47 protein-coding genes are annotated in these 57,671 nt (G+C 64.3%); 24 read left to right on the top strand and 23 right to left on the bottom strand.

Annotation, left to right across the window (positions count from 1 at the left end; translation table 11 throughout):
* Window positions 1-226: 226 nt before the first annotated feature.
* Window positions 227-1,810 (bottom strand): carboxylesterase family protein, encoded by a 1,584-nt coding sequence (locus LZC95_28985; GenBank protein WXA90479.1) that lies wholly within the window; start codon window positions 1,808-1,810, stop codon window positions 227-229.
* A gap of 13 nt (window positions 1,811-1,823) precedes the next feature.
* Window positions 1,824-2,837 (bottom strand): AraC family transcriptional regulator, encoded by a 1,014-nt coding sequence (locus tag LZC95_28990; protein ID WXA90480.1) that lies wholly within the window; start codon window positions 2,835-2,837, stop codon window positions 1,824-1,826.
* A 61-nt stretch (window positions 2,838-2,898) separates the two neighbouring features.
* On the opposite strand from LZC95_28990, the gene LZC95_28995 reads away from it, so the two are divergent.
* From LZC95_28995 to LZC95_29010, 4 genes are all read left to right on the top strand, one after another.
* On the top strand, window positions 2,899-3,792 hold the full coding sequence (locus tag LZC95_28995; protein ID WXA90481.1) for a sterol desaturase family protein: 894 nt from the start codon (window positions 2,899-2,901) through the stop codon (window positions 3,790-3,792).
* Between the two features lie 85 nt (window positions 3,793-3,877).
* Complete coding sequence (locus LZC95_29000) at window positions 3,878-5,356, top strand: wax ester/triacylglycerol synthase family O-acyltransferase (GenBank protein WXA90482.1); 1,479 nt, start codon at window positions 3,878-3,880, stop codon at window positions 5,354-5,356.
* Window positions 5,356-6,174 (top strand): alpha/beta hydrolase, encoded by an 819-nt coding sequence (locus tag LZC95_29005; GenBank protein ID WXA90483.1) that lies wholly within the window; start codon window positions 5,356-5,358, stop codon window positions 6,172-6,174. Before LZC95_29000 ends, LZC95_29005 begins: the two co-directional genes overlap by 1 nt.
* Complete coding sequence (locus LZC95_29010) at window positions 6,171-6,818, top strand: TetR/AcrR family transcriptional regulator (GenBank protein ID WXA90484.1); 648 nt, start codon at window positions 6,171-6,173, stop codon at window positions 6,816-6,818. Before LZC95_29005 ends, LZC95_29010 begins: the two co-directional genes overlap by 4 nt.
* Before the next feature lie 20 nt (window positions 6,819-6,838).
* On the opposite strand, the gene LZC95_29015 is transcribed toward LZC95_29010, so the two are convergent.
* Together LZC95_29015 and LZC95_29020 are read right to left on the bottom strand one after the other, a co-directional pair.
* A complete protein-coding gene (locus tag LZC95_29015; GenBank protein ID WXA90485.1) occupies window positions 6,839-7,708 on the bottom strand; it encodes a S1-like domain-containing RNA-binding protein in 870 nt (289 codons plus the stop codon).
* Window positions 7,709-7,750: 42 nt separating this feature from the next.
* The gene (locus LZC95_29020; protein ID WXA90486.1) at window positions 7,751-8,227 is read right to left on the bottom strand and encodes a hypothetical protein; all 477 of its coding nucleotides are present in this window, start codon (window positions 8,225-8,227) and stop codon (window positions 7,751-7,753) included.
* 568 nt (window positions 8,228-8,795) lie between these two features.
* Here LZC95_29020 and LZC95_29025 point away from each other — a divergent pair.
* Both LZC95_29025 and LZC95_29030 read left to right on the top strand, forming a co-directional pair.
* Window positions 8,796-9,605 carry a hypothetical protein gene (locus tag LZC95_29025; GenBank protein WXA90487.1) on the top strand — a complete coding sequence of 270 codons (810 nt, stop codon included), beginning with the start codon at window positions 8,796-8,798 and terminating at the stop codon, window positions 9,603-9,605.
* A gap of 188 nt (window positions 9,606-9,793) precedes the next feature.
* Window positions 9,794-10,750 carry a GlxA family transcriptional regulator gene (locus tag LZC95_29030; GenBank protein ID WXA90488.1) on the top strand — a complete coding sequence of 319 codons (957 nt, stop codon included), beginning with the start codon at window positions 9,794-9,796 and terminating at the stop codon, window positions 10,748-10,750.
* 16 nt (window positions 10,751-10,766) lie between these two features.
* On the opposite strand, the gene LZC95_29035 is transcribed toward LZC95_29030, so the two are convergent.
* Window positions 10,767-11,336, bottom strand: coding sequence for a hypothetical protein (locus LZC95_29035; GenBank protein ID WXA90489.1), 570 nt, complete (start codon window positions 11,334-11,336; stop codon window positions 10,767-10,769).
* Here LZC95_29035 and LZC95_29040 point away from each other — a divergent pair.
* Window positions 11,335-12,813, top strand: a complete 1,479-nt coding sequence (locus LZC95_29040) for a PLP-dependent aminotransferase family protein (protein ID WXA90490.1) — start codon at window positions 11,335-11,337, stop codon at window positions 12,811-12,813. The genes LZC95_29035 and LZC95_29040 overlap by 2 nt on opposite strands.
* Window positions 12,814-12,825: 12 nt before the next feature.
* Here the strand turns inward: LZC95_29040 and LZC95_29045 are convergent, their stop codons facing one another.
* Entirely contained in the window at window positions 12,826-15,207 is a 2,382-nt protein-coding gene (locus LZC95_29045) for a M61 family peptidase (protein ID WXA90491.1), read from the bottom strand.
* 37 nt (window positions 15,208-15,244) lie between these two features.
* On the opposite strand from LZC95_29045, the gene LZC95_29050 reads away from it, so the two are divergent.
* A complete protein-coding gene (locus tag LZC95_29050) occupies window positions 15,245-16,114 on the top strand; it encodes a helix-turn-helix transcriptional regulator (GenBank protein WXA90492.1) in 870 nt (289 codons plus the stop codon).
* On the opposite strand, the gene LZC95_29055 is transcribed toward LZC95_29050, so the two are convergent.
* Window positions 16,080-16,694 (bottom strand): cysteine hydrolase, encoded by a 615-nt coding sequence (locus LZC95_29055; protein ID WXA90493.1) that lies wholly within the window; start codon window positions 16,692-16,694, stop codon window positions 16,080-16,082. The genes LZC95_29050 and LZC95_29055 overlap by 35 nt on opposite strands.
* A 73-nt stretch (window positions 16,695-16,767) precedes the next feature.
* On the opposite strand from LZC95_29055, the gene LZC95_29060 reads away from it, so the two are divergent.
* The 3 genes from LZC95_29060 to LZC95_29070 all read left to right on the top strand — a co-directional run bounded on the left by LZC95_29060 (window position 16,768) and on the right by LZC95_29070 (window position 19,492).
* Window positions 16,768-17,724, top strand: a complete 957-nt coding sequence (locus LZC95_29060) for a helix-turn-helix domain-containing protein (GenBank protein WXA90494.1) — start codon at window positions 16,768-16,770, stop codon at window positions 17,722-17,724.
* A gap of 109 nt (window positions 17,725-17,833) precedes the next feature.
* Window positions 17,834-18,838, top strand: a complete 1,005-nt coding sequence (locus LZC95_29065; GenBank protein WXA90495.1) for a LysR family transcriptional regulator — start codon at window positions 17,834-17,836, stop codon at window positions 18,836-18,838.
* Window positions 18,839-18,868: 30 nt separating this feature from the next.
* Complete coding sequence (locus LZC95_29070) at window positions 18,869-19,492, top strand: hypothetical protein (GenBank protein ID WXA90496.1); 624 nt, start codon at window positions 18,869-18,871, stop codon at window positions 19,490-19,492.
* On the opposite strand, the gene LZC95_29075 is transcribed toward LZC95_29070, so the two are convergent.
* The 4 genes from LZC95_29075 to LZC95_29090 form a co-directional block, all read right to left on the bottom strand.
* The gene (locus LZC95_29075) at window positions 19,479-20,327 is read right to left on the bottom strand and encodes a helix-turn-helix domain-containing protein (protein WXA90497.1); all 849 of its coding nucleotides are present in this window, start codon (window positions 20,325-20,327) and stop codon (window positions 19,479-19,481) included. The genes LZC95_29070 and LZC95_29075 overlap by 14 nt on opposite strands.
* Window positions 20,328-20,622: 295 nt before the next feature.
* Entirely contained in the window at window positions 20,623-21,261 is a 639-nt protein-coding gene (locus LZC95_29080) for an NAD(P)H-binding protein (GenBank protein WXA90498.1), read from the bottom strand.
* Between the two features lie 116 nt (window positions 21,262-21,377).
* Window positions 21,378-21,974, bottom strand: coding sequence for a hypothetical protein (locus tag LZC95_29085; GenBank protein ID WXA90499.1), 597 nt, complete (start codon window positions 21,972-21,974; stop codon window positions 21,378-21,380).
* Between the two features lie 43 nt (window positions 21,975-22,017).
* Window positions 22,018-22,632, bottom strand: coding sequence for a hypothetical protein (locus LZC95_29090; protein ID WXA90500.1), 615 nt, complete (start codon window positions 22,630-22,632; stop codon window positions 22,018-22,020).
* Window positions 22,633-22,891: 259 nt separating this feature from the next.
* On the opposite strand from LZC95_29090, the gene LZC95_29095 reads away from it, so the two are divergent.
* Window positions 22,892-23,758: a hypothetical protein gene (locus LZC95_29095; GenBank protein WXA90501.1), complete on the top strand. Its 867-nt coding sequence runs from the start codon at window positions 22,892-22,894 to the stop codon at window positions 23,756-23,758.
* Window positions 23,759-23,906: 148 nt separating this feature from the next.
* Here LZC95_29095 and LZC95_29100 read toward each other — a convergent pair whose 3' ends face one another.
* From LZC95_29100 to LZC95_29115, 4 genes are read right to left on the bottom strand one after another with little or no spacing between them, the layout of a single operon-like run.
* Window positions 23,907-25,847, bottom strand: a complete 1,941-nt coding sequence (locus LZC95_29100) for a DUF4105 domain-containing protein (GenBank protein WXA90502.1) — start codon at window positions 25,845-25,847, stop codon at window positions 23,907-23,909.
* A 27-nt stretch (window positions 25,848-25,874) separates the two neighbouring features.
* Complete coding sequence (locus LZC95_29105; protein ID WXA90503.1) at window positions 25,875-26,729, bottom strand: alpha/beta fold hydrolase; 855 nt, start codon at window positions 26,727-26,729, stop codon at window positions 25,875-25,877.
* 54 nt (window positions 26,730-26,783) lie between these two features.
* On the bottom strand, window positions 26,784-29,210 hold the full coding sequence (locus LZC95_29110; GenBank protein ID WXA90504.1) for a glycoside hydrolase family 95 protein: 2,427 nt from the start codon (window positions 29,208-29,210) through the stop codon (window positions 26,784-26,786).
* A 32-nt stretch (window positions 29,211-29,242) separates the two neighbouring features.
* A complete protein-coding gene (locus LZC95_29115; protein ID WXA90505.1) occupies window positions 29,243-30,166 on the bottom strand; it encodes a LysR family transcriptional regulator in 924 nt (307 codons plus the stop codon).
* Window positions 30,167-30,273: 107 nt separating this feature from the next.
* Between LZC95_29115 and LZC95_29120 the strand changes: the two genes are divergently transcribed.
* The 3 genes from LZC95_29120 to LZC95_29130 all read left to right on the top strand — a co-directional run bounded on the left by LZC95_29120 (window position 30,274) and on the right by LZC95_29130 (window position 35,083).
* A complete protein-coding gene (locus tag LZC95_29120) occupies window positions 30,274-31,023 on the top strand; it encodes an SDR family oxidoreductase (protein WXA90506.1) in 750 nt (249 codons plus the stop codon).
* Window positions 31,024-31,097: 74 nt separating this feature from the next.
* Entirely contained in the window at window positions 31,098-32,180 is a 1,083-nt protein-coding gene (locus LZC95_29125) for an aminopeptidase (protein WXA90507.1), read from the top strand.
* Between the two features lie 20 nt (window positions 32,181-32,200).
* Window positions 32,201-35,083, top strand: a complete 2,883-nt coding sequence (locus LZC95_29130; GenBank protein ID WXA90508.1) for a hypothetical protein — start codon at window positions 32,201-32,203, stop codon at window positions 35,081-35,083.
* On the opposite strand, the gene LZC95_29135 is transcribed toward LZC95_29130, so the two are convergent.
* Window positions 35,084-35,593 carry a PaaI family thioesterase gene (locus tag LZC95_29135; GenBank protein ID WXA90509.1) on the bottom strand — a complete coding sequence of 170 codons (510 nt, stop codon included), beginning with the start codon at window positions 35,591-35,593 and terminating at the stop codon, window positions 35,084-35,086.
* 44 nt (window positions 35,594-35,637) lie between these two features.
* A complete protein-coding gene (locus LZC95_29140) occupies window positions 35,638-36,675 on the bottom strand; it encodes an SH3 domain-containing protein (GenBank protein ID WXA90510.1) in 1,038 nt (345 codons plus the stop codon).
* 207 nt (window positions 36,676-36,882) lie between these two features.
* Here LZC95_29140 and LZC95_29145 point away from each other — a divergent pair, with 207 nt between their 5' ends.
* From LZC95_29145 to LZC95_29160, 4 genes are all read left to right on the top strand, one after another.
* Window positions 36,883-38,205, top strand: a complete 1,323-nt coding sequence (locus LZC95_29145; GenBank protein ID WXA90511.1) for a M64 family metallopeptidase — start codon at window positions 36,883-36,885, stop codon at window positions 38,203-38,205.
* Between the two features lie 443 nt (window positions 38,206-38,648).
* Window positions 38,649-42,179 (top strand): ThuA domain-containing protein, encoded by a 3,531-nt coding sequence (locus LZC95_29150; protein ID WXA90512.1) that lies wholly within the window; start codon window positions 38,649-38,651, stop codon window positions 42,177-42,179.
* 35 nt (window positions 42,180-42,214) lie between these two features.
* Window positions 42,215-43,492 (top strand): dicarboxylate/amino acid:cation symporter, encoded by a 1,278-nt coding sequence (locus LZC95_29155; protein ID WXA90513.1) that lies wholly within the window; start codon window positions 42,215-42,217, stop codon window positions 43,490-43,492.
* 65 nt (window positions 43,493-43,557) lie between these two features.
* Entirely contained in the window at window positions 43,558-43,968 is a 411-nt protein-coding gene (locus tag LZC95_29160) for a hypothetical protein (protein WXA90514.1), read from the top strand.
* A 7-nt stretch (window positions 43,969-43,975) separates the two neighbouring features.
* Here the strand turns inward: LZC95_29160 and LZC95_29165 are convergent, their stop codons facing one another.
* From LZC95_29165 to LZC95_29175, 3 genes are all read right to left on the bottom strand, one after another.
* Window positions 43,976-45,364, bottom strand: coding sequence for a sigma-54 dependent transcriptional regulator (locus LZC95_29165; GenBank protein WXA90515.1), 1,389 nt, complete (start codon window positions 45,362-45,364; stop codon window positions 43,976-43,978).
* A complete protein-coding gene (locus tag LZC95_29170; protein WXA90516.1) occupies window positions 45,361-46,317 on the bottom strand; it encodes an ATP-binding protein in 957 nt (318 codons plus the stop codon). The genes LZC95_29165 and LZC95_29170 overlap by 4 nt, the downstream gene beginning before the upstream one ends.
* A gap of 306 nt (window positions 46,318-46,623) precedes the next feature.
* Window positions 46,624-48,828 carry a discoidin domain-containing protein gene (locus LZC95_29175; GenBank protein WXA90517.1) on the bottom strand — a complete coding sequence of 735 codons (2,205 nt, stop codon included), beginning with the start codon at window positions 48,826-48,828 and terminating at the stop codon, window positions 46,624-46,626.
* A 202-nt stretch (window positions 48,829-49,030) separates the two neighbouring features.
* On the opposite strand from LZC95_29175, the gene LZC95_29180 reads away from it, so the two are divergent.
* Window positions 49,031-49,255: a hypothetical protein gene (locus tag LZC95_29180; GenBank protein WXA90518.1), complete on the top strand. Its 225-nt coding sequence runs from the start codon at window positions 49,031-49,033 to the stop codon at window positions 49,253-49,255.
* Window positions 49,256-49,415: 160 nt separating this feature from the next.
* Window positions 49,416-49,775, top strand: a complete 360-nt coding sequence (locus LZC95_29185; protein ID WXA90519.1) for a beta-propeller domain-containing protein — start codon at window positions 49,416-49,418, stop codon at window positions 49,773-49,775.
* Between the two features lie 69 nt (window positions 49,776-49,844).
* Here the strand turns inward: LZC95_29185 and LZC95_29190 are convergent, their stop codons facing one another.
* Entirely contained in the window at window positions 49,845-50,651 is an 807-nt protein-coding gene (locus LZC95_29190) for a ferredoxin--NADP reductase (GenBank protein WXA90520.1), read from the bottom strand.
* A 193-nt stretch (window positions 50,652-50,844) separates the two neighbouring features.
* On the opposite strand from LZC95_29190, the gene LZC95_29195 reads away from it, so the two are divergent.
* Together LZC95_29195 and LZC95_29200 are read left to right on the top strand one after the other, a co-directional pair.
* A complete protein-coding gene (locus LZC95_29195; protein ID WXA90521.1) occupies window positions 50,845-51,390 on the top strand; it encodes a metallophosphatase family protein in 546 nt (181 codons plus the stop codon).
* Between the two features lie 22 nt (window positions 51,391-51,412).
* Window positions 51,413-52,081: an MBL fold metallo-hydrolase gene (locus LZC95_29200; GenBank protein WXA90522.1), complete on the top strand. Its 669-nt coding sequence runs from the start codon at window positions 51,413-51,415 to the stop codon at window positions 52,079-52,081.
* A 665-nt stretch (window positions 52,082-52,746) separates the two neighbouring features.
* Here LZC95_29200 and LZC95_29205 read toward each other — a convergent pair.
* Entirely contained in the window at window positions 52,747-53,895 is a 1,149-nt protein-coding gene (locus tag LZC95_29205) for an IS110 family transposase (protein WXA90523.1), read from the bottom strand.
* A 536-nt stretch (window positions 53,896-54,431) separates the two neighbouring features.
* Between LZC95_29205 and LZC95_29210 the strand changes: the two genes are divergently transcribed.
* Window positions 54,432-55,898 carry a hypothetical protein gene (locus tag LZC95_29210; GenBank protein WXA90524.1) on the top strand — a complete coding sequence of 489 codons (1,467 nt, stop codon included), beginning with the start codon at window positions 54,432-54,434 and terminating at the stop codon, window positions 55,896-55,898.
* Window positions 55,899-55,913: 15 nt separating this feature from the next.
* On the opposite strand, the gene LZC95_29215 is transcribed toward LZC95_29210, so the two are convergent.
* Window positions 55,914-57,482 (bottom strand): hypothetical protein, encoded by a 1,569-nt coding sequence (locus tag LZC95_29215; GenBank protein ID WXA90525.1) that lies wholly within the window; start codon window positions 57,480-57,482, stop codon window positions 55,914-55,916.
* Between the last annotated feature and the right edge of the window lie 189 nt (window positions 57,483-57,671).

The following is a 57,671-nucleotide window of genomic DNA, read 5'->3' on the forward strand; positions in this document are numbered from 1 at the left end:
GGTGGAGGTTCGCAAGCATTTCGCTGGCGATTTTTTGTCCACACTTTGTCCCAATGATCTCTGCAACTTCATGAAGCAAACTGCAGAGTGCTTCTGGGGGAACGCCACCGGAAGGACGGCGGAATCTACTCAGCGCGTATCCGAAGTCACGAGGAATTTTCTCGAGCATCGTCGATTCTTCGCAATCCCGGAAAATCCGGGCCGACCGCCCATGCACGAGCTCCCTTCACTTCGCGAAGTGAGCATCCGTGACCTCGTCGAACACGAGGCACCCGGCGCGATCTCCATCGCTCCGCACCCGGATTGGATCGCCCAAGTCGAGGTACTGCGACCCGTAAACCGGCCATTCTGCCAACCCCGGTTCGTTGGGCTCGCCAGATCGCGCGAAGCGACTCCAATAGTGTTGCATGGCATCACCGGTGCGTTGCGCGGGCTCGCCCAATGGGATGCCCATTTCGTCGTGGAAAAGCAGGCGCACGTCGGAACCGTGGAAGGCTCCGTAGCGGGCGCCGATTTCGCCGGCGGTTGCAGACGCCGAGGCCACGTAAAACCACGTGCGCCCTTTTCGTTTGCGCGCGATGTACCGCGCGGGGCACACGAAGTCCCAATCGGAGAGGTACCGGATCGAGGCTGCGGGAACGTCTTCATCCCGCGCGGCCGGATAGAGCGAGAGCAAGCGCTCGACGTGCGACTCCCCTGCCTTGCGCAGCAATTCACGGTATGCCGCGCGGTCCTTCGCGGGCGGCGAGTGAATCGCGAAGATGGACCACTCCTTCGCCGTTGCGCCGATGATCAGTGGCACCCCGTCGGTGGCGCCTTCCGCAATTGCCACCGGGATGGGCTTCGGGATGATCCATCCCTCGGTCGCTGGTTCGACACCGGACTGCGCGGCCAGCAACCGCTCCACGGGTGCGGCGCGAAGAGCACGCAGGGGATCGCTCGATGTCGCACCGAGGCTCTCCGCGATGGCCACGCCGTCCTTCTCCGCGGTCGCGAGGGACTGCGACTCACCGAGGCTGCTGCTCTGCGCGATCGCACGCTGAAACAGACCGCGCGCCTCGGGCGATGCCGCGAGCATCAGCACCGAGTCGCCTCCAGCCGAGTGTCCAAAGATGGTCACGCGGGAGGGATCGCCCCCGAAGGCCGCGATGTTCCGCTGCACCCAGCGCAGTGCCTCGATTTGATCGAGCAGCCCGTAATTCCCCGAAGCATGGTGCGGCGATTCCTTCGTCAGCGCCGGGTGCGCGAGAAAGCCCAGCAGGCCGAGTCGATAGTTGAACGTCACCACGACGACGCCACGTCGGGCGAGGACCGCGGCCTCCTCGCCACCGCGCTCGTACGCGAAGGATCCGCCGTGGATCCACACCATCACCGGTCGCTTTTCCGTCGCAGGAGAAGCGGGCGCGAAGACGTTGAGCGAAAGACAATCCTCGCTCGTCGGGCCGAAGCCTTTGGGCCCCTGCGGAGGGACCGCATCGACGTCTCCCCCCAACGCGGTCACCACGACCTTGCGGATCTTCTCCGCGCGATCCGGTTGCGGGCACGAAGGCCCGAGCGCATTGGCGGCGAGCACGCCTTTCCACGGCAAGGCCGGGTGCGGAGGCTTCCATCTCGCCTCACCCGTTGGCGGTGCCGCATACGGAATACCGAGGAAGGCGACGGTGTCACCCGGCCCGAGAACGCCCTGAAGCCGTCCCGTCTCGACGGAGACTTGCCGCTCCACGGAGAGACGCCCCGCCTCCCGCGGTGCAGGGGCACACGACGCCATGAAGCATGGCAAACCCGCCGTCACCATCCACGCGAGGCGCATGACCAAACGCGAACTATGAACCACCCCGCAGGCGTTTGCGATAAGAACCGGGAGCTTCGCCCGTCCATCGTTTGAAGGCGCGCTGGAACGCGCTCTGCTCGGAAAATCCCAGCAAGAATGCCAAGTCGTTCAGGTCCAACGCATCGTCGTTCAGGTGCCGAGTCGCGAGCTCGCGGCGCACTTCGTCCACGATGGCGCTGAAAGACTGACCGCGCTCGTGAAGCTTTCGCTGAAGCGTGCGCGCGCTCAGCCCTAGGTCTCCGGCAATCTTCGCAAGCGCAGCGTCCCCCGCCGACAGGTTCTTCGCAACGAGATCGCGGATCGCGTCCAAGTCGCTTGCCTTGCGCCCCACCTGCGACAGCAGCTGCTTCTCGGCGAGACCGAGCATGGCCGCGCGCACCTCGGGATCGGGCCGAATGAGCGGGGCATCGAGCCATCGCGACGGAAGAACGATGCGATAGACGGGCTCTTCGAACCGCAGCGCGCACCGGAAAATGCGGCGATGCTCTTCCAACTGTGCGGGCGCCTGGAAGGTGAAATCCACGCGCAACGGCGCTTCGTCGCGGCCCGAGATCCAACGGGCGAACGCGAGCATGGCCGAAAGATTGAACTCGGCGAGCTGGCGAAGCGGCCGCTCGAGCCGGGGATCCCAGATCACGGTCAGCTCGCCGCCGGCGCGTGAAAATTCAGGCGGGCCGATGTCGATGACCAAGGCCTGGTAGCGCTGCAGCTGCGCCAGGGCGTCGCCCAACGTCGCGCAGTTCATGACGACGTACCCGAGCACGCCGTAGTGCCCCGGCCGAATGCGCTCGCCCGCACGAAGACCGATGGCGTCGTCGCCGAGCAATGCGGCCGCCTTGTCGAACAAGGCCGCGCACACCGTCTCCGAGAGCCGTGCATCGCGGTCGTCGAGGTCCACGCCTCGAACGCCGGCGAGCAACGCCTCGCGGGCCTCCTCGCCCACGTAGTCGAACAGGGCACGCAGGTAAGCCACGGAGGCCGTATTCGTCTTGGCGTGTTCGGTCATGGCACTTGGCGGCGTCGGTCAAGATTCTACTACCGGATCTCGGCTTTCATGAGCATCCGCCATGCTCGATACGATTCTCTCCCTGGATCCGGCCAAGCTCGTCCTGTTGATGGCCACCCCCGCGTACTTCGCCTGCATCGGATGGGAGGCGTGGAAGCTCGCCCGCATGCGGCGCTCGAACTACACGAAGCACGAGACGCTCAACAACATCGCGCTTGCGGCTTCGTTCCAGGCCGTGGAGCTCGTGGGCCTCGTCGGCGTGCTCGCGGTGTATGCGCGCATTTACGAATGGCGCCTTTTTACGATACCGCGAACCTGGGGCACCTTTTTCGTGCTGTGGATTCTGCAGGATGCTCTTTATTACGCCGCCCATCGCGCGTCCCACCGCGTCCGGTGGCTCTGGGCCACGCACGTGGTGCACCATTCGCAGGAGGCGATGAACTTCTCCACGGCGTTTCGCCAGAGCATGCTCTCGCCCATTTTTGGCATGTGGCCGTTTTACCTGCCGCTGCTCTACTTGGGATTTTCTCCTTCGTTCGTATTGCTCGCCGTCAATGTGAACTTGGTTTATCAATTTTTCGTTCACACGGAGCTCGTGGGGAAGCTCGGGTGGCTCGAATACGTGTTCAACACGCCTTCGCACCATCGCGTGCATCATGCACGCAATGAGCGCTACCTCGACAAGAACTTCGCCGGCACCCTCATCATCTGGGACAGGCTGTTTGGCACCTTCGAAGAGGAGGGCGAAAAGGCCGAATACGGGATCACCCATCCGCTTCGCACCGCGAATCCGGTCGTCACCGTCTTTCACGAGCCGCTGGCCATGATGCGCGACGTGCTCCGTCCGGGTCCCCTCGCCGATCGGCTGAAGCACCTCTGGGCGCCGCCCGGTTGGGAGCGGCCTTCGCCCGGGCGCCTGCCGGTACCGGCGCCTTCTCCCGCGCCTGAAGCGTAATTTCGCGCGCTTTCCGGGGTTCCCAACTTGACGACCATCGGTCAGTGACCTATGGTCACCGAAGTCAAGGAACGGGGAACACACGATGGATTCTTCAACGCGCGAGATGTCGAGCTGGCACGAGCCGCTCAGTGGTCTGGATGCAAGCTTCCTCTACATGGAGGATCGCACGGCACACATGCACGTGGGCAGCGTGGCCCTCTTCGAGGGACCGGCACCGAGCTACGAGGAGCTGGTCACGCACATCGCCTCGCGCATTCATCGCGTACCGCGCTATCGGCAGCGTCTCGTGTTCGTGCCGCTTCAACTCGGAAGGCCCGCGTGGGTCGACGATGCGCGGTTCGACCTCCAGTACCACGTTCGCCGCGCGGCGCTTCCGGCGCCCGGCGGAGAGAAAGAGCTGAAGGAGCTCGCGAGCCGGCTTTTCGAGCACCAGCTCGATCGGGAGCGGCCGCTTTGGGAGATGTACCTCGTCGAGGGACTCGAGGGGGGGCGCTTCGCCATCGTGGCCAAGACGCACCACTGCATGGTGGACGGTATCTCCAGCCTGGACCTCGCGGCGGTGTTGCTCGATGGCGCGCCCTCGGCCGATGCGTCGCACGCGCCGGCGTGGCATCCGCGCCCCGCGCCCTCGCGCCGTGCCCTCGTCAAATCGGCCCTGCGCGATCAGGTCCGCCGCCCGCTCGCTCTGGTGCGCGGTGCGGTCAAAGCCGACAGTGAGGCGCGCAGCAAGTTGTCCGTCATGGCGGGCGGCATCGTGCCGCTCTTGCTCAGCGGGACGCAGTTGCGCCGCACGCCCGAGTCGTCGCTGAATCAGCCGATCGGGCCGCACCGTCGCTACGAAATGGTGTCGCTGGACCTTCCGACGGTGAAGACGGTGGGGGCGGCGCTCGGTGGAAAGGTCAACGACGTGGTGCTCGCGGTCGTGGCGGGTGCGTTGCGCCGCGTTCTGTCGGCACGAGGGGAATCGCTCACCCGCGATTTGCAGGTCATGGTCCCCGTCAACGTGCGGCGCCCCGGTGCTGCGGAGACGACGGGCAATCACGTGGCGATGGTCTTTTGCCCCCTGCCCGTCCGCTGCGCCGATCCTCTGGAGCGCTTGCACGCCGTGGGTCGAACGATGGCAGGGCTCAAGAAGAGCAAGCTGCTCGTGGGCTCGATGGCCCTGACCAGCTTTTCGGATTTTAGCCCTCCGCCGCTCGCGGCGCCGGCGGCACGTTTGTCGATGCGCGAGACATGGTTCAACTTGGTGGTGACCAACGTCCCCGGGCCGCAGATGCAGCTGTTCTTGCGCGGACGGCGGATGCTGCGGTGCCATCCGCTGGTGCCGCTCGCACCGAAGCAGACGCTGGGCATCGCGCTCCTCAGTTACAACGGCTCGCTCGACGTGGGATTGCTCGCCGATGCGGACCACGCCCGCGATCTTCCGGACCTCGCGGAGGCGATGAAGTTGGAGCTCGCGGAGCTCACGGAACGGGCGAAGCTCGCCACGCCCGCACCGAGCCGCGCAGCCACACGCGCGCGGAGCAAAGCCGGCGTTCGCGAAAGCGCTGCGGTCGTCTGATGCCCACGACGAACGGAGGCTCGCACCGCATCTTTTACGAGGTGGCGGGACCGAGCGATGCACCGCCCGTGTTGCTCATCATGGGCTTCGGTCTCTCGTCGCGGGGCTGGAGCGATCTGCCCGCACGCCTCGCGGAGCGCTTCCGCGTGGTGGTCTTCGACAACCGGGGCATGGGCCAGTCCACGCGGCCGCTGGGCCTTTTTTCGATGGCCCACATGGCCGACGATGCCGCGCATGTTCTCGATGCCGCGAACATCGAACGTGCGCACGTGTTCGGCATCTCGATGGGCGGGATGATCGCGCAGGAGCTCGCGCTGCGCCATCCGCAGCGCGTGCAGTCGCTCGTCCTCGGGTGCACGCACGCGAGCTGGTTGCGCCACCATCGCCCCACGCTCTCGACGGTGGGTGCGCTGCTGGGCGGTGTCTTGCTGCGCACTCCGGCGTCACGGATGCGCCTCGCGTCCATTCTCGTGTCGGCCGAGCTGATCGAGAAGCAGCCCGAGCGCTTCGCGGATTGGGTGAAGCGTTCGGAGCCCGCCACGGCCATGATGACGGCGCTTCAGATTGCCGCGGTCGTCGGACATTGCACGGAATCGCGCCTCGCGAAGCTCGATCGGCCAACGTTGATCATCACCGGCGCCGAAGACCGTCTGATCCCGCCGGAAAATTCGCGCAAGCTCGCGCGGTTGATCCCGGGCGCGAAGCTCGTCGAGCTCGGCGGCACAGGCCATTGCTTCCCGCTCGAGCAGCCCGATGCGACGGTGGCCGAGTTGACCCGCTTCTTTGACGCGAACGGACGATCTACGGTGACGTCGTGAGCGATCCCGAAGCGACGGAAACACGACGGCAACAGCGCGCCCGCGAAACACGCGCGAAGCTTTTCGAAGCCGCGACCGAGCTCATTACGCAGCAGGGCTACCACGCGACCAGCGTGGATCGGATCGCGGCGCGGGCGGGGGTCGCGAAGGCGACGTTCTTCGTCCACTTTGCCTCGAAGGCGGAGATCATCGCCGCGCTGATGCAGATCCAGACGGACTACGCGCGCAAGGCCCGCGCCGAGGCGCTGCCCGACGGTCCCCTCGAGGCGATGCGCGCGATGGTGGAGACGTTGGGCCGGCAAGCCGCGCGAAGCCGCACCTTGAGCCGCGGTGTGCTGGCCGCGACGCTCGAGAGCGAGGAAATCGGCGGCGCGGCATCGGCCTTGTTCGACGAGGTGCTCGCCGAGATGACGGCGGATGCGCACGCCGCCGAAAAAGCCGGTCTTCTCGCCCCAGGCGTCGAGCCCGACGCCCTCGCCTCGTCACTGCTCGCGTCGTATTTCGGCGCCCTGCTAACGTCCTCGCTCAAGACCGAGACCGACATGAACGCGGTCCTCGCCTCGTTGGTCGACGGCACCCTGCGCGGAGCCTCCCGCGAGGCCGACCCTCGAAAGAGCAGCCGCCGAACCAAGACGCGAACCTGATTTTCGCGACGTCGCGGCGTTCACGTACCGCCGCCGCCGCTTCGTCGCACGAAGAAGCCCTGTCCGTCGATGGAGATCGCGCGCTCTTTGAGCAGGCGGCCGGCGGCGCGCTTGAAGGCTTTTCGGCTCAGCCCGAAGACCTCGCGGATCACCTCCGGGCTCGAGCGATCGCCCACGCGGGGCGTCGAGGGGCGACTGAGCGCGTCCAAAATGGCTTGCGCGTCGCGATCGATCTCTTGGTGGGCGTAACCGCGGAGCGAGAGCTCGATCTTTCCATCGGGCAGCACGTTGCTCACGCGAAAGCGCGCTGCTTCGCCGCGCGAAAGGCGATGCGGCTCGCCCCGGGGCACCAGCCCGACGAACGAGCGCTCCACGATGACGAACAGGCCGATCTGCGGATCGTTCCGCCATGCTTCGCCATCGACCCATTCGTCGAGCTCGAACGTGCCCTTGTCGCGAAGCATCTCGCTCACGCGCATGGTGCCGGCGAGTCGGCCGCTTTCGTCGATGTACAAGCCGATCGGGTGGCGCGCCCCAATGGTCAGGTCGGAGGTCTGCTCCTTGTGCGGGACGAGCAGCTCCTTGGCCAGACCCCAATCGACGAAGGCGCCGAAGTCCGTCAGCGCCTTCACCTCGAGGAAAGCGACCTCACCGAGCTCCACCTTGGGCATCCGCCGCGTCGCGATGGGGCGACCTTCCGAGTCGAGGTGGACGAAGACCTCGACCGTGTCGCCGGTTTCCGCATTCTCGGGGATCTCCGGTCCCACGAGGAGAATCGTCGGCGCATCGCGGCGGTCATCGTCCGCATCGACGGCGAGAAAGGCGCCAGGGGAGCCGAATCGACGGATGGTTAAGGAGGCGGAGCGTCCGAGCAGATCATCCAGGGTCATGCTCGAGGTGTTGTAGCTCAAGGCCCTACGTGCGTGCGGGGCTCAATGCTTGAGCGGTCGCTCCTCGAGCTCGGCCCGAACGATCTCGAGCAGGCGCCGTTGATCCGAATCGAGCGGTCTGGTTTGCAGTTTGCGAAGCGCGCTGGCCTCGATGGTCGGGAGGGTGCGCTCGTACTCGGCGGAGTGCCGAATCGCACGGAAGCGCGCGATCTCGCGAAAGGCCCCCTCGTGATCGCCAAGGTGATAGAGCGATTGGAACAGCGTGACCGAGGCCATCTGACAGCGCGGCGACAGAGCGACGGCGCGCCGAGCGTTCGCCGCGGACTTCTGATAGTCGCCGTGCTCGTATTGCACGCTCGCCAGCATGCCCACGAACGCCGGTCTGTTCGGCTGCCGGGCCGCCAACCTTTCCAATAGCCGAATGGCATTCCCGAGCTCGCCCGCGTCGTGCCGCGCCAACGCCTCATCGAAGGCCGCCACGTCCATCGCGTCGTCGTACTGGCTCTTCGTCGTTCTCATTCGTCCCCCTTTTCGGTTTTTAACCGGCAGGTTGGGGAAAATCTTCGGCCGTTGACGCTATACGTGGGCGACAACGTTCCCCCCGAGATCGCAACACCGACATACCTATGTTACCCGCATGGGGCTTTTTTCTCATAATTAATGAGACCGAAGCGAAATTATGACCGCGTTCCGGAACCGCGCGGGTGGTCATGTCACTGACCGGGATCGCTCGATGCACGAAGCGCAAAACGGTTGCGCATGAAAGGATCGTTCACGGGCCAGCGTTGCGCGTCGCGTTGAGATCGAAAAAGCCCTAATGCGCGCTCTTCATGCATACGCCCGCCCACGTCAGCCACCGGCGGTGACGGGGTATCGATTCGTCTTCTAAACTGTTGCACCCGATTGCATGCTCCCGCTCTCGCACGTTCGATTCGTTCTGGTGGGTGGCGCATGCCTATTCGCGTCGGCATCTTGTTCTCGCAGGGACGCGCCTGCGCCCACGCCCCGGGCCGAGGAGCCGCAGGCGGCGAAAACACACGATGCCGGTGCAGCGATACCGATCCATCGGCGGCGCGGAGGGACGGATGTGACGTTCTTCGTCCTGAGCGATCTCCATTTCGGATTTGGATTTCCCGATGACTTGAACACGTTGCCGGCGAATCCGCTCACGCAGCCCGTCGGACTCGAGCGCGACCATCAGCGCGTCATTGCGAAAATGAATGGCCTCGCGGGCCAGACGTATCCGCCGCCGCTCGGAGGCAAAGTGCAAATGCCGCGCGGTCTTTTGCTCACGGGTGATTTGACCGAGTGGGGCCGCGTCGAAGAATGGCAGCACTTCGTGGCGTATTACGGTCTTCATGGCCACGAGGGACTATTGAAGATTCCGGTTTTCGAGGGAATCGGCAATCACGACCGCGTGCACGGGCCCTGGGTGGAGCAGCGCGTCGCCGAGCGGCATGGCGGCCGCTTCTACTCGTGGGATTGGGACGATCTCCACCTCGTTTCATTGGGCGAGGCGCCCGATGACGAAGGATTGGCGTTTCTGGCGAACGACCTCGCGCACTACGCCGCCGACGTTCCCATTGTCCTTTACTTCCATTTGGCCCTCGAGGGGCCATGGTCGACGGGCAATTGGTTCGCGGACGGCGACTTTCGCAATCGGCTCGGAAAGACGATCGAGAAGCATCGCGTGATCGCGATCTTCCACGGGCACCATCACGCCACCGGCCATTACCGCTGGAACGGTGTCGACGTGTACAAACCCGGCGCGGTCAAGAATAGCACGCACACCTTCAGCGTGGTGCATGTCACCGATTCGAAAATGTCCGTCGCCCGATACGATTACGAAGCGAATGCCTGGGAGTGGTCGGACGAGAAGAAGCTCGTTGCCGAGTGATGGCGCTAACGTGAACAGAGAATCCGCACCTCTCGATCCCTATCGTCACATGCGCCGCGTAGTTGTCCGTTTTTGACTGGTTTTTGGCTTTGCCGCCCTTCGATCCGCGCACTACCAATGTATGTGTGATTGTTCGAAAAAGTGAAGAAGACAACACCTTAGAACGGACGAGCCCGCCCCCTCACCGCGTGGCCGTCGTAGCTTATCCTGGCGCAGCGCTCTTGGACGTCACCAACACGCTCGAGGTTTTTGCGCGTGCCAATCGACGTTTCGAAGCGGTGCGCGGTGCGCCGGTTTACTCGGTGGAGCTCATTGGGCCGGAGGCTGGACCCATTGCGACATCCATTGGCATTCCCATTGTCGCGTCGCGAGGCGTCGACGACGCTTCCGGCGATTACGATACGGTGTTCATCGCTGGCGGCGAGGCCATTCTTCCGGCCGCGCGCATCGCGCCCCTGCGCGATTGGATCCAGCGGGTGGCCGCGACTGCACGGCGCATGGGCGCGATCTGTCGGGGCGTATTTGCATTGGCCGAAAGCGGCCTTCTCGCGGGCCGCCGTGTGACGACGCACTGGGCGTGGAGCGCCGAACTTGCAACGCGATTCCCCGATATCGAGGTGCAACCGGAACCCGTGTTCCTGCGCGATGGATCCATTTACACCTCGGCTGGCGTTTCGGCGGCGCTCGATCTGGCCTTGGCCTTCGTGGAAGAGGACCACGGCCGGGAGCTGGCCTTGGAGCTCGCACGCGAATTGGTCCTTTATGTGCAACGGCCGGCGGGACAGCCTCAGATCAGCGCCCTGTTGTCGGCGCAGCTCGCGACGCGATCGCCCATTCGGGCGCTTCAAGCGTGGATCGTGGAAAACCTCGACAGCGATCTCTCGGTCCCGAGCCTGGCCCGGCGGGTGGGCATGAGCCCCCGCAACTTCAGCCGCGTTTTCGTGCGCGAGGTGGGAAAGACGCCGCGCCAATTCGTGGAAAAGGTTCGCATCGAGGCCGCGCGCAGGCTGCTCGAGCAGACCGACGATGGCGTCGAAACCGTGGCCGCTCGAACGGGTTTCGCCGATGCGGGTACGTTACGACGAGAATTCACCGACGAGGTCGGGGTCTCCCCCCGAGCCTATCGGCGCAATACGCAACATTGAAGCGAGACTGGGCTGGTCATTCGATGCGCGTGTCGGTCGCGATCCAATTGACCTCCCAGGTCTTACCGCCATCTTCGGAGAAGGCTTGTTCGAAATGGGCTGACGTCGGCGTGATGTTCGAAATGACGAAACGCACGAAGATGGCGCGACCATTCCAGGTTTCCTTGCCGTAAAACTCGCCGCGCCCGTTCGCGAAGGCTCCGTACACGGGCTCGGTGAGGATGCCGTTCTTGCCATTGGCGAAGTTGAGGCTCCATTGGCGGGACTCGGGGTTGTAGAGACGCAGGCTCAAACCTTGGATGTGCCCCGCGGGACCGTCCACCTCCAGCTCCAAGAGGTTGGCGCGGCCGCCCCACACCTTGCGGGCCACGCTGGTTCCCGTGTACTCGACCCACTCCTTGGATCCGCTCAAGGGGCGCACGAGGCGGGACAACTGCGTCCGCCAGGTGCCGAGCTCGAAATCGAAATCGCGCGCACCGTCGTGCGTGGCGGAGGAGACCGCAACCGGGGCCTGCGCCCGAGCCGCCGTACCGGACTGGCAAGCGAGGACGAACGCGCACGATAGACCGATATGGATTCTCGTCATGGTGTACCGATTGCTGGCATACCTAGAAACCGGTATTTTGGCCATGGCCATTTCGGCGCCTTTTGCCATGACCACTTTGCACCTCCCCATCGACCGTGCCTCGGGCATCCCCATCTATCGGCAGATTTACGACGGGCTGCGGCAGGCCATTTTGGATGGGGTGCTGCGCCCGAGGCAGAAGGTTCCGTCGACGCGGGCGCTGGCCGAGCAGCTCGATGTGTCACGCCTGCCGGTGCTCACGGCGTACGAGCAACTCTTGCACGAATGCTATCTGGAAGGGCGCATCGGCTCGGGCACCTTCGTCAGCGCGGCGTTGCCGGACCATATGCTTCGCTCCCCTGACGCCGCGTACCGCCACCCACGTCCGCTGCCCGCCGCGCGCGATTACGGGGGACTCGGGCCGTTTCGCACCAGCCTTCCGGCGCTGGATCAATTTCCGCAAGCGCTGTGGGCCAGGTTGGTCGCGCGCCACGCGCACGCGATGACGCGAGCGCAAATGGCCTATGGCGATCCCGCGGGGGTCGTTGCACTGCGGGACGCCATTGCCGAGCATCTTCGCGCGGCGCGCGGCGTTCGATGCGAGGCCGAACAAGTGCTCGTCGTGCCGGGATCGCAGGCGGCGCTTCGCGTGGCGGCCGCGGTGCTCCTCGCCCGCGGCGACGGTGTGGCCGTGGAAGAACCGGGGTATCCCGGCGCACGGGCCGCACTGACCGCGGGTGGCGCACGCGCGATCCCCGTGCCGGTCGACGAGGAAGGCCTTCGCGTGTCGGCCCTTCGAACGCGCGGCAGGGTCCGTGCTGCGTACGTCACGCCGTCGCATCAGTACCCGCTCGGCACCTCGATGACCGCCGCGCGCAGACTCGAATTGCTCGATTGGGCCTCGCGGCAGAAGGCGTGGATTCTCGAGGACGATTACGACAGCGACTACCGCTACGTGAGCCGCCCCCTCGGCGCGCTCCAAGGAATGGATGCGCACGCGCGTGTGATCTACATCGGCTCGTTCAGCAAGGTCCTCTTCCCCGCGCTGCGCATCGGTTACGTCGTGGTGCCGCCTGCGCTGCTGCCACGGTTCGCGGACGCGAGGGCCTCGCTCGATCTTTTCTCGCCCACGCTCTACCAGCTTGCGCTGGCGGAATTTCTGCGCGAGGGACACTTCGCTCGCCACGTGCGCCGCATGAGGGGCGTGTACCTGAAACGGCGCGATGCGCTGCTCACGGGGCTTGCGCGGCACTGCTCGGGACGGCTTTTCGTGCACAACGCCGACGCCGGCCTGCACGTGACGGTGCTGCTCGCGGCGGGCATGAACGACGGAGACGTCGTCGCGCGCATGGCAGCACGCGGACTCACGGCGACCGAGCTCTCCGCGTGCTACGCCGGGAGAACCCGCCGGCAGGGCCTCCTGCTGGGATTCGGCGGCTCGACGGAACGACGCCTTCTCGAAGCGACGCGCATCTTGGGCGAGACGTTGAGCCAATAGACCGCGGCAACCTCACGCTTTCAGCCGGGGCGCGAGGAGGGCGCCCAGGCGATCGGGCTTGGAGGCATCCCGCTCGAGGTGCGGGTAGCGCAAACCACCGCGGTAATCGATGCGATGCACCCGCACGTAGGCACCGTCCTGCACCAAGAGCTCGATGGGCTCCTTCGAGCGAATCGCATCGAGCAGGCTCTCCGCGGCGTATCTGCGCCCGCCCACGGCCGCGAGCTTCATGCCCGGCGCAAGGCCCGCCTTCGCGGCCGGCGTCCCTGGGGCAACGTCGAGCACCGTGCCGTCGTCTTTGAGAACGAGGCCCACGGAAAAGCGCAAATCGGCTTGTTTCAATTCCTCGTCGGCGAGGGTGGCCGGCTCATTGGGCTCGCTGGTGTACACGAGGCGCCATCCGCTCGCGGCGATCCCGTTCAATGGGGCGCCCGCGGTGGAGGACGTGCGCTCGGCCCAGAACCCCCGCCAATCGTGGGGTACGACGTCGCCCAGGGCCGTCACCACATCGTCCAACGTGTAGCGCGCGACCTTCGGCGCACCGCTCGCACCGCCGTAGAACCGGCGCGTGAAATCATCCAGGGAGCGCTTTCCTCCGGTCTTGGTGCGAATGAGCATGTCCACCTCGAGCCAGAGAAGATCGCCCTCGAGGTAAAAGTCCGCGCTCCGGCGCCAGCTCGCCCACTCGGGCGGTGCCGGATAAAGGACCTGCGCCGCCACCGATGTATCGTGCAGCGAGCGCCAGCTGCGTCCTCCCGCCGCCTCCATCGATGCGGCGGCAAAGGCGAGGTTCTCGCGAAAATCGGCCGCGGACCACAATCCACTGCGCGCCGTGAGCACGATGCCGAGGTAATCGGTCAGGCCCTCGTAGGACCAGAGCAAGTCGCCCTTCATGGGCTCTTGGTAGTCCGATGTCGCGAGGCCAGCCGGGCGACGGTATTTGCCATTCCACGAGTGCACGAACTCGTGCGGCAAGATGGATACGATGGCTTTGCGCTTTCGTTCATCGCGAAAGGCCCGCTCGGGAAATCGATTGTCGCTCGACTCGTGGTGCTCCAAGCCAAAGACGGGCACGTCGTCGCTCAAGGTGCAAAGGAATCGGTAATCTCTATACAGATACGAACCGAAGATCGCATGGGCCTCGCCCACGAGGCGCTTCATGCCGGCCACGTGCTCGGGCGCCATCGTCAGAGCCCCCTCGGAGTCGGCCACCACATCGAGCAGATGGTGCGGACTGCCCGGGAGAACCCCGCCGGCGCCGAGATCGACCTCTTTGAAGTGGGCCCCCGCAATCGCCGGCGAATCGATCAACGTCGTCAACGAGACCGGTGCGAATTCGATGATATCGCCCGCCTCGCGCGCAGCCTGCAGCGCCGTCGCGTATTTCCAGCCGCGCGGCAAGCGTAGACTCGGGCGGTAGGTGAGCGCGTCCGGCGATACCCCCTTTGGATAGAGCACCACGTGATTCCAGCTCACGTCCGCAAGCTGCGACGTCATGCTGGGCCCCGCGGTAAACTGCCCCGCGGTCACCGCGGAAAGCGCGTCGATCTCGATCTCCACGGCCTGGGCCCCCGCGGGCACGGTGCAATGAAAGACATACATATCGGCAGGATCGCGCTCCCAAGGAATAGGCTTTCCACCCGCTGAAAAGCGCAATCCCGTGAGATTGACAATCGGGCCCGTGGGGCCATGTTCCCCGGGTATCCATTTTGGATAAAGCAAGGTCAGAGGCCCGGGGTTCGCCGGCACGGTGAGCTTTGCATGCACCATTTTGCGTGGGGCATCCCGCGCGTCGACGGCCAGCTGGATGACGCCCGCCCGCGGCGTTGCCTGCGCCGCGGGCGATGGCGAGGGCAAGAGATCCGCTGGAATGGGGTGGGCCGCATCCTCCGTTTGCCACACGAGGCCGGTGATCCACCACCGCTGACCATCGTAAAAGGTTTGAATGTAATTCACCCCGCGCGAAATCGTCTCCTGAGGGCCCACGCGCGATTCGTAACTGGACTCGATGTTGGCGATATTTCCGTAACGGCGAACGCGGCGCACCAGCTCCCGTTCGCGAAAACCGTTGCGGATCAATGGCTCGGCGAACTCCACGAAGCCCTGGTGGTCCCAGATGGAGACTTTCTCGTCGACGGCCACGATGCGTGCACCGGGCAGGTACGTCGTCCGATCGCGATCCCATTGGCGCGGTGCATCCGGCGCGATGTTCACCGTTTCGTAGAATGCCCGCATCAGGCCTTCGAGCGTGGCGACGTCCTCCGGGCGCGCCGGAATGGTGTGAACCACCATGGATGCCTTCGGCGAAGATGCCGCCGGCGCACACGCGGGCAGACCGGCGGAAAGCGCGACGAGCAAGAAAACGGTGCAGGAACGAAGCCGCGAGATGGACATGCCGCGAGGTTACGGCACTGCTACGATGCGCGCTGTCATGTCCTTGCTCGAAATCCCCGCGGAGGCCGCGTCGGAGGGTTGGCGGCTCGATTACCCGCTGCAGCCCCTGCACGCCGGGCGTGAGCTCTTCGTGGGCGCCTGCCATTGCCCGGGCCACGAGCACGGCTGGTCTCCGGTGAGCGCGCACCACTACGAGCTCGATGTGATGCTCGAGGGCATGCACCTGCAAAACAGCGGCGGCGTGCAGCGCGTGATGGATCCCACCTGCGCCTCGCTGCATGCGCCGGGCGACGAGTACCTGGTGAATTCGCCGACCGTGCATCCCCAACGCAGCACCCTGCTCCTTCTGCGCGGGGCGCTGGCCGAAGAACTGGTCCCGCGCATGTCGGCACGGGCCTGCACCGTCTCACCGGCGGCGGCACGCCTCCATTTCGAGCTGCTGCGCGCGCGCGATGCCATGGCCATCGAGGAGACCGCGCTGGCCCTCGCCTACCGCATTTTGTCCGACACCGGGCCCGCCCCCAAACGAAAGCGCGCCCTCACGCCCTCGTGGCGACGGCTGACCGAGGAGCTTCGGCACGTGATGGTGACGCGCTTTCGCGAGCGCCTCACCGTCGAATCCATGGCCGCGGCATGCCACGCTTCCCCCTTCCACGCGAGCCGAGTCTTTCGCGCGGTGACCGGTGAGACGTTGCACCGGCACCTCACACGGGTGCGCCTTCGCGCCGCGCTCTTCATGCTCGGCGAGGTCGCGCCGGGGCGCCTCGCCGAAATTGCGTTTGCCACGGGCTTCTCGTCGCACAGCCACTTCACGAGAGCCTTTCGCGCGGAGTTTGGCTGCGCGCCCTCCGATCTGGCCACCCGGCGAGGGACTATGCCATTCCGCGCGCCCGCCGATTGGACATGAACACGTTGTCGCGCTCCGCGGCGCCGCCCTGGCGCAGGCCATCGAGCCATTCGGCCGTGGTCATCACCGCGGCGAAGTTCGATTGGAACACCACGCTGAATACGCGGTGAATCTCCTCGGCGGTGGCCGATCCCGCGCGGTTCGCATAAGGCAACGAGCCGCTCGCATCCGATAGAATCTCCACCGCAAATCCGGCGTGCGAGGCCTCGAACGTCGTCGCCGCATCGCAGTTGTGGGTCATGTACCCGACGAGGGTCAGCGTATCGATGCCGCGCGCGGCCAGCCACTCGCGAAGATCGGTGCCGGTGAACGAGCTCGGCTTGGTCTTTTCGACGAGATGGTCGTGACCGCGGCGCGCGATCTCCGGATGGAGCTCCCACCCACGCGACCCTTTGGCAAAGATCGGAGATCCCTCGGGCGCGGAATGCTGGACCACCACGATGGGAATGTCCGCCGCACGCGCCGCATCCATGACCCGCCCGATGTTGGGAAGGCTGACGCTGGTAGGCGGATGTTCGACCGGAAAAGTGTCGCTGAAATATTCGTTTTGCACGTCAATGACCAGGAGGGCTCGTTTCATGTCCCGAAGATGAGGCTTCCGCGCTTCACGAACCAGTGGCCCAAAGGCCACTCTTCGATAGAATTGGGCCACCATGCCCCGCACCGTCGCCGTCGTCGCGTTCGATCGCATCAGCCCGTTTCATCTTTCGGTGCCATGCATCGTTTTCGAAGAAGAGGAGCCGGGCGCTCTGGCCAAGCACTACCGCCTGCGCGTCTGCGCCGCCGAACGCGGGCCACTGCGGGCCACGCCCGGGTTCGAGCTGCGCATGGATCGCGGCCTTCCCTCGTTGAGCCAGGCGGACATCGTCATCGTTCCTTCATGGCGCAATCTGGAAGAGCGGCCGCCGGAGACGCTGTTGTCGGCGCTGCGCCGTGCCCATGCGCGGGGCGCCATCCTGGTCGGGCTGTGCTACGGGGCTTTCGTTCTGGCCGATGCGGGGCTGCTCGATGGGCGCACAGCGACCACGCATTGGAAGGCCGCGCCGACGTTCGCGCGGCGGTTTCCCGCCGTGCGGCTCCAATCCGACGTGCTCTACGTCGACGAGGGCGACGTCCTCACCTCCGCAGGTGCCGCCGCGGGCATCGATTGTTGCCTGCATCTCGTTCGAAAACAATGCGGTGCCGAGATTGCGAATCACGTCGCGCGGCGCCTGGTCGTGGCCCCGCACCGCCAAGGCGGGCAGGCGCAATACATCGAGCATCCATCCACCGAGGTGCCGCGCGGCCACCACTTCACCGAGCTCCTCGATTGGGCGCGCGCCCATTTGCACGAGCCGCTGGACGTCGATGCCCTCGCCGCGCGCGTGGCCATGAGCCGCCGCAGCTTCACGCGGCATTTTCGCAAGGTCACCGGCACCAGCGTCACCAAATGGTTACTCGAGCAACGTCTTTTTCTCGCGCAGCGTTTGCTCGAGACCACCGATCACTCCATCGAGCGCATTGCCGAAGCGGCGGGCTTCGGCGGTGCGGTCTCCCTGCGGCAGCATTTCGGTGCAGCGTACGCGACGACCCCGTCGGCATGGCGACGCGAATTCCGCGGCCCCTCGTAGTTGCAACCGTGGGTTGCCTGCCGATCGGGGCTGGCGCACAAGGACATTACTTTGGCACGGCCAACGGTTGAGCGCAGCGCGATGCATCGCATACTCATGGCCGGAGCGCATGCCAAGCGAAGCCAATATTACATTTGCGCAACTCCTTGCCTTCATCGCAGTGGTGGAAGAACAGCGTTTCACGGCGGCCGCGCGGCGTTTGGGCATGACCCAATCCGCGATCAGCCAAGCCGTGCTTTCACTCGAGCAATCGCTGGGTGTGGCCCTTCTTTCGCGCGGACGCGATCGAATCTCACCCTCGGCCATTGGACTCGAAGTCCTCGCCAATGCACGCGACGCGCTCAACGCCGTAGCACGCATTCGTGAACAGTGTGCCAGCATGGCCGGGCTCGACCACGGCATTCTTCGCATTGGGAGCATTCCCAGCGCCGCCGCGCGGGTGCTGCCCGAGCCTTTGCGCACGTTCCGAACGCACTACCCGGGCGTGCAATTGCTGCTTCTGGAGGGCACCGACGAAGAAGTCAGCGAATGGGTGCACCGCGGGACGGTCGAGGTGGGCCTCACCGCTTCGTGGGAAGGAGAATTGGGCTCGGAGGTGGTCGCCGAGGACGAGTTCGTGGTCGTCGTCGGGCACAATCACCGGCTGGCCACCGCCAACGCCGCCTCGATCCGCGATGTGGCCGACGAGCCCTTCATCATGTGGGGCTGCAGCTGCGAGGGCGTGATCCGCGGCCTCTTTTCCCACGCCGAAGTGAGCGCGCCGCAGGTGGTCTTCACCGTCACGAGCATCGGCGCGCTGCTGGAGATGGTGGGGCACGGGCTGGGGGTCACCATCGTTCCGTCGTGGTGTCTGCCTGCCAACCGCAACCGGCTGCGCGTTCTGCCCCTTCGACCCGTGCACCGGCGAACGCTGTACGCCATCACGCGGACGGAGGCACTTTCCAAGGCCGACGAGGATCGGCAGGCCGTGCGCCTTTCCCCGGCCGCCACGGCGTTTCTCACGTTCTTGCGGCAAGGGGCACGGCCGCCCATCGGGTTCGACGAGAACGCCGAGTCCCGTCCGCCGGGATCGGGCGATGTTCGAGGGGGTGTTGGCGCCACGCGATACGGGTGAGACACTAGGTCACGCTTAGGAGCGTGACCCATGAGAGTGCCCTTTCTTGCGTGGATTCCCATCGCCCTTGCGGCCATCACGTCGAGCGCGCACGCGCAGGAACCGCTGCCCCGCCTTCCGCCGTTGCCGCCGCCGCCCCCCACGACGCCCATTCCGGCTGCACCGCCCGCTGCCCCTGCACCGCCCGCAACGAGTGAAGCGCAAGGCTTCGAGGTGCAGGTAACCGCCCACGCGCGCAATTTGCAGTTTCACCTTTGGACGGACGAAGGGCGCTACCAGAAGGTGTGCACGGTGCCGTGCCGCGCGCCGTTCCTTCCTGGGAAATATTATTTCGCACTGTCCGAGGGGGATGGCTCTCTCGTTCGCCTCGATCCCGTGGACCTCAAGGGTGCATCTCGGATCGAGGCCACCTACGTCTCCCGTACGGGCTTGCGCACGGCCGGGCTACTCACCTTCATCGGCAGCATCGGCGCCGGGATTGCCATTGGGATCGCCGGCAGCAAGGAGACGTGCAACGACGCGGGGCAATGCCGGACCGACACGCCCACCGGCGTGGGGATCGCCGCCCTCGGCATCGCCATCGTGGGAGGCATCACGGGGCTCGTGATGGCCTCGCGTCCGGATAAAATAGGGATCCGCATCACGCCGAAGTGAACGCGGAGTCGACCCCACCGGCGCGAAGTCGGAATTGGAGCGGAGACATCCGCGTCCACCGGCGAAAGGATCGGAAGAACGACGTGGCCTCGAAAAAGCCGAGTTGGAGCGCAATCTCTTTGAGCGGCCGGGCGGTTTTCGCGAGGTACTCGCACGCGAGCTCCTGACGAATGCCGTCGACCTCCTGCTTGAAGGTCGTCCCGACCTGCTGGAGCCGCCGCTGCAACGTGCGCGGGCTCATTCCGATCCGCCGCGCCACGTCCTTCATCTCGGGGGCCCGCGTTTCGTCGCGCTCGTTCGCGCCGTCGAACGATTCGCGAATGCACGCGCGAACGTGGGGTAAAAATGGAATGCGCACCGCACTCTCGGCGCCCGAGCGTGCGGCCTGCGCCGCCGTGCGAAATTCGAGCTCGTGTGGCTCGAGCATCCACTCGACCATTCGCGTGAATGCGAGCTCGTTGTCGTAGCTCGAAAAGAGCACGGTCGACCATTGTTCGATGATTTTGCCCTCCTGAAAACGGAATAGCAGCATCTGCTCGATGTCGATGCACGCATCGCTGGCCTCCGCGTATTTCGCCCGCTTCGAGCAACGGACGACCACCCGATCGGCATCCTGAATCTGGTCCAGGATTTCAAACCGCAAATCAGGGAATGCCACCCGTGCCGCACGCACCACGCGCGCCAGTGCACATGCGCCGACACACGGCACGGGACGCCCGGATTGGTGGCCGACATATTCTGCGTGAACGAGTTCATCGAGAAGCTCGATTCGACCTCGATTCCACACTTCGCCCAAGTATCGCGCTACGACGTAGCCATGAATATTCCTATGCAACGAATATCCCTCCTCCGCCGCCCAATGACGCATGACTGATTTGGATGATGCCATCCAGGAGAATGAATAAAAATCATCTCCCAAACCAAAACATAACAACGTTATTGCATTGCCATCATTCGGCGCGTTGCACAAGGGGGTGCACTGGTCTTTCGGCCGACGAGGAAAACATCATCATCGACGGACGCAGCGAGGGATTCGTCAAAAACTGTTTTCAGCATTCGCAAAGATCTGGCGCGATCGGCGATGCCGAGCGGCTCACATGTGCATTGCGCGCTCGTAGGGCGTCCTCTGGTCAGTACGCAACGGTGAATCGCGCGCGGCGGTGGGCGGGGCGCTCGACCTCGTCCAGCAGAGCGACGGCGAAGTCCTCCATCGAGATGGCCGATTGTCCCGCGGCGTCGAGCAAAAGCTCGTCGCCACCGAGGCGGTACTGGCCGGTGCGCGCGCCCGGTTCGAGGAGTGCCGGCGGGCTTAGGTACGTCCAATCCGCCGAGACCTCGGCGCGGCATACTTCGAGTTGGGCAGCGCAGGCTCGCGCAATCGCGCGGTACTCCGGACCGAGAAACCGCGCGTCGTCCATCACGGTGCCGCTCCCGCCGGGCACGACCAAGGTGGCGGCGCCGCCGACGAGCACGAGGCGCGTGTCGCTTTGGGCAACGCCGGCGAGCAGTGCCTTGGCCGCCGCCACGAGATCGGATTCGCGCCCCGGCGCGGGACGGGTGGCCCCGACGACGACGTCATGGCCGCGCCCCAATGCGGCCACGTCGTCGACGTTGGCAGCGTCACCCGTGCAAACTCGAGCGCCCGCGTGCACGTCGTCGAAGCGCGCGGCATCGCGCACCACGGCGGTGACTTCGTGGCCGCGGGCCAAAGCTTCGGCCACGACGCGGCGGCCTACGTTCCCAGCTGCTCCAAATACGGCAATGCGCATGAATCTCGACTCCCGGTAGATGCCCGATGACGTCGAGAAACATGCGCCCGTAGGAAAACACCGACAACGTCACGCTCCGTTGACGGACTGTTTCCCGTTTGCACTGCAATGCGCGCTCAGTATGCCGCGAACGGGAATGCCACCCCGCCGCTCAGCGGTTCATCTCCTTCGAGCTGCGGCTCCACGGCGAGGGTGTCGATGGACTTCTTGGTCAACGTGGACTCGCCGGTGCGCGACGACCAATACTTTTCTTCTTTGTGAGCCTCGAGAACCTGCAACGTCGTATCGGTGATCGTGGCCGGCGACGTGGCGCTCGCCGACATCACGTGCTCGAGGGTCGTGCAGTTCGTGGTCACGGTGACTCGATTTGGCTCGATGCGAATGTTGCCGGTGACCCGGAGTTGATGCTTCGCCGCATAGGCAGGATCGCCACTGGTCGCCGTCGCCGGCGGGAGCTGCCAGGTACCGTAAATGGGCTTGTCACCGGAAGCCGATCCGGAACGCGTAATCTGGGAGCTTTGCCCATTCGCGCTGATCGTGAGGGTATTGCCCGAAACCGTGTAGTCGATGGCCGGCCCGGCGACGGTTTCGGCGCTGCAATTCATCCTGAGCTCCTCGACGACCGCAGGCTTCTCGTCGTCGTCGCTGCTGCAGGCGGGAAAAGCGATAAGTGAAGAAAGAACCCCAAAAGCCAGAACAAGATGTCGTTTCATGCCCGTGATGTCGGCCCACTCGGGACGAAGGTTGCGTACTTCTTCAAGGACGGTTTCCACCGGAATCTTGGTTCACGATGAACGAAATTCCCGGGGCAACGTCCGTATCTTTTTCGCCCACGGTCTGCGGCTGCACCGCCAAGGTATCGATGGACGACTTGCCCACCGTCGTCTCGCCGCGGAGCGACGACCACTTCTTGACGTCTTGGTGCGCCTCGAGGATCTGATAGGTGGTGTCCGTAATGGTCGCCGGCGACGATGCGGACGACTTCATGGGGTGGATGTTGTTGGAACAATCGACCGATGCCGTCACCCGCCCCGGTTCGACACGAAAGGTGGCCGTGTACTTGATTTCGTATTTCGCAGCGAGTGCAGGGTCGCCGGTGTCCTGGATGGGAACCGCCCAGGTTCCATAGATAGGCTTGTCGCCCGAAGCTGCACCAACGCGGGTTGCCTCGGATCGTTGCCCATTCGTCGTCGAAATGAGCTTGTCCCCTTCGAGCGCGTATTGCACGGTCGCGGGGGCAATGGCGACGCCGCAGTTAATCGTGAGTTCCTCGACGGCCGTGCCCTTACCGTTGTCGTCGTCGCTGCTGCAGGCCGGAAAAGCAACAAGAGAAGAAAGAACCGCAAAAGCCAAGAGAAGATGACGTTTCATGCCCGTGATGTCGGCCCACTCCGAACGGGAGTTGCGTCATTCGTCAAAAAATCCAGAACCAGATCGCGTCGCGGCACTGCGCAAGCATCGATGGCAGTCGAACATCGCAGGCGAACCGCTTGAAGCATTGGGAAAAAGGCAGCTCACGGGGCACCCCTTTTACGTCTCGGCTGACGCAATGAACTCCCACCTTGCATCAGAGTGAGCGAAGACGTGCGCAGGCGAGCAAAAGCATGCGCAAAGTCAGAGGGGGAATACAATGATGAAATCGAATTTGGTTCGCACGGGCATCGTTGGCTTCTTTGCGGCCACGCTTGGAGTCATGGGTTGCGCTTCTGGAGATGCAGATAACTCGTCCAGCGATCAACTGCTCGGCGACCCGACGGCACAGCAGCAAGATCCGGCCGCCGATGCGGATGCCGCGAGCTGCAAATCGTACTCTGGCCGCGCGGTTGCCGCGACGGTCAAAGTGGGAAAGCCCAACGGGCTCGGAGACTATGAGGACACGGTCTTCGTGTCGGATACCAAAGCCCTTGCCAAGGAAGGCGGCCAGCAGACGGCCAGCCTGGCGACCGTCAATGCGGGCAACCTGGTCAAGGCTGGGGTGGCCAATGCCTCGACCGAAGGCGGGAAAGGCCGGACCGTCTCGCGCGCCGCGGTGGCCAATGCGGCGCTCTTCCGTGACGCGCCCGTGGGCGGGCTTCTGGGCGATGTTCTCGGTGAGGACGGACGCGGCGGAACCATCGCCATCGACTTGCGCCCCATCCTGAACGACCTCGGTGTGACCGATCTCGTCTCGAATCTCTTCGGCAAGGGCGGACTTCTCGAACACGGCATCCTCGTGGACGTGGTCGAGGAAGACGCATGGGCCTATTGCGACAAGCGGGGCAAGCCCCACGTCGGCGCCGGCGTGAAGGTCCTGAACCTGCGCATCAACGGGAAGCCCATCCGGGTCTCCACGGATCCGAACCAGATCATCGATCTGGGCATCGTTCGTATCGCCATCAATGACCAGAGCGTGAGCGAAAATGGCAGCTCCATCGACGCGGCCGCGATCCGGGTCACCGTGGCGGACATCGTCGATGTGAAGGTCGCGCGCGCAAGCGCGGGCGTCAGCTGCCGCTGAGGCGCTGACGGATCGTCGTAGGACGCGTTCCGCACTGTCGAAAGCCCCGTCCGTGCCGTTTGACACCGGCGGGGCTTTGGAACGCTCGATTGCACGGCGCCACGCTACCCCACCCCGCGACGCGCCAAACATTCGGCCGGCAGCTTATCTAGAAATAGAAATAGGAATGGAGCGCAACTTCCGAAGACCGGGGTTGCAACGAGGCCTCGAGGCCCAGGGCGACGTCCTTTCCGAGCGAGCTGCGAAGCGTCGCTCGAACGTCGTACGTGGTACTCTGGTTTTGGCCCGGCAAATAGGACAGGGTTCCCGAGAGGAGGCCCACCGTCCGTGCCGGCAAGCGAATCCGCAGCCCTGCATAAGGCCCTAGGCCAACGCGGACGAAGCTTCCGCCGATACCGTCGAGGGACGGTGAAAAAGCTACGTAGGCATCCGCCATCACGAAGACGGCCAGGTGCTCGCTCTCGGTCGCGATGGTCGCGCCCACCGCACCATCGAGACCGTGCGCAAAACAATCGGGACAGGCTCTGTCGTGCAAGCGCATCCCAAAGCCACGGGCGCGCCACGACAGAGCCTTCTCGAAACGCGTGAGCGGTTTGAGCGCCAAAAGCTCGGCAAAGGTGAGCTTGTCCAATGTCAGCGAGCGCCGAGTCAAATCGTAACGCAGCCGCGTATCGAGGAATTGTACCTGCAAGAGCTCCGGCTCACCGTCCGGCGGATCGGCCAGATCGTGAAGTGCCAGGCGGTATCCCAAGGTGCTGAATGCACCTTCGTATTGTGTCGTAGCGCCAGTTCCGATATCGACCCGCAACGAACCATGTCCCTGCTCCGGGGCCTTGTCGCGCGGCATCGGGACTTGGGTCGCAGGAATGGTCGCCGCCATCTCGCGGCGGCGCCGAACGAGCAATGCCCTCGATGCGGCGTACCCTGGATCGTGCTCGCCGCCCGCAATTTTGGCGAAACGCGCATCGAGAACCAGGGCCGCCGTGTCGAGCGCACGCGCCGCTTCATCCGCGGAAAAGCCATTGGGCAATGCGGCGTTGGGGTCGAGCGCGAGGCGTCCGGCGGTGTCCATTTCCTCCGCATCCATTCGAGCCGTGTGTGCGCGAAGCTGGCTGCGAAGCGAAGGGCGATAGCGCACCGCCCGGACCAATCCGGGCACGTTGAAGAGCGCTTTGATGGTGTCCTTGGGCAGCACCACCGTGTTCAAACCGGCAATGAGGTTGATGCGCGGCGCCACCGATTCGATGGCATCGAGGATTTGGTACGAGCAATTCTTGGTCAAATAGAAATAATCGATGTACGTCGGGCCGAGCTCCCAAAGATGGTACATGAGCAGCGAGACTTCCCGCGGAGTCAGCGCCAGATCGTACTCCCAGAGATCGCGCCCTTCGGCATTGCCGTATTCGCGAACTTTGAATTCGTACGAGTGAAAGCGAAACACGCCCTGAAAGAGGCCACTCAATCCTTTGAAGGCGTACAAAAAGGGATTCGCCGTATCCGTGTTCGCCGTGTAATCGATGCCGAAATCGATCGGATCGGCCGGTCGCATATCGCCCGCGGCGCGTCGTTTTTTCAAGCGAAGAAACGTGTGCCCGAAGGCCGAAGCGGGATTGTTCAGATAATTGGCCGAGTAGACGACCATGACCGATTCCGTGGCCATTTGGGCCTCGTAGCGCGCGAGGCCCGGGCAAACGGGCTCGCGCAAGCGGCCCTCGAAGTGGAGCTCCTCGTCCAAGAGGCGCCGCCGCGCCGGAAATCGGCATAGTGCGTGCTCGTCCTCGCGACCGGCAATCACCGGCGCCAAAAAGGCCTGCACGGTGGCGGTGAGCTCCGCATCCGGATCGTGCTTGCCGTCGGGCGCGAGGAAGAAGTTCGGCCCGTCCACCTCGCTCACCACGTTGCCCCATAGACCGGGGCGGTAATGCACCAGCCGCCGCCAGCCGATCGAGCGTGCGATCCCCAGCTCGCGTGCCTGCTGGAGCAGATCCGGCTCCGCGGCACGCGCGCTCGAGGCGAAGCTTAGGAACACCAACGCGAGGGTGAGCCAAAACGCGAATGTGGCCCCCGTCGTGTCGTTTGGATTCGGCATCGGCCTTCGGCGTGAATTTCCCTATGCTCAGAGCAAATAGCGTGCAAACCACGAAGTGGCGCGCTCGCGAACGACGGGGTGCTCCACGATGGATCGATGCCCCGCGCCAGGAACCAAGACGAGCTCGGCGTGATCTTTTCCCGCCGCGAAGATCCGTTGCGAGTGCGCGGCGGGAATGCGCCGGTCGTCTTCGCCGTGCATCAGCAGAACAGGGCTCCCGGTGTGCGTGATGGCCACGACAGGGCTCGCTTCATCCGGGTCGAAGTGGCCCTGCTGCCCTCCCCGGTCGATCACCTCGTTCACGAAGTCCGACGGCAGCGGCACCACCGCGTAGGCGGGCACGACCGCTCGCAAGCTTGCAAAAGGCGACACCGCCACCACGGCGTGCACGCGTGCATCACGGGCGGCCCATTCGAGGGCGGCCGCAGCTCCATAAGAATTGCCGATCACCCCCACGGAACCGATACGCAGGCCGCGGGCTTCCACCGCATCGAGCACTTGTGCGAGATCGCGCGATTCGAGGACGCCGTACGACAGATCATCGCCGGTCGAGCGGCCATGGCCGCGGAGGTCCACGAGGATGACGCGAAAGCCTGCGCCGGTGAGCATCTCCGACCAGGCGCGCATGCCGGATTCGACCTTGCTTCCGCGAATGCCATGCAGCACGAACACCGTCGCGCGGGCCGCGTTGGCCGGTGGATCGACCACGGCGAGCGACAAAGTCGCCGCAGGCGGCCCCACCGCCACGCGCACCTCACCGGGTTCGGCGGCCGGGGCAGGAGCACCCCGGCGCGGAGCCTTCACGATGACGGTGGCCAGCGCATTTTCGATCGGTGAGCATGCGAGGCGCCCGAGGGCCAGCACCGCGCCCAACGCGAGCATGGCGCGTAAGGCACGATGGGATGTCCCGGGAACCTGCATGGGTTCCCGAGTTTACTACGCCGGGCGATACGTCGCCGATTGACCGGGCGCGAGCCTTACCTGCGTGCTCCACGAGCCCGCGCGAAGCAGCGTTTCGGTCCCGCCCACACTGCGCACGGTGACGGTGGAGACCTTGCCATTGCGCCACGCCACGTCCACGACGAAGCCGCCACGGGCACCGATGCCGGTGACCTGCCCCTGCTTGGCCCACGCGGATGGCAGCGCCGGCAGCAGCTCGATGACGCCGGGCCGCGAGTACAGGATCATCTCCACCATCGCCGCGGTCGCGCCCAAATTGGCCTCGATCTGGAAGATCGTGCGGTTGCCCTGGCTGTACATGTCGAAGAAGTTCGGCGCCGATCCATTGTTGTTGTTGATGGATGGCTTCATCACCGTGCCCAGGAGTTTGTAGGCATTCTCCGCATTTTTGAGGCGCGCCCAGCACGCCGACCGCCATGCACACCCCCACCCGAAGCTTTCCATCCCACGGGCCACGAGCAGGTTGCGCACGCCCTCGATGAGCTCGGGCGGGCTCTCGTCCGTGTTGATGCGATCCCCCGGGAAGAACCCGATGAGCGGCGACAGGTGCCGGTGCGTCGTCTCGCCCAAATTGTCCGGCGACATCCACTCCTCGAGCCACCCCGTTTTGGGGCTGACCTGGGGGAGGTACAGTTTCGCCTGCAGCGCAGCGAGCTCGTCCGCAAAGGACGCGTCCGCGCCGAGCAACGCCGCCGCCTTGCGCGTGTAATCGAAGAGCATCCACGCGCCCTCTTGGCAATACGTGATGCCAATGGCGTCTTGCGGGCCATGCTCGGGCGACCAATCGCGATCGTCGACCAACACCTCGCGCGCCTGCCCATCCGGCCCCGTGACGGTGGTCGTGATGAGCCGCGCCTGCCAGAACTCGGCCGCGCCCTTCAAAAGCGGATAAATCTTGGCCAGGAAGTCCCGATTCAGCGTGTACTCGTAATGCTCCCACAACGTTTGGCAGAGCCACGCATTGCCACCCGGCTGCCACCACCAGCCATTGCCACCATAAATGTTGGTCGAGTAGGCCACTGCCCAGCCGGCGACCTTGCCCGACGAATTGCGATATCGGTTGCGCGGATCGTTGAAGAGCCGCTGCGTTACATCGCTCCAATAGGGCAATTGCGAAAGGCAATAGTCGGCCAGCACTTCGAAACAGGGCGAAAGCCCGGCGCGATCGGCCAGCCAGTAATTCATCTGGATGTTGATGTCGGTGTGGTAGTCGCTGAACCAATCCGGGTTGTTGGTCTCCAGCCACAGACCCTGCAAATTCAAAGGCAGCCAATTGCGCGAGCCGGTGATGGTGAGGTAGCGCCCGAATTGCAAATAGCTCGCCTCGAGTTCGGGATCGGGCGTGCCGCCGTCGGAGGCGCGCACACTCAACCGCGTCCATGTGTCGTACGAGCGCTGCGTGGCCGTGGAGGTGCCCAGGTTCACGGTCATCGTGTCGTAAAGGGAGCGATAATCCGCCGTGTGCGTGGCCTGGAGCCGATCGCCGGCCACCGCGACCGCCGTGCGTGCGCGCTGGATGGCAATGGCCACCGGATCGACCGTACCGTCGATGAAGTCGATGCTCGGATCGGGGCGGTAATTCGTCCCGCCGCTCACCACGATGATCACTTCCTTGCAGTTGGTAAAGGCCAGCTTGGAGCCATTCATGGCCACCGTTCCGCCGACACCGCGGGCGGTCGCCACGGCGGCATACGCGAGGCCATTGCCCAAGGTGGATTGGATGCCGCTGGCCAGTGAGTCCGCGTAGGCCAACGTCGGCTCCCCGCGCGTGCCCTCGACCGAGACCGTGCCGGTGAGCCGGTCGGTGCCCGTGGTCACGCGGAGGCGAATGACCACGACGTCGTCCGGGTGGCTCGCGAACACCTCGCGTCGATATTGCGTGCGTTTGCGCTGGTAGGACATCGTCACGATGCCGTTGCTCAAATCCAGCCCGCGGCGAAAATTCGTGATGGCCGACATGCCGTGGCCGGGAATCGAAATGCGAATATGCGCCAGCTTCAAAAACGACCCGAAGTGCGTGCCCTCGTAGGAAAACTGCCCGTCGTTATCGAGGGAGTCATTGGCATCGCCCATCCAGAGGCTGCCATCCGTGAGGTAAAGGAAGTCCGTATCCGGATCCCCCGCGACCAATGCACCGAGCCGCCCATTGCCGACCGGAAGGCCTTGCTGCACGATCAGCGCCTCGTCCGCCGGCGCTGGATACCAAAGCGTGGTCGCATTGGCCTCGGCCACCGCGGTGGATTCCTCTTTCGAAGGCCGCGCAATCGTGGCCGCCGCCGCGGTAAAAGGCCGCAGGCCACCCAGCAGGGTCGTCAGTCCCACCGCCCCGCCGCCCCGCAAAATGGCGCGACGCGACATACGAGACAATCGAGGCAATTGGGACTTCGGATCGACTTTGCGCATTGTGCGAGACTCTGCCGCCAAGCATCGCGCCGTCAAGCAGTATCGATGATGTGCGACATCGTATTTTTCGTTTGTTTGGCGAAGGCCGCACGCAGGTGATCGACGAAGGCGCGCACGCGCGGATTCTTCCTGTGTTCGGCGCGGAGCAGTGCTGTGGCGGTGACACTGCCGCAAAGCCAACGCGGAAGCACCACCCGCAAGGTTCGCTGGCGGAGATCGTCCATGACGAGCCAATGGGGCAATTGCGCAATCCCGGTACCCTCCAAGGCCAATTGCCGAACGGCAAAAGGGGCATTGCAGCGGAAAACGACGTTCGGCCGGGCGCGCACCTCGCCGCCGTCACGCCAGAGGAGCCACCCATCCTGCGCATTGCCGGCCGGATGGGAGAGCGCATCGTGCTTCCCGAGAGCCTCGGGGGTCTTGGGTTCCCCATGCTTCTTCAAGTAGGCCGGTGATGCCACGAGCACACGCTCGTACGTGACCAGGGTGTGCGCGATGAAGCCGGTGCTCGAAGGCGGCTCACGCCCCACACGAAGTGCCACGTCCACGGCGTCGGCGATGAGATCGACGAAGCGATCCTCGAGCCGGAGGTCGACGCGCAATCCCGGGTGCTCGTGCATCAGCGCCCCCATGTACGGCACCACGCAGGCAAGGCCGAAGCTCACGGGCGCGCTCACTGTGAGCAGGCCCGTGACCCCCTCCTCGCGGCCGATGGACTGCGCGCTTTCCACGTCGCGAAGGATGCGCACGCACCGCTCGTAGTAGGCGCGTCCTGCGTCGGTGACGGTCATCTTTCGCGTGGTGCGCAGCAAGAGCGGCGTGCCGATGGACTCCTCCAACGTGGCAATCTGCCGGCTCACGGCGGCAGCGGAGATGCGCAGTTGCTTGGCGGCGGCGGAGAAGCTGCCCGCATCCACGACGCGCGCGAAGGTTGCCATTTTCTCGAGCAAGTCCATCGCGTTCGAGGATGCCCGATTCGTAACTTCAGCGCAAAAATGATCTTCCGCAGCCGCGCCTACTGGGAAGACCTCGGCGACGCCATCTTGTTTTCCAGGAGAGACAAATGAACTCATTCGAAGGCAAAGTCGTTCTCATTACGGGCGCCAATTCCGGCATTGGCGAGGCCGCGGCGCAGGCGTTTCAGCAAGCCGGTGCCAACGTGTTCGGCATCGTCCGCCGTCAGGATGCTCTGGAGGCCGCACGGGCGCGCCATCCGAAGATCCATTGGCTGCTCGCCGACGTGTCCAAGTCGGGCGAGATCAAGGCTGCGGTCGAAGCCGTCGTGCGCGAGGCCGGGCGGCTCGATGCGGTGGTGAACAATGCGGCGGTGTTTTACCCGACCCCCATCGAGAAATCCGCCGAGGACCTCGTGCGACGTCAATTCGAGGCGAACGTCTATGGCCCCACGTACGTCGTGCAAGCTGCCCTGCCCGCGCTGAAAAAGCATCGCGGAACGGTGTTGAACATCAGCAGCGCGGCCGGGCACATGCCGGCGCCAAACGCGGCGCATTATGCGGCCACGAAGGCTGCGCTCGAGTCGCTCACGCGGTCGTGGGCCTTGGAGCTTGCCCCCGAGGGCGTCCGCGTCAATGCCATCGCGCCCGGCCCCACCGAGACCCCCGTCTTCGAAAAAGCGGGCCTGCCCGCCGATGCGGTCCCCGGCTTGAAGGACACCTTCAAGAAGATGGTCCCGCTCGGGCGCATGGCGGCCGTCGACGAGGTCGCGCATTGGATCGTCGCCATGGCCGATCCGAGCGTCACCTGGCTCACCGGGCAGGTGCTCTCGGTGGACGGCGGCATGAGCCTCATGTGAAACAGGGGCACGTGTCGGGGGGCCTGCGGGCCTTCATTGATCTGCTGCGCGAGACGACGTAGAACCGAAGCGACGTGACGCGGAACTCTGTGCTGGGGAGCTTGGCGCAATGTGCGCTTTGGGCGATGGGCCTTCTGCTTTTGCTGCTCACGTCCTCGTGCGCCAAGTTGGAGTACGTGCGGCAGGCGGCGGCCGGCCAGTACGATCTCGGCACGCGCGCACGGAACATCGACGAGCTGGTGGACGAGCGGCACGTCGACGCGCGCACGCGGAGGCTCCTGTCCGAGGTGGTGCGCATCAAGAGCTTCGGGGAGCAGAACGGCCTGACCCCCACGAAGAACTACCGCAAGTACGTTCGGGTCGACCGCGATTTCGTGGTCTGGGTCACCAGCGCCTCCGATCCGCTTCGCTTTCGGTCCAAGTCGTGGGGGTTTCCGCTGGTCGGGAGCTTCACCTACCTCGGCTGGTTTTCCCGCAAGGACGCACAGGCCTTCGCCAAGGAAATTCGCGGCAAAGGCTGGGACGTGGACGTGCGCGGCTCCGCGGCGTATTCGACCACGGGCTACTTCGAGGACCCGGTGCTCTCCACGATGATCCGCGAGGGCGATGCGGCATTGGGGTCGCTGACCAACGTGATTTTGCACGAGATGACCCACGCGACGTTCTTCGTGCGGAAGCAGTCCACGCTGAACGAGAGCGTGGCCAACTTCGTCGGCAACACGCTGGCCGAGACGTACCTCGAACGAACCATCGGGGCCGACGCCAAGGAGACCGTGGCCTACCAGGCCTCGCAGGAGCAAATCCGCCGGCGCGGCGAGGCGATGCGCGAGGCGTACCGCACGCTGGATCTCTTGTACGGGTCCACGAAGCCGAACGAGGAGAAGCTTGCCATCAAGACCGAGCTTCTCACCAAGCTCCGCGCAACCCTGGCCTTCAAGCGCCCCATCAACAATGCAACCTTGATTCAATACAAAACGTACAACTCGGGTCAGGACGAACTGGGGTTGCTCCTGGCCTCGTGCGATGGCTCCTTCCCGCGTTTCATCCGGGTGCTCAAGACCTTGGAGACCAAGTCATGGCCCAAGGACCAAGAGAAGGACATCGGAAAAATGATTCTGCCGCTGGTGTCCTCGAACGCGTGCCGCGCGGCCCAATAAGCATTATGTAGAGAGACCTCATGCTCTTGCGAATCATCGATAAGTCCGGCTCGTCCGTCGAACTCGTGCTCGATGCGGGGGCCCATGTGGAGCGGGTTCTCGCAGAGGTCGATGGCACATCGAAATTACGCAGCGACGATGCGGCGCAGCTCGCGAAGCTCGTGGCAACCCTGCCCAAAGAAGCGGACCAGCTCGACGTTCGCGTCGAATCGACCCGGTCGGAGTTCCTCGCGCGGGCCTGGGAGCAGGTGGCCCTGGCGAGCGAGCCCCTGGCCGCATCCAGTTTCGTGCGGCGTTTCGTGGGCGATGGCATTTCGGAGGACGATTCGGAGCGCGTGTACGACTTGGCCCCCTCCGGGCTGCGCGTTTTGCACGTGGTCGCGGGCACGCCGAGCGATGCCTTTGCGCGGGCCGTAGGGGTATTTTGCGCGGAAGGTGCCATCGATTACGAGATTTTCCCCAGCGGTACGCCGGAGCAGCTGCAAGAGCGCCTGGCCGATCGCACCCGTGCCGTGCACATCGTGCATTACGACGGCACCGTCTCGATCGAGGCGATCACGGCGCTTTGCGAGACGCTCGCGCGGCACAAGGTGCCCGTGCTCGCCGTCGATGCGCGCGCCTATGCCGATGGGGATCTCGGCGAAGCGGCGCTGGCCGCGCATCGCGCCGGATTGGGCAATGTCATCGGGCTCGCGCAGTCGACCGATCCGTGGGCCGGTGGCCGCTCGTTCGAGGCCGTCTACCGACACCTGACGACGGGGGTGCCTCTGAGCAAGGCGGTCGTCGAGGCGCAAAAAGAGATTTCTTCGCCGGGCGAGCCGTCGCTGGTGCACTTCGGAGGGCAGAAGGTCACCTTTTTCGAGAAAGCGCAGACGCGGGCTGGCCTCGCCGAATCGCAGACCCTGGCCGTGGCGAGGCAGCGGTTGCTGGGGTTCAAGGCCGCGATGCTCCCACCGCATGCCCTGCACGTGAGCGATGGGCCAGGCATCGAGCTTCTCGCGCGCGTGCGGGATGGCTCGTGCGCGCTGACACTCGTCGGGGAACCGGGGTCGGGCAAAACGCACGCGGCGCACCAGGTTGCGCTCTATTTGTCCCAGCGCAAGAACATCGACTTTGCGTTTTACTTCGATTTCACCTCCGACTCGTACTCCAAGGGCGACATGCTGGAGATGATCGCCCCCGTCCTGCAATTGGACGTGCGCGAGCGGGAGGAAGCGCGGGCCGCGCTGAAGAAGCTGCGCTGCTGCTTCGTACTGGACGCACTTCCGACGGCGGGCGGCAAACCCGATTGGGACGAATTGCTCGACTTCGTTTCGGAGTTGCTCGGCGATGGTCATATCGTGCTTGCCACGGGGGCGGCCGTCTCGCCGAAGTTCGTCGAGGTCACTGTCGCTCCCCTCCCCGCGGGCGCGCAGCAGCGGGTAGCCGAGGCGCGCCTGGCCGAGTGTTCCCTTTCGAACCACGACGTGCGGGGGCTGCTCACCGCCACCCGGGGCAATCCGTTTTTGCTTCGGTACACGATTCCCCTACTGGCCCGGCTTTCGGCCGACGAACTGGTCCAAGCCATCGAGAAACGCATCGCGCCGGAGGCCTCGCCGGTGCAGGCCTTTTACGAGTGGCAATGGTCGGAGATGCCCGCGGCGCGGCAGCGGATGCTGCTCCTATGCTCCGAAATCGAGGGCGTGCTGCTCGAGCTGATCATGGTCGGCTTCGGGCAAGGCGCGCCGGAGGGTCGCGACTTCTCCGAGGCGCTCACCGATTGGGAACGCGGTGGCTTCGTGGTGCGCGTGCCGCTCGGACGCATGGTGGATTCGCGGTGCCTGCCATTTCTCGAGGCCGAGCGCGAGGGGCGGCTTGCGGGTGAAGCGCGCGACGAGGCGCGTCTCGAGCTCAGTCAGCGCTTGTGCGAAGGCCTGCGCCTGCTCGGCCAGCACCTGCGCAAGCAGCAGAATCCCGGGCTTTCGCAGTACCTCATTGCGCGGCGTGCGCAATGGCGGGCCCACTTCGAGCGGCTCTGGGCCGCCAAGGATTACCGGGGATTCATGGGGGCGCGAAACGCCTTCGACGAGCTTTTGCACCAGGCGCAACTCGGGCCGGAAAGCGCTGAGTGGGCGCTTTACCTCGTGCGCCGCTCGCCCGAGCCGCGGATCGACGGCGACGTGAATCCGGAAGAGCAACTCGCCTGGCTGGCCCTCGCCACGCAAGCGCTCACCACGCCGCATGCCCAGAACGACGAGCACCTCGCGAAGGGGGCCGTCGTGTGGCAACGATGGCTCGATGCGCGCCCCGCCGACGTGGACAAGCGCGAACTTTTGCACTTCCAGCGCGCGGCCATGTTCCTCGACGTCTTTCATCGGACGAAGAAAGATTGGAAGGCCGCAATGGCCGTCAACGAGAAGGCCTATCCGATTTACCGCCGCGCCGAGGCCTGGATCATGGCCATTCAAGCGCTCAAAGCGCTCTCGCGTTGCCACGCCGAGGAGGGCGCACCGGAAAAGGCGCTCTCGTACGAGGACGCCATCCTCGACGACATCACCTACGCCGGTGCGCCGCCGGGCTTCGAGGCGCAGCAATGGTTCGACGTGGCTGTTGCACGGGCCACACGCGGGGCTTTCGCCGAGGCGGACGCGGTGATCACGCGCATTCGCGCCCGCGACGACGCGAAGCCATTTGGCGATGCCCTCGACGAGCTGAAGGCCGAGGTCGACTTCCAGCAAGGCCGCTACGCCGAGGCGCTGCCGCACCATTTCAAACTATGGACGCGCGCCTCGCAATCCGAACAGCGGCCCGTGCTCGATCGCCTTCGCACGCGCTTTTCCGAATTCGAGCAAAAGCTGGGCGCGGAGGCCTTCCGCCGCGCCATGGACCAGCACCTCCCCGAGGGCACTCCGCGCCCGCGCTGACTATCGGAAGTACTTCTTCCAGCCTTCCGGCAAAGGGCCGCCGAGCATCGTCTCGGCGCCCTTTTGATTCAGCAGGATGAAACTCATGGTGCTCGTGAAGCAGTCGGCCCCGTCCTGCACCATGCGAATTTGCGCGTGCACGATGCGGGTGCTCTTGCTCGTGATCTTCGCGCGGCCTTGAACTTCGCGCTCGACGCGCACGGGGCGCGGGAAGCGCGTGTTCATCGTCCCGGTGAAACCGAATTTGCCGAGCAGCGCAATGAGCGCCCAAACGCCGACCTCGTCGGCCACCGTCGTGACCAGACCACCGTGCATCACGCCAGGCGCCCCCTCGTGCGAGCGCGCCGGCGTGAAGTTCGTGACGACCTCGTCACCCTCGACGTGAAACTTCAGCCTGAGGCCCGTCGGATGGTCGGGGCTGCAAGCAAAGCAACGATTTTGCGGACCAAAGAGGCTGCCGTCGAGTCGGGTTCCGGGGTGCGGGGTCGTGCCGATGGGATGCTGGTGCATGACAGGGCGCGACCCTAGCACGGCTCATTTGCCCACGCTCGGCCCTACTTCTTCTTGCCCACGCGGATCGGGAGGAAGTTGCGATTGTTCCAAGAGAAGTACAGGTACTTCCCGTTGCGTTTCACTTTGAGGTTCATCTTCTTCGCCACCTTGCCGCAGTTCGATTCCTGAATGATGGTCGCCACCGTGTGGCCTTTGTTGGCCCAACCCGCGAAGAGCATGATGTGGTGCGAGGGCACGCTGTTCAAAGCATCGCCCGCCTTGAGCGACTTGATGCCGATGCCATGGCTCTTGTTTCGTTTGAACGGAGCGAAGTACCCCGTCGTGAGCCCCGGCGCGCTCAGCCCCCACGCATAGGAAACGAGGCCGGAACAATCCGAACGGTATTTGTTCCATTTGGCTTTGTTCGCGTCCCCGTGCCGGCGGCACGTGCCGCCGCAAATGGCATCGTGCCCGCCATTGACGCCGCCGCAATAAGGCATTTTCACCTTGACCCATTCCATGGCCCGATTGACCGCTTTGGTGCCGCCGAAGGCCTGCGTCGAAACGGAATCCGGGAGCAAATCGTCATCGGGCGAAATGCCCTCCAGCGTCAAATCCGTCGAGTCGTCGCCTGCCGAAGGATCCTCCGAGGAGCCGTCGGCATCGGAGCCCGGCTTGTCGAGGAAGAGGCCCGAAGCCCACCCCGTTCGTTCGCCGAAACGCACCCGGTACCAACCGCCCGAGGGCGCGGCTTCTTCCACGGTGACCTCGGACTCCTCGGGCACCACGGTGAGGATCGCATCGCTCCCCGAGGGACCGCTGCGCAGATTGAGATCCATGCTGGCTTGCAGCTTCTCGCCAACCGCCACCGGCTCGTCGAGAACCGAATCCGCGTTGGTGAGCGTGTCCGGCTCCTCGGGGGGCGCCTCGTTGGTGCCCGGATCGTCCGAGGGCTCGTTATCGACGAGGGCATCCTCGTCGGTGGACGGGTCGTCCCCCTGCTGCGCATCCGACGCACACCCGGAGAAGAGCGGCGCCATGAGCATGAGCGAGCTTGCCGTGATGAGAACCGATTTGGTTAGGAATTGCGAAAGGGCCATGCCCAGCCTTCAGTGCAATCCAAAGACCAAGGCGATAATGCGGTATTTATCGAAAATCGTGACGCAATACGTTGTCAACGGCGGGTTGAATCCGTCCATCCCGTCGTGATGTGGACATCAATGCCGCGCGTCTTTGACAGCGCCGCGCGCACGGTGATTCCATCGCGCGTCGAAAGGGCTCTCCCAATGGCCAAAATGTACCGCCTTATGGCATTCTTTTGTCTTTTGCCAACATCCGTATGGGCCAATCCCTATCCGGATCCCAACCGCGTTCCGCACGATCCCGTTTCCAGCGCGCCCTTGCCGCTGGACGTTCCCTTGTCCAGCTTTGCGGTGGCCGCCGCCGGTGTGGACATCGTGCGCACCGAAATCGAATTTACCGAGCAAGGAGAAAAATACCGATTGGCGTCCGCCGTCGTGGAGCGATCGGGCACCCAAGCCTTGCTGGCGCGCAGCCAAAAGTCCGATCCCTATGGCAGCTACCGCGCGGTGCTGAAAGACGTCGATGGCCGAATCGTGGGCTACGACTCCATTGGCACCGGCGTGGAATTCCGCCGCTTGGTGCGCGCGTTGACCTTTCGCTTTCCCGTGCCCGCAAAGCCCGCGCAATTGACCGTCACGGCGGAGAATCCTTCGACGGGGGCCACGCAAACCGTGCTTCAAGCGACCATCGACCCGGCAACCCTGCCGCGCGTGCAGGTCGATCCCAGCTCCTTCGAGGTGCGCCTCTTGAAACAGGCCACGGCCTCACCCGAGCTCGCGGTGAACCTTTATGCCGAGGGCTACCTGGCCTCCCGCAAGGAGCAATTCTGGAAGGACGCGAACAAGGCTGTGCGCGCCCTGGTGGACAATCATTTTCCGGGCGCGGAGCATTTCACCATTCAGGCGGTGTACTCACCGTCCAACGTGCAGCTGGGCGCCGCGACCAACCTGGGCCAGCCCGTGCCGGAACGCGACTCGTTCTTGGGCCTCTATTATCCGTATTGGCGGCCTTTCGAGCGCTGGTACAACGTGGTGTACCCCACGCGCGAATCGCGCTACCGCCGCGGAATCGGCAGCGTCCCCTACGATTACCCGATTGCCATCGTGGACAGCACCCGGTACTGGGGCGTTGGCAACTTCAACGAGCTCACCGCGATCCCCGGTAGCCATTCCTCCTTCGTGTACCTTCTGCTGCACGAGTTCGGGCACTACTTCGGCTTGAACGAAGAATACGAAGGCGGCGGCCCCACCGAGCTGCAGTTCGCGCCGGGCATCAGCGAGCCGTGGTCGCAAAACATCACATTCACGACCAACAAGAGCGCCTTGAAGTGGCGCCATTGGCTCGCCGCCAGCACCCCCGTACCGACACCCGATTCCTATTGGAACGGGAGCACCTACGGCGCCTACCAAGGTGGCTATGCCGACTCCGAGCCGCGCAATCACAGCCACAAGCCAGGTTTCAACTGCACCATGGAGTCGGGTCGTCAGTTCTGCCCCATCTGCAAAGAGGCGATCCAGAAAAAGGTCAATTTCGACATCGGCCAATAGCCCAACGCCGTTCGATTACCCGTACCCGTACACGTTCCCGTTCCCCTTCCCGATCTTCTCCTTGGGCTTTCTTCGTGTACGGGAACGGGAACGGGAACGTGTACGGGAAAGAAGTTCGCTTAGTCCTAAATGGCCAACAATGTGGGTGACACAATGCTCCGAGACAATCGGACGTTTTGACGCGGTATCATTTGATGGGCAAAGCCATGAGTGCGTCTTGACAATTCAGCGCTCACTGACACTATGCAAAAACTTAAAAATAGTTTGCAAATAGGTTTGTCCATCTAGGAATATCGCGGTATCCGCCAATGGATGGCGCGACCGATTGCATCCGTTTGCGCAAAGAAAATCTCCCATGGCGGATGCGACATGAATGCCTGACTCGCCCCGCCCCGCCTCTCTCACGTAAGCCCACGCAGCACAGGTCAGGAAGGAGGAGATTCATGACGCTTGTCTCGTTGTTGCCCGAGGCGCGATCGAAGCTGTTTTCGCTCATCGTGCTCGCACTCGCCGGCTGCTCCATCAATGGATCGTCCGGCACGCGCAGTGACAATCTCAATGCTGACGCGATCCCAGCGTCCGATTATCAGCATGTTCAACTCGCATTGGGCGCTGCCGAACTGGGTGAGCCCATGTCGCTCACGGTGTTGCCCGATCGATCCGTGCTTCACACGGCGCGTGACGGAACCGTTCGACTCACGGACGCTGCCGGCAATACCAAAGTAGCCGGCAAATTGAACGTATACACGCACGATGAAGAAGGGCTCCAGGGTGTCGCCGCCGACCCGGGATTTGCCAGCAACCGGTTCATTTATCTGTATTATTCGCCGACGCTGAACACGCCCGGGGGAGATGCGCCGGTCACCGGCACCGCGGCCGACTTCGAGCCGTGGAAGGGCCACCTCAATCTGTCGCGTTTCGTCCTGAAGACGGACGGCACGCTCGATATGGCCAGCGAAAAGGTCGTTTTGGAGGTGCCCAACGACCGCGGCCAATGTTGCCACGTCGGTGGTGACATCGACTTCGACGCCAGCGGCAACCTTTATTTGAGCACCGGCGACGATACGAATCCCTTCGACTCCGCCGGATTTGCTCCGCTCGATGAGCGCACGGATCGAAATCCGCAGTACGATGCCCAGCGCACCGCGGCCAACAGCAACGACTTGCGCGGGAAGGTGCTGCGCATCAAGCCGCTGGCCAATGGGACGTACTCGATTCCATCGGGGAACCTGTTCGCGCCGGGCACGGCGAAGACGCGGCCCGAGATTTACGCGATGGGGTTCCGCAATCCCTTCCGCATGTCCGTGGACAAGGCCACGGGCATCGTTTACCTCGGCGATTATGGCCCCGACGCCGGCACCACGGATCCCAACCGCGGGCCGCAAGGGCAGGTGGAGTTCGATCGCATCACGGGGCCGGGCAATTTCGGCTGGCCGTACTGCACCGGCTCGAACACCGCCTCGGAGACATACAACGAGTACACCTTCCCCAGCGGCCCCTCGGGCGCGAAGTACGATTGCACCAATGGCCCGACGAACAACTCCTTCCGCAACACCGGATTGACAACGTTGCCACCCGCAAAACCGGCGTGGATCCGCTACGCGGGCGATGCCGGCTCGCCGCCCGAATTCGGCAGCGGTTCCGAGTCACCGATGGGCGGTGAGTTGTACCGGTACGATGCGAATTCGACCTCGACCATCAAGTTCCCGCAGTCGCTCGACGGGCGCTATTTCGCCACCGAGTACGGGCGCAAATGGATCAAGGCGGTCGAGGTGAGAAGCGACGGCTCGCCGGGTATCATCGAGGATTTCCCCTGGCAGGGCACCCAGATCATCGATTCGCGGTTCGGCCCCGACGGTGCGCTGTACGTGCTCGATTATGGCACCGGGAGCGACAACCAGGCACTTTACCGCATCGAGTACATCGGCGGGCAAAACCGCAATCCCATCGCCAAGGCGGCGGCCGACAGGACATCGGGCCCGACGCCGCTCACCGTCGCATTCTCGTCCGCCGGCAGCAGCGATCCCGAGGGCAAGGCGCTGACGTACTCGTGGAATTTCGGCGACGGCGCCACCTCCACGGAGGCGAATCCGACGCACACGTACACGACGAAAAACACGTTCCAGCCCACGCTCACCGTGCGCGATCCCGAGGGGCTGACCGGCTCGGCGAGCTTGGTGATCACCGCGGGCAACACCGCGCCCACGGTGAACATGCAGACACCGGTGCATGGGCAACTGTTCTCCTTCGGCGACAATGTGCCCTTCACGGTGAGCGTGAGCGATCCGGAGGACGGCACCATCGATTGCAGCAAGGTCAAAGTGACCTATTCGCTCGGTCACGACAGCCATGCGCACCAGATCACCTCGAAGAATGGCTGCTCGGGGTCGATCCTGGTTCCGGTCGATGGGGAGCATGACGCGGCGGCGAACATCTACGGCGTCTTCGATGCCGAATACACGGACAACGGCGGGCTCACCTCGCACAGCATCAAGCGGCTGCAGCCGCGGCATCGGCAGGGAGAGCACTTCACGGCGCAATCCGGGATTCAGATCGCCACGCACGGCCCCGCCGAAGGCGGAAGCACCGTCGGCTTCACCGACAACGGCGATTGGGTCTCTTTCGATCCGTACGCGCTGGGCAATGCAACGAAGTTCACGGCGCGCGTTTCCTCCGGCGGGCCGGGCGGCACCATCGAGGTGCGCACGGGCTCGGCGACGGGCACCTTGCTTGGCTCGGTGGCCGTGGCCAACACGGGCGGCTGGGAGACCTTCGTCAACGTGTCGGCGAACCTGAGCAACGTGCCCGGCGGGACGACCACGCTCTACCTCGTCTTCAAGGGCCCCACCGGGCAGGGCAACCTGTTCGACGTCGATGCGTTCACCTTCGAGACGACGCAGAACGCCGATCCCAATCAGGTGCTGGTGTTCTCGAAGACGGCGGGGTTCCGTCATGATTCGATTCCGGCAGGCATCGAAGCCATCCGCCAATTGGGCTCGGCGAATGGGTTCACCGTGACCGCGACGGAGGACAGTACGGCGTTCAACCCAGCCAACCTGGGCGCGTTCAAGGCGGTGGTGTTCCTCAGTACGACCGGGGACGTGCTCGATGCGACGCAACAGAATGCGCTGCAAGCGTACGTCGATGGGGGCGGTGGTTACGTCGGCGTGCACGCCGCGGCGGACACCGAATACGATTGGCCCTACTACGGGCAGCTGGTGGGGGCGTGGTTCAAGAGCCATCCCGCCGGAACCCCGCAGGCCGTGGTTCGCACGGAGGATCGGACGCACCCGGCCACGTCGCACCTCGGGCCAACGTGGACGCGCGTCGACGAGTGGTACAACTACCGCACCAACCCGCGGGCGGCCGTGCACGTGCTGCAGAACGTCGACGAGGGCAGCTACTCGGGCGGCGAGATGGGCGACCATCCCATCACCTGGTGCCATCCCCAAGGCAGCGGGCGCTCGTTCTACACGGGGCTCGGGCACACGACGGAGTCGTACTCCGACGCGGCGTTCCGCACGCTGTTGCTCGGCGGCATCAAGTACGCCACCGGCGCGGTCTCGGCCAATTGCGCACCGGACGGCACGCCGCCGACCACCATCGAGGGCGAGTCGTACACGTCGGGCTCGGGGGTGCAGGTTGCAGCGCACGGGCCGGCCAGCGGGGGCAACACGCTGGGGTACATCGACAACGGTGACTGGGCAGGCTACTCGTCGGTGAGCACCACCGGGGCCACGAAGTTCTCGGCCCGGGTCTCGTCGGCCGGTGCGGGCGGGGTGATCCACATCCGCTCGGGATCGGCGACCGGCCCCGAGCTCGGCTCGGTCAACGTGAGTCCGACGGGCGGCTGGGAGACCTTTGCAACGGTCTCAACCACGCTCAACGGCAATGGAACGGGCGCATTGTTCCTCACCTTTACCGGTGGGTCCGGCTCGCTGTTCGATATCGACACATTCACGATAGGGAAGTAGACGCGACGGTCCCGAGGGGCGGTACAATCGGACGGATGGCCGCCCCTCGTGGTTCCAAGTTTCCTTTTTGGCTGCAGATTACACTCGGGCTCGTACTGGGGGCGTTGCTCGGTTGGCTTGCCAAGTCGTACGAGATTGCCTGGCTGAGCACGACGCTCGAGAAGATTGGTTCAATCTTCGTCCAATTGCTGAAGTTGGCCGTCGCGCCGCTCGTGTTCTTCGCCATTCTGGTGTCCATCACGAACCTGCGGCAGGTGAAGAACGCGGCCCGCTTGGCCACGCGCACGTTGCTTTGGTTCATGACGACGTCGCTCATTGCGGTGGTCCTTGGCATCGGCATCGGGCTGCTCACGAACCCGGGCGCGGGCACCGGCCTCACGGCGGCCGATGGAAAGCAGCCCTCGCACACGGGCTCGTGGATCGATTTTCTGACGGGCATCATTCCGTCGGACATGGTGACGCCGTTCACCAAGCTCAATGTGTTGCAGATTGTCTTTCTGGCCACCGTCGCCGGCATTGCCGCGCTGAAGCTGGGCGACAAGGCGGAGCCGGTGCTGGCGTTCAGCCGCTCGGTGTTGGCGCTCTTGCAGAAGGCCCTCTGGTGGGTCATTCGCCTCGCGCCGCTCGGCACCTTGGGGCTCGTGGGCAAGGCGATTTCCACGTACGGGTGGAACCTGCTGGGCAAGTACGCGACGTTCACGGCGGACATCTACGTCGGGTGCGCCATCGTGATGTTCGGCGTCTATCCGCTGCTTCTTTGGGGTGTGGGCAAACTGAATCCGCTGCACTTCTACAAGGGCGCCTGGCCCGCGCTTCAATTGGCTTTCGTGTCGCGCTCTTCCGTGGGCACCATGCCGGTGACGCAAAAGGTCACCGAGCAACTCGGCGTGCCGAGGGAGTATGCCTCGTTTGCCGTGCCGTTCGGCGCAACCACGAAGATGGACGGTTGCGCCTCGATCTACCCGGCGCTGTCCGCGATCTTCGTGGCGCAGATCTTCGATGTGCCCTTGGGGCCGGGCGAGTACATGCTCATCGTGTTCGTGTCGGTCATCGGCTCCGCCGCCACCGCAGGGCTCACCGGCGCCACGGTGATGCTGACCCTGACCTTGTCGACGTTGCGGCTGCCGCTCGCAGGCGCAGGTTTGCTCCTGGCCATCGATCCGATTTTGGACATGATGCGCACGGCGACCAATGTCGCCGGCCAAATCGTGGTGCCGCTGCTGGTGGCAGCCAAAGAGAACATCTTGGACCGCGAGGCCTACGACCGCGCCGCGAACATCACGACCGATGCCGCCGAAGCGCCGGCCGAATAGAGGCTCTTTGGAAGCAACCGACGCGTAGGCGTGGCCGATACGTTCTCCAACAGGAGAGTGTGGCCATGATCGCTTTGGGGAAAATGTCGTTTCTTGGACTTGGCGTCGTTGCGGGCATCGTTTCGGTGATGGGTGTGCATCTGGCATCGGCCCAATCGCGAGCGGCCAATGCCATCCCGGCCAACGCCGTGGTGACAGCCGATACGGATGTCGCGCAGATCCGCCAGGGACACATCTACGGCAGCGCCACCGGACAGATTAATGGGCCTTTCATCATCACGGATCTGGCGCCGAGAAGCGCACCCGATATCAAGGTTTACATTGTTCCCGGAGGCACTTGCTCGTATTCCGGGACGCCCGCACTGTGGACGGACAGAGAGGCCCACGGCATGCGACTCGCGGTTCCGACCGGCTACCTCGCCTGCATCCCCGGGGGCGGCAACGGCGTCTCCTGGTCTGGCTTCATCCCGTACTGACGACGCCCTAGCTCTTGCCGTCGGCGCGGAGGCCGAGCTCTTTCATCTTTTGTTGGAGGCTTTGGCGCACCATGCCGATGGCATCGGCGGTTTGGGAGATGTTGCCGCCGTGGCGCTCGAGCGCGGTCGCGATGAAGCGGCGCTCGAAGTCTTCGATCATCCGGCGCTTTGCTTCGCTGAAGGACGTGATGGCGACCTCCTTGGCGCCCGCCATCGAGGCAGCGCCGAGGCGGAGATCGGCTTCGTCGATCACGTCCTCCGATGCGAGAACCGCGGCTTGTTCGACCACGTGGCGGAGTTCGCGCACGTTGCCTGGCCACGAATGCGCCGCGAGACGAGCCATCGCCCGCGAGCTCATCGTGCGCTTGTCGCGGCCGAGACGCGTTGCGAGGCGCTCGAGAAAACGGCTCACCAAGGCCGGCACGTCCTCGAGCCGTTCGCGCAAAGGAGGCACCACGATTTCCACCACCTTGAGCCGATAGTACAAGTCCTCGCGGTAGCGGCCCCGTGCCACCTCGGCCTCGAGATCGCGATGGGTCGCCGCCACCACGCGAACGTTCGCCTCGATCGGGCGATTGCCGCCCACCCGCTCGAAGGATCGTTCCTCGAGAACGCGGAGCACCTTCGCTTGCGTCTCCAGGGGCATGTCGCCAATCTCGTCGAGGAAGATCGTTCCACCGCTGGCCGCCTCGAAACGACCGATGCGCCGTGCGCTGGCCCCCGTAAAGGCGCCCTTCTCGTGCCCGAAGAGCTCACTCTCGACGAGCTCGCGGCTGATGGCCGCACAGTTCACGGGCACGAACGGCCGCTCCGACCGCGGGCTGCATTGGTGGATCGCTTGCGCGACGAGCTCCTTCCCGCTGCCGCTCTCGCCGCGCACGAGAACGGTCAGATCGGTCTCTGCGACCTTCTGAATCTGACCGAACACCGTACGCATGGCGGGGCCGGCCCCAATGAGCGATGCGAAGCCATAATCACGCGTCACCCGCTCGAGCAGCAGGCGGTGTTCGCGGGCGAGGCGCGTCCGGTCGAGCGCGCGCGTCACCACCAGGCGAATCTCGTCGTTGTCGAAGGGCTTCGGTACGTAATCTTCGGCGCCGCTCTTCATGGCCTGCACGGCCACTTTTTCCGATCCGTACGCCGTGATCATGACCACCGGCGTCTCGGGACGCGCTTCTTTCGATGCGCGAAGCACGTCCATCCCGCTCGGACCTTCGCCGAGTGCGAGGTCGGTGAGGACCAGATCGAAAACGCCTTCCTGAAGCTTGCGCAGCGCCTCCGCGCCATCGTGTGCCTGCTCGACCTCGTAGCCCAGGCGCCGCAAAAGACCGCTCAGGGCGAGCTGAATGGCACGCTCGTCTTCCGCCACCAGAATGCGCGCGCTCGCCGTGCTCAAGGAAGCCCCTTGGGCAAGGTCAAGGTCATCTCGGTGCCGGTCCCCGGCGCTCCGAACGCTTCCAGCGATCCGCCGTGTGCGTCGGCAATCTTCTTGGACACGGCCAAACCGAGCCCGGTCCCCGTCTTTTTCGACGTGTAGAACGGCTGGAAAATCTGCGGGAGACGCTCGGGCGGGATCCCCGCGCCGTTGTCGCGAACGCGCAACCAGACCTCCGTGCCGGCGAGGTTTTCGCCCGCCGAGATCTCGATGCAGGGATCGAGCACCGAACCTTCTTCCAGCGCGTCGAGTGCATTTTGAACGAGGTTGATCACCACGCGGCGGATCTTTTCCGCGTCGGCACGCATCGCACCATCGGTGTCGATGGCGCGCTTGACCACCACGTTGCCACGCGCAAAGCGGTCGCGAAAGCTCTCGAGCGCCGAATCGACGATCTCGCTCATCTTGGTGTCCCCCATGACGATCTCCTCGTCGCGGGCGAAGCGAAGGAGGTGCGCAATGGATCGCTCGACCCTATCGAGCTCCTCGAGGGCAACCCGCGCGTATTCCACGTTGTCGGGCGACGATGGATCCTCCCCCATCTGCGCGACGAGGCTCTTCGCTGCCGTGATCGGGTTGCGAATCTCGTGGGCAATCGATGCCGACAACTCCTCGAGCGAGCGCGCATGCCGGCCCTCGAGAACGCGCCGCTCGGGCGACATCATGGTCGCCGGGAGCGGATCGGGCTCTTTCTCGGCCCAGCGTTGTCGCAGCATCGGCGCAAGGACCGCCGAAAATCCGTGACTGGCGAGACCTATTCCCCAGGAAAGCCCGAGGATGATCGCCGGCTTCAAGCCCCCCGTAAAGGCCACCAACGCGACCACCATCGAGAAAACGATGTAATGTGCAATGAACTTGATGCGCTTGTTCACCATCTTCTGGTGAGCGCTCTCGACTTGGGACGCGACGGGCAACGGATTCGAGACCCCCTTCCGGAAAAGGCGCCACTTTATCACGTCGATGGCGCGTGTGGGTCGGGGACCAAGGAACGGCGCGCTTGCGTCGAACGGGGCAGGATACGGTTCTCGAAAGGGACTCAAGGACATGCCTCGAGCTACGCAAGCGATGTGCCCGCACCGACGCCGCGAAAATGCGCCTTTCCCGCGGCGCAAGGTGCAGGAAGAAACCTGCAGGTGCAGCGCGCGCGCTGCACCCGCAGGAACTCTAAAACCCTTCCCGCCTTCCCGCCTTCATGTTCAATCCATCATTTCTTGCGCGTCCTAAGGGAAGTTCGGCCATTTGACGACCTGATTGGAGGTGTTGGCGGTGGGGCCGGTGTCGTTGATGACGTGGTTGATCGTCCCCACGCCACCGAGCGATACCGTGACCAGACCGTGGAAGCGCACGCCGGAGACGGCGGGAACCTCGAAGGCGCGGCTGGCCACGATGGAGGGATTCACATTGAAGTAGCAGTAGCTGCCTACGCCCCAAGCCTCGTGGGTCGAGACCGAATTGCCAACTTTGTATTGTGCCCACCCCAGGTTGCCGCCGCCGCTGGACCAGGCGGCTTGGTTCGGCGGATCGTAGGGAAACTCGTTTTGGAAGAAGTACGTGCGGCCGCCATTGCCGTTCCAGAGCACGTTGTGTTGCTGGTAATGCTCCACGAAAAGGCCATAGATGGTCACGTTCGCGCCGTTGACCACGATGCCATTGGCCGCGGGGTTCGCCTCCCAGCCGGTGCCGTCGCCGTGGTCGCCGCGCCAGAGCCAGAGATGATCGCCAATCACGTTCTGGCTGTTCACCACCACGCTTTGCGTGGCGCGCCCCGGCCCTGCCCCGCCGACGCGCACGAAAAAGTCGTGCAGCGACGTGGGGTCGGCCGCATGGCTCGCGTTGGAGCCCGGCGGGCCAACCTGCACGAGCACCGACGAATTGGTGGGCCCCGCGTCGATGAGCAACCCCGCGAGCTTCACGCCGTCGACGTCGGCGACGGAAATGGCCGTCACGCCATTGTCGGGAATCAACGTCGCGAGCCCGATGCCCAGCAACACCGTGCCCGGCCGGGTCACGTTCAACGATTGATTCAGATGGTAAACACCCGGCGTGAAGAGCACGTGCTTGCCCTCTTGCAGCGCCGTATTGATGAGGGCCGCCCCGCTCGAGGGTGATGCCACGAAGAACTGGCTCAACGAGATGGATGTCCCCGCCGGCGTGCCATGCCCCCATGACGTGCCCGAGGAGTTCTGCCGCAGGGACGGAACGAACACGTTGTAGCTTCCCGTTCCGTCGATGTAGAGAAATGGCTTCTCCCGCACCACGGGCGTCTGCCCAACCGTGGTCATGGGCGGGTTGGGGAACGATTGCGCGGGCGCGCCCGGCGTGCCCACGAACACCATGTTCCAATTGGCGCCGCTCCATCCGCCGGCCAGCTCCGAATTGCGCGTGAGGAACTGCTGCTGGGAGCCCGATTCCACCAGGCCATCGATCTTCGAATCGGCGATCAAGCCGCCGCTGGACCAGCCGTCGCCCCCATTCCAAAGTTGCACCTGGCCGCGCAGGTGCATGCGCCGGTACGGAACGGCCTGCGACACCGCCCAGCGCTCGATCTGCCCGGCGGGCAGGGTCACCGAGAGGTTCTCGGCATCGCGCCAGAAGTTCTGCGTCGCATTTCCTTTGTTGTTCGGATCGCTCCCCTGCTGCAACCAATCCGCCTCGACACGCACGTGGCCGTTGATGGTCACGTCGTCGGGCGACATTCCAAGACCGGATACTTGCGTGTAAAACCCGAGGTTCACATCGGCGTTGTAGCTACCCGGTTTGAACAGAACGGCATACCGCTGCGTTCCGAACTGGTTCGTATGCTGCTGATTGAAAATGGTATTCAGCCTGTTCTGCATATCGGGCTGCGACGACCCCGGCCCATATACGAAGACATTGGGGCCGAAGTTGGGATTCTTCGGATCCGTGGGCGGGACCGTCGTGCCTCCGTCGCCGGCATGCACGGCCACCTCGAAAAGCGAATAGCCCCACTGCGTGGCACGCTGCGTGCCGTAAATGCGCACGTAGCGCCCCGTGGCATTGATGGGGATGGTCTGCGAGCCTCCGCTGCTCGTGCTCGTGGAATACGCGTTGTTCCAGGCATTGCCGTCGGCGGATACCTGGATTTGAAAGGCCGATGCGTACGCCGCCTCCCAGGTCAGGTCGACCTGGCAAAGGGCCTGGCTCGAGCCCAAATCGATTTGGAGCCATTGCGGATCGGAAAATTGGCTCGACCAGCGCGTACCGCCATTGCCATCGACGGCGGCGGAGGCAGGAAACGAGGCCGATTCGGTCGACGACGCGGTGGCAGGCCGATTGGCCGCGACGTTGGCAGCACCACATGCCGCCGAGGCCACGGAGGGAATGAATTCCACCGCCATCGCCGCGGCCAAGGCCACGGCCAACAACGGCAACTCACGCTTACGAAGAACGGAGGCAGATCGCATAGGCACCTCGCACGGGGGCTACATTGATGTCGCGCATCATTGTAGATGGCGAGGCGGTTCGCAACGGGAACGTGAGCGCAACCAAGGAACTTCGGCCGGCGTCCCTTGTCGGACGAATTTGCCCATGCAGGTTCCGTCGTCGAAAACGTTGGTGTGCGTCTGTCTGGCTCTAGCGCTTTTCGCGTGTATGCACACGCATCGCGTGAAATTGGAAAAGCCACCCGCCGTCGCCATCGAGCCATGGGACACCGCTCCCACCCCCTCGCGGGTGCCGGTGCCGAAAACGACGACGCCCACCGTGGTCTCTTTCGACATGGCCGACGAACGCGGCGGAGGCGAGGTTAGCGAGCTTCACGAATTCCACTTTGGCGCCCGCCCTCCGAAACGCGTTACGTGGGCAGCGGCCTCGTTCCCGGGCGCGTATTGACTATTTGCGTATTGCCATGACGCGCGGCAAAGTACCAAGCCCCAACGTGGGGGGGCATTGTATCCATTTTGGCAGAAGGCGAAGGCGGTAATCGATGTCGCGCGGCCGGCCATTTTGGGCGAACTGAAGATCCCGGGCTTCTGATTCGACGCCGACGACCATGGCTCATTCGCCTATTTCGATGGCGCGCTCCTGCAGCTGTTCGACGTGTCGAACCCCGTCGATCCCTTCACACGGAAAGCTAGGAACGCGGGGCTCGAGTTCGGCGGCCACGAGCGACCATTTGGCCTTCAATCATTTCGCCGAGGAGGGCCTTCTCGCCATCCCCATGACCCCCGCGAGGGAGGCGGCGACGTCAGAACGGCGATCGCACGACGTTCAGCGGCCGCTCGTATACCGCGTGGACGTGCGCGCGGCCTTCGAGCGGCTCGGAAGCATCGACCACGGTTCGCACGGTCGCTCCACCGTCGTGCGCCGCATCTTCATGGACGATCTCGTCTACTCGATGGGGATCGTGTGAAGGTCCGGCGCACGTCCGCGCTCGGCCCCGGCGGGACCGATTTGGCCGACGTCGCGCTGGTGCCGTGAATCACTTCGTGACGAAGGCTTTTTCGAGCAAGAACGTCCCGCGCTCGCCGCTGTTGCCCTCGGTGAAGCCGCGCTCTTCGAGCAGGGTCTTGCAGTCGTGGTTCATGGCTTCGCTCCCGCAAAGCATGACGCGATCGCGGCTGGGATTCAGCTCGGGCACGCCCAGATCGCGGAAGACGCGACCGCTCGAAATCATGGTCGTGATGCGCTCGTTCACGGGGTACGGCTCGCGCGTGACGGCGGGGTGGTAGATCAACTTGTCGCCGATGATCTCACCGAGGAGCTCGTGCTTGTGCAGGGCGCGGAGCTCGTCGTGGTAGGCCAGCTCCCCGACGGTTCGCACGGTGTGGCTCAAGATGATGCGATCGAAGCGCTCGTACACGTCCGGCGTGCGCAAAATGCTCATGAACGGCGCGAGCCCGGTGCCGGTGCCGAGCAGCCAAAGGGTGCCGCCCGGTTCCAGGTTGCCGATCACCAAGGTGCCAACGGGACGCTTGCCGATGAGGATCGAGTCGCCCGGCTTGATGTGTTGGAGTTGGCTCGTCAGCGGCCCGTTCTCCACCTTGATGGAGAGAAACTCGAGCTGCTCTTCGTACGGCGCACTCACCACCGAATAGGCCCGCACGAGCGGCTTCCCATTCGACATCAAGCCAATCATGGTGAACTGGCCCGCCTCGAATCGGAACGCACCGTTTCGCGTGCACTGGAAGCTGAAGAGGCTATCCGTCCAGTGTCGTACGGATAACACGCGCTCGACGTAGTAATTCGGGGGGACGCGATCGACCAGAGAAGGCGGTGTGATTTGCATGGACGAGTCAGGCAGAGCCGAAGGGTTAGTGCCGAACCGGCTCCGAGGATGAGACTATGACATATTGAAAAGGAAAGTCAAAGTCATGTCTAGTATAACGAACACATTTCTAGATGCAGCGCGTGACGCAACCACCAGCTAAGGTTTCTTCAACGGGATGTCCAGAGCTCAGATATCGTCGAGATCGCTTGTCGTGCACGAGGAGGTCGCTCTTCAGGAGGGAGAGTTGCGGCTGGTGGTGGTCGCGGACACGCATAGCAAGCCTCATCCACGCGCGAACGAGCTCATCACAAGAGAGCGCCCCCACCGCATCCTCCACGCGGGTGACATTGGCGATTTTTCCGTTCTGGATCAGCTCGGTACGATTGCACCGGTCTCGGCCGTACGTGGGAACATCGATGGGACCGGGAGCGAGGTGCCCGACGTCCGAGTCATCGATGTGCGCGACGGCGACGCGAGCCTGTGGAAGCTGCTGCTGCTCCACATTGCCGTGAACGGCCCCAAGCTTCGCGCAGACGCGGTGAGGCTGGCGCAATCCGAGGACGCGTCGGTCGTCGTATGCGGGCACTCCCACGTGCCGTTTCTCGGGCGGGACCGCGGGCTGGTGATGTTCAACCCGGGTTCGATCGGGCCGCGCCGTTTTCAATTGCCGATCCTTTTCGGCGTGATTCACATCCAGCGGGATCGCGTGGAGATGCGCCACATCGACTGCGAATCGGGCAACGTGTGGCGACCTTGAGACTTGTGCTACGGAAAAAGCCGTGAGCTCGTTCTACCTACGCCAATTGCTGGTCGGTCGCGACATCGGACGTGGAAACGTTGCCGGTACGCAGATGCGGAATTTCGTTTACCTGATTGGAGATCGCGATGCCGGGGAATGCCTGGTGGTCGATCCGGCGTGGGACGTGGAGGGCATTGCGACACGCGCCACGGAAGACGGCATGAAGCTCACTGGGGCGTTGGTGACGCACTACCATCCGGACCACGTCGGGGGCTCGCTCTTCGGGCATAGCATCGAGGGACTTTCGCGGCTGATGGCGCTCGCGCCGTGCCCGGTGCACGTGCACAAGAACGAGGCCGAGGGCGTGCGCAAGGTGACGGGCCTCTCGACGACGGACCTCGTGCTGCACGAGGGAAACGATCGCGTGAAGGTGGGCGAGGTGGAGGTGGAGCTGCTGCACACGCCCGGGCATACGCCGGGGTCGCAATGCTTCCGCGTGGGCGATGCGCTGGTCTCGGGCGACACGCTCTTTCTGCAAGGTTGCGGTCGCGTGGACCTTCCCGGCGGCGATCCCGAGGAGATGCGGCGCACGTTGCAGCAACGCCTGGCGCGTCTCCCCGACGAGATGATGCTCTATCCAGGGCATGCCTACGGCGGGGAGCATGCTCCTCTGTCCGAGGTGCGAAAGATCAATCCGGTGTTCGGCTAGGGTTGAGCGAGGGCCGGAGGTGTCCGGGACAGGCCCCCGTTCGTCCCGGACAGGGGGCAGGGCCGCATGGGGTGCCCTTTCTTCGGTGGATGGCGTTGGCACTCGGTTGGCAATGCATCGGGGCAGACCTTCGTGCGAGGTGCTCCGGACAGCTCGTTCGCAAGGTCGCAGACTGAGATGATGGGTTGCCATTGGTATGAGCGGGAGGCAACAGCCCTCCACGTGCCCGTTGATAGCGAGGAGCCACTCCTACGGGAGCCTCGCCGGCGGGACCAACACGCGGAGTGGTGACTCTGTACCGGCGGTTTATGCAAGGCGATTTTCTTCTTCTTCGGATTTTTCTTCGTCGTCCGGGAGGAGGTGTTTTGGCGAAGCATGGAGCTCTCCTGTGGCTCGAGACGAGCCCGCTGCGTTTTGAAAAAGATGGGCCGCCAGACGTGTGTTTCGAGTTTGCCGTCAATTGACTCTTCGCGTTCACCGGGCAGCGATGGTCGCGGGTAGCCCCGGGACGCAGTATGGGATTCGTAGGGCGGAGCGAGACGCAATTTACGGGGCGAGCTCTCGACCTTGGCGTTACCTCGGTCGTGCTCACACCGCTCTCCCCGCGTTCATCGTCCTCCAATGGGTTCTCAAAACGTCGCGCGCTCTGCGGCGCATCGGGTGGGTCACGTCATGGTGACCTCCGAAGTCTTACGGCGAGTGTATCGCCGCTGAAGTTTCTTGGTCGCGCGCCGGAGCGCAACGGTGCGCTGAGTTTCATCGCTTCCACGCATGCTCTTTTTCTGGAAAGTCCCCTTTGTGGCCGTATTCGGGTCGTAGAAAGCCCCATCACGACACATCGCCCAGAGCACACCAGCAAGACGTCGGGCCACGGCGACAGCCGCGATCGATCTTCCTTTTTTCTTGGCGATGTTCATTCCCCAAAGACGAATGGGGTCCCCGGCATGCTTGCGCGTGCGCAGTAGGCTGTGGGCTGCTTGCACGAGCATGGCTCGCGCGTGAGGGTTTCCTTGTTTGGTGATGCCTCCGAGACGACGCTTGCTCGGTCCTCCCGTGGTCGATTCGGACGGAACGAGTCCGAGATAGGCGCTCACCGCATGGGCATTCTTGAAACGGTGGGCATCGTCCATGACGGACATGAACGTGGCCCCGACGATGAGCCCTACACCGGGGGCTGTGGCGCAAAGACGTATCCGAGGATCTCGCCCTGCCAAGTTCTGCAACTTCTCTTCCACTCTCACGAGCTGCTCGTCGAGTACTTTCAGCATGGCGGCTAACGGCGCAACAAGCTTCTGCAAGCCAGGATTCATCTCGGTTGCTTCCAAGTGCGTCACGAAGTTGCTGATATCGCACGTAGCAACACTTTTCCCATGTGCACGCGCGAGGCCGCGGATCGTGGTCACGTAACCCGCGCGGGTCTCAACCAGCGCTTGTCGGACACTCAACTGCTCGCGAAGCTCTCGACCTTCCACCGATAGGACGTGGGCTTCGGGAATGCGCCCCTGTTCGACCGCGATGGCGAGGTGCTCGGCATCGAGCGCATCGTTCTTGCGTTTGTGGTGTCCTATCCCGATCGTCTTGAGTCGCGTGGTGTCGACGATCTTCGGCTCGTGTCCCCAGGTTCGGAGGAGATCATGGACGAACCAAGCCTCTCGCGCTGCCTCGAAGGCGACAATGGCCGGAAGCGTCCCGGGCCCCAATCGACCCTTGAGCTGTTCGATCTGTTGCACGCTCGTCCGCTCCACGACTTTCCCATCGCACACCTCGCAATAAGCGATGTGGCGCGCTCCTAAATCCAGGCCTACGCTACGCATGATCGACCTCCCTTGGGCCCCCACTTCTCTTTGTGGCTCTGACCACGCGGGGGTGCCGATAGCTTCGGCGATCGGCGGGAGGTCGATCGTTTTTCTTCGCGAGGAAAGCCGGACGGCGCGCCCGCTGCGGCTGAGACCTTCCATCGATCTCGGCGTTGCAGTGGGCGTGACGTCCGGCGGCGGCGACGCGTCAGGTTTTACTGCCGCCGGTTCATCCAATCTATGGGACACGCAGCGGGCGTGGACCGGTGGCCAAACTCCTCGCTGGGGAAGCTGCACGAACTGCTCGCATCCACCGGAACTTTTCTAACCCTCATTTTTGTCTGGCAGAGAGAACGCCAGAGGAAGAAGGTCCGAGGTTGCGCGGAACGCGTGATCGCGCACCCGTCTGCCCTGGGGCGCGATCCGGCTGGCACAAGGGGAGCTCCAGCGCGACTTACAGCTGAACACCAGCCCCGTTGGCCGCAATAGCAACGGTCGAGCGCGCGTTTCCTCTTCGAGGATCGAAACTTGAATCCTCCCAGGAGAGAACACGCATGCCCCACCTCCGTCCCTTGAGTCTGTCGATCGTGCTCGCGCTCGGCGCGGGATGCCGAAACGCGCCGGCTCCCGCACCTGCGAGCGAGACGACGGCCGCGGACGTCTCCGCACCGATTGCGGACGATGCGCCGTACGCCGAGGCGCGCACGGTGCAGGTCGCAGGCGATCTCCCCGTTTTCTACGTTCCCGGACGCCGAAATACCGTGCAGCGCATGGTCTTCTTCCATGGAGCGTGCACGCACGGCCTCGGCTACATCCAGGCTTTCCAAACCGCAGCGCGGGCGCGCGGCTCCTTGATGGCGCTTCAAGGCGAGCACGATTGTGGCCGCGGCATGCGCAGCTGGTCGTGGGATCTCGAAAAAATCGACGCCCGCGTCGACGCAGGCTTTCGCGCCGCCGGCGATGAGCGATCCGGCCCCATCGTGGCCATCGGCTACTCGCAGGGCGCGCTCGTGGCGGAGAAGCTCGCGGCGAAATATCCATCGAAGTACCGACGCGTCATTCTCATGGGCTCACCGCGCGCAGCCGACGCGCGTGCCTTGACGGCCTTGGAGGGTGCCGTGCTCATGGCCGGCACCTTCGACAACCGCGCCGTGATGAAGGAGGGGGCCGCCGCACTGACGCGCGCAAACGTGCCCGCGACATTCATCGAGATCCCCAACGCGCACCACGGGGCGCTTCTCGAAGGAGAGCGCATCATGGGCGAGGCATTCGCATGGCTGGAAACGCACGCGAAGGGCGCGAAAACGACGACCATCGACGCGGGCCCCCCGCCGGAAAAGTTGGAGCCGTTGCGCGCCAATTGGCTCGAGACGCTGGATCTCGGGAAAGGCCAGCAAGCCGTCGTCTCCGTCCCGATGGGCGCCACCGAGCCCCGTCCGCTCATCCTCGCGATGCACGGCGCCGGCGATCGCCATGATTGGGCCTGCGGTGGATGGCGCCTGGGAAACGACGCCTACCCCTTCATCGTGTGCCCGCGCGGCACGCCCATGGGCGGCAACGTCTACGCCTGGAGCAGCCCCGAGCAACTCGAGCAACTCGGACTCCGCGCCATCGAAGAAGTGCGCCGCCATTACGGCCCTTACGTGGCCACCGCCCCCGTGACCTACGCCGGCTTCTCCCAGGGGGCCACCGCCGCCGCCCCCTTCCTCGTTCGCCACGCCTCCGAGTTCCCCACGATCCTCCTCGCCGAAGGCGCCTACGCCTCCACCGCCTCCCCCGAGTTCGCCCGCAACCTCGCCCGCGGAGGCGTCCAGCGCATCGTCCTTGTCTGCGGCACCGCCCACTGCTTCGCCCAAGCGCGCCTCGCCCGCCCCGTTTTGGAGCGCGCAGGCCTCACCGTCTTCGTCGGAGGCGACGCATCATCGGGACACAACTTGAACCTCCCGATGCAAAAGGCCCTCCGTAGCTCCTGGAAACAGTGGTTCGACGGCGTCCCCGGTTGGTCTCAGTTTCCGGAGTGACGCAGGGCCCTACGACTACTCGCCGGTGCACACGCCCGGGGCGGGATGCGCGCTGCAGTAGCTCGGATCGCTCGGTGCGATGATCGCGAGCACCGCGGTCTGTGACCCGAGACGCGGACGCGAGCCGCACGTCGTGGCGGTGGCGGGTTGCTCGGAGGCGGCGCAGATCCCGGCCTCGTTGGGTATCGTCCACGCTTGACCGGTGGGGTACACCACGTTCATCGCATAGGCGCCGGTCGGCAGGCAGCCGTATACGAGCTCCATCGGCCGCCGGAACTTTGCGCTCAATGCCGCTTTGAGCGCCGCCTCGTCCGCCACGATGCGGTTGCCGGCCTTGTCGGTCTCGTGCGTGATCACCACCGCGCCCGGCTTGCTCACATCGAGCGGATCCAGACAGATCACCGAAGGACGCACCGCCACGATCGCATCCGCGGACGGATCCCGCAGATCCGTCGGCGCGCTCGCCGTGCTCGCGATGTCCTTGTAGATGGTCAGCCCCTGCGAAATCACCACCGGCCCCGACACCACACGCGATGGCGTCTTCGGGACCTTGGTGAACACTGCCATCGGGTAGAGCGATGGCAAAAATGCCGAATCGGGAACGTGGTCCGCCGCATCGATGATGCCGTTGCCGTCGACGTCCTCGCGCGTATAAATCAGCGCCGACCCGTTTCTCACGGGAAGCGAGAAAGGCCGGTTGGACGCGGCCTCCACCTCCGTCGCGGGCACCCCTGCCCCGAGCCGCACGCGCACGAACGACTGCTCCAACGCAACCGGGTCCGTCGGATCGAACTTCGCCAATTGGAAGTCCGCCGGCATCACCACTTGAAGTGGATTGTCATTCGGCACCGGCTTCGGGTTCAGGACCTCCCTCGAATGGAAGATCGGCCGCTCCGTCGGCAGCGGCAGCCCCAGGGTGACCGCGATTTCACCGATTTTTGCCCCGTCAGGGCCTATTTGCCAAACACCGGGCGACTCTTGCTCGCCCAGCGGAAGCTGGCGATAGCGCGGAGGCCTTCCCGCCGCCACCTCGGCGATATTCTCGATAGCCCCGCCGGCAACGTCCCCGCGCGTCGGCAAATTCGATATCGAGAACGATGGATCGAAATTCCCATCGCGGTCGAAAAAGCCCCGCACTTGGTACACGCCGCCCGCGAGCGGTCCCACCGACCACGTGGCGCTCACGGTCACCGGCGGCGTCGCCGGATCGGGACACCAGCGTGCGCCATTGGGCTGGAACGTCAACGCGCCCCGAACACTGGCAAACAAAGTATCGCCGGCGACCACGTTGAAGCTCGCCGCCGAGCGCCCCACGCCCTCGGGCGGCGGCAAGAGACGCACGTCCAACACCAAGAGATTCGCGGTGCCCAGCACGTGACCGCCCTCCGTGCACGGCAGCATCCCCGTGTACGTCACCGTCCCCTCGAGCGCACCCGCCGGCTGCCCGACTTGATCCGACGCCAAAAAGATGTCCGGATCGTCACACGCCGCGAAGGCGAGCGACCCCAGAACCATCGCGAGCATCCGCGCACCAATCACCCGCTTGCGGGACCGTTCTTGACCATCCGTCTTGTGGGACATCATTTCCGAGCTCATAGCGAGTACGTGAAGAAAGCCATGAAACGGCGGCCGATTCGATTTCCGTAGGGATGCATCTGCAATGGATCGCTGTCCGAATCCCCCAAAATGTTGAAGACGGTACCGGATATCTCCGCCTTGTCTTTGTAGAATCGATACCCCAACCGAGCATTGAGCAGCATGTACGCCCGCACG

The organism is Sorangiineae bacterium MSr12523, from assembly GCA_037157775.1.
In the GTDB taxonomy this organism is placed as follows: domain Bacteria; phylum Myxococcota_A; class Polyangia; order Polyangiales; family Polyangiaceae; genus Pendulispora; species Pendulispora brunnea.

Bases quoted from the DNA above. Each gene is read 5' to 3' on its own strand.
- LZC95_29050 (WXA90492.1), top strand. From the start codon at position 15,245: ATGTCCTTGCTCGAAATCCCCGCGGAGGCCGCGTCGGAGGGTTGGCGG.
- LZC95_29155 (WXA90513.1), top strand. From the start codon at position 42,215: ATGGCCGCCCCTCGTGGTTCCAAGTTTCCTTTTTGGCTGCAGATTACA.
- LZC95_29120 (WXA90506.1), top strand. From the start codon at position 30,274: ATGAACTCATTCGAAGGCAAAGTCGTTCTCATTACGGGCGCCAATTCC.
- LZC95_29205 (WXA90523.1), bottom strand. From the start codon at position 53,895: ATGCGTAGCGTAGGCCTGGATTTAGGAGCGCGCCACATCGCTTATTGC.
- LZC95_29215 (WXA90525.1), bottom strand. From the start codon at position 57,482: ATGATGTCCCACAAGACGGATGGTCAAGAACGGTCCCGCAAGCGGGTG.
- LZC95_29070 (WXA90496.1), top strand. From the start codon at position 18,869: ATGAGAGTGCCCTTTCTTGCGTGGATTCCCATCGCCCTTGCGGCCATC.
- LZC95_29150 (WXA90512.1), top strand. From the start codon at position 38,649: ATGACGCTTGTCTCGTTGTTGCCCGAGGCGCGATCGAAGCTGTTTTCG.
- LZC95_29085 (WXA90499.1), bottom strand. From the start codon at position 21,974: ATGAAACGACATCTTGTTCTGGCTTTTGGGGTTCTTTCTTCACTTATC.
- LZC95_29040 (WXA90490.1), top strand. From the start codon at position 11,335: ATGGTGTACCGATTGCTGGCATACCTAGAAACCGGTATTTTGGCCATG.
- LZC95_29130 (WXA90508.1), top strand. From the start codon at position 32,201: ATGCTCTTGCGAATCATCGATAAGTCCGGCTCGTCCGTCGAACTCGTG.
- LZC95_29100 (WXA90502.1), bottom strand. From the start codon at position 25,847: ATGCCGAATCCAAACGACACGACGGGGGCCACATTCGCGTTTTGGCTC.
- LZC95_29175 (WXA90517.1), bottom strand. From the start codon at position 48,828: ATGCGATCTGCCTCCGTTCTTCGTAAGCGTGAGTTGCCGTTGTTGGCC.
- LZC95_29110 (WXA90504.1), bottom strand. From the start codon at position 29,210: ATGCGCAAAGTCGATCCGAAGTCCCAATTGCCTCGATTGTCTCGTATG.
- LZC95_29140 (WXA90510.1), bottom strand. From the start codon at position 36,675: ATGGCCCTTTCGCAATTCCTAACCAAATCGGTTCTCATCACGGCAAGC.
- LZC95_29060 (WXA90494.1), top strand. From the start codon at position 16,768: ATGCCCCGCACCGTCGCCGTCGTCGCGTTCGATCGCATCAGCCCGTTT.
- LZC95_29055 (WXA90493.1), bottom strand. From the start codon at position 16,694: ATGAAACGAGCCCTCCTGGTCATTGACGTGCAAAACGAATATTTCAGC.
- LZC95_29045 (WXA90491.1), bottom strand. From the start codon at position 15,207: ATGTCCATCTCGCGGCTTCGTTCCTGCACCGTTTTCTTGCTCGTCGCG.
- LZC95_29210 (WXA90524.1), top strand. From the start codon at position 54,432: ATGCCCCACCTCCGTCCCTTGAGTCTGTCGATCGTGCTCGCGCTCGGC.
- LZC95_29035 (WXA90489.1), bottom strand. From the start codon at position 11,336: ATGACGAGAATCCATATCGGTCTATCGTGCGCGTTCGTCCTCGCTTGC.
- LZC95_29095 (WXA90501.1), top strand. From the start codon at position 22,892: ATGATGAAATCGAATTTGGTTCGCACGGGCATCGTTGGCTTCTTTGCG.
- LZC95_29065 (WXA90495.1), top strand. From the start codon at position 17,834: ATGCCAAGCGAAGCCAATATTACATTTGCGCAACTCCTTGCCTTCATC.
- LZC95_29135 (WXA90509.1), bottom strand. From the start codon at position 35,593: ATGCACCAGCATCCCATCGGCACGACCCCGCACCCCGGAACCCGACTC.
- LZC95_29145 (WXA90511.1), top strand. From the start codon at position 36,883: ATGGCATTCTTTTGTCTTTTGCCAACATCCGTATGGGCCAATCCCTAT.
- LZC95_29080 (WXA90498.1), bottom strand. From the start codon at position 21,261: ATGCGCATTGCCGTATTTGGAGCAGCTGGGAACGTAGGCCGCCGCGTC.
- LZC95_29160 (WXA90514.1), top strand. From the start codon at position 43,558: ATGATCGCTTTGGGGAAAATGTCGTTTCTTGGACTTGGCGTCGTTGCG.
- LZC95_29105 (WXA90503.1), bottom strand. From the start codon at position 26,729: ATGCTCGCGTTGGGCGCGGTGCTGGCCCTCGGGCGCCTCGCATGCTCA.
- LZC95_29005 (WXA90483.1), top strand. From the start codon at position 5,356: ATGCCCACGACGAACGGAGGCTCGCACCGCATCTTTTACGAGGTGGCG.
- LZC95_29115 (WXA90505.1), bottom strand. From the start codon at position 30,166: ATGGACTTGCTCGAGAAAATGGCAACCTTCGCGCGCGTCGTGGATGCG.
- LZC95_29015 (WXA90485.1), bottom strand. From the start codon at position 7,708: ATGACCCTGGATGATCTGCTCGGACGCTCCGCCTCCTTAACCATCCGT.
- LZC95_28995 (WXA90481.1), top strand. From the start codon at position 2,899: ATGCTCGATACGATTCTCTCCCTGGATCCGGCCAAGCTCGTCCTGTTG.
- LZC95_29020 (WXA90486.1), bottom strand. From the start codon at position 8,227: ATGAGAACGACGAAGAGCCAGTACGACGACGCGATGGACGTGGCGGCC.
- LZC95_29185 (WXA90519.1), top strand. From the start codon at position 49,416: ATGGCTCATTCGCCTATTTCGATGGCGCGCTCCTGCAGCTGTTCGACG.
- LZC95_29190 (WXA90520.1), bottom strand. From the start codon at position 50,651: ATGCAAATCACACCGCCTTCTCTGGTCGATCGCGTCCCCCCGAATTAC.
- LZC95_28990 (WXA90480.1), bottom strand. From the start codon at position 2,837: ATGACCGAACACGCCAAGACGAATACGGCCTCCGTGGCTTACCTGCGT.
- LZC95_29090 (WXA90500.1), bottom strand. From the start codon at position 22,632: ATGAAACGTCATCTTCTCTTGGCTTTTGCGGTTCTTTCTTCTCTTGTT.
- LZC95_29000 (WXA90482.1), top strand. From the start codon at position 3,878: ATGGATTCTTCAACGCGCGAGATGTCGAGCTGGCACGAGCCGCTCAGT.
- LZC95_28985 (WXA90479.1), bottom strand. From the start codon at position 1,810: ATGCGCCTCGCGTGGATGGTGACGGCGGGTTTGCCATGCTTCATGGCG.